Raw genomic sequence first — 57,671 nt, 5'->3', positions numbered from 1 at the left:
TCGTCGTAGAGGTGACCGTTAACAGCGTGAATATCCCAGTTGCCGGCGCAACCCTGGACGCCGGGGTTCTGCATCTGCATGGTGACGAAGCTGCAGCCCGCTTCAACCAGGCGGCGGGCCAGCAGGGCGCGCTGTCCCCATTTGTGACGTCCGTATTTTTCGCGGGTGGCGTCGCTCTCCTGCGACATGTCAAACGCGTTGCGGGCCTTGTCGCTGGTGAGCATGTTCAAGGCTTTGCTGTTGAACTTGTCGATCGAAGCGAGCGAACCGTTCTGATCGATGTCGCGGCGCATCTGGTCGAAGGAGGTCAGCAACGTCATGCGATCATCGAGACGCTCTTTGAGCTTATCGTCCATGGTGATGTTGGGGACCTGAAAGTTGTCCAGGTTCGGATCGGCGCCCACGACGAAGGGGAGGGCCGACTCACCCAGATAGGCGCTGCCGCCACCATAGACGCGGGGTTGATTCCCGATGTAGTTGGGCAGACCGTTATTCACGTGTTCGCGCATGCGGGAGACAATGGGGCCGATGGTTGGAAACTGCGAGATGGGGTCAAGGGGCCGCAGCGGATCGCGGCCGGAGAGGAACCGCCCTGCTCCGCCGGCGTGGTTGGCAAAACCGTGGGAGATCGATCGGATGACCGTAAAGCGATCCGCGACTTTCGCGTGCAGGGGAAGATGCTCGCAGATATCCATACCGGGCACATTGGTGTGAATCGGATTGAACTCCCCCCGGTATTCCACCGGGGCGTTGGGCTTGAGGTCATATGTTTCCATATGACTGGGTCCGCCCTGCAGCCAGATGAGAATCACAGAGGTATCGGGGGTCGACTTATGGGGTGCTGCACTGGCGGCGCGGAGGCGCAACAGGTCAGCCAGACTCAATCCGCCGAGTGTCAGGAATCCGGCCTGGAGAAAAGAACGTCGAGACTGGAGCGCCTGAAGCGGTGTCGCAGGACGATTCATTGTGATTACCTCGGCTGGCTGTGTTGGTGGGAAATTCAGGTGTCTGGCTCAAAGTCTCTGCTGCAGGGTCCCCATTCACGGTGGTCGGGCAGCAGCAGAGCATCACTTAAACACTTGCTTATATATCGTATCAAAAAGGATCCGAGGATCCAAACTTTTCCCAGCCGGAATGGGACTGATCTGCGATTTCGTCGTTCAATTGGACGTAAATCAATGAAATTTATTAACTTATAGCCATCCATATTTTGGAGACTCGTGAATTTCTCACTCAGGACAGCGTGGATACGGTCAGGAGTGACTTAACCTGAATAATCGAAACAGGTTTTGTAACCCGTTAGCAGAGGCTGATTAATGCGAATGTCTCTGGACGAAAATCGGATTCTGAGCAGGAAATGACTCGTTATTGTCCCCCGGAGTAGATAGAATTGAGAACGAAATCAGTCTTTGATTTTCCCAAACCGAACATCAGGCGTACGAGGTGCGTCTACAGGTTTGTCTGTTATGGTGACAGCAAACGCTGATCGAGCAGGTTCCCGCCTGAAACCGACGCGGGGATCTGAGATCAGTCAGATAGAATTTCAGAGTTTTAAAGATCATCGAAAAGAAGGGTGAAACAGTGGCCACTGCCAACGAAAAAGAGACGAAAACGACTACCATCAATGGCGCTGAGATTCTGGTTCAGGCATTGGTGCGGCAGGGCGTCAAGACGATCTTCGCCTACCCCGGCGGTTGCAGCATGCCTCTGCATCAGGCTTTGATGAAATACAAAGACGACATCCGCACCCTGCTGCCCCGCCACGAACAGGGTGGTGGTTTCGCAGCCCAGGGGATTGCCCGGACAACGGGTGATGTGGGCGTGTGTATGGCGACCAGTGGTCCCGGTGCAACCAACCTGGTAACGGCCCTGGCGGATGCCAAGCTGGACAGTATTCCGATGGTGGCGATTACCGGTCAGGTGCCGCAGGCTGTCATCGGTAGCGACGCGTTCCAGGAAACGCCGATGGTTGAAATTTCCCGCGCCATCACCAAACACACCTACATGGTTACCGACGTAAAAGACGTCGCCCGCATCGTGAAGGAAGCCTTCTTCATTGCGAACACCGGCCGTCCGGGTCCCGTGCTGATCGACTTCCCCAAAGACTGTCAGCTGGCCACACTCGATGCCGAGCCTGATTACGATCCCGAAACCTATCTGCCCGGTTATCGTCCCGAGTTGCGGAAAGCGGCTCCCGAACAGATCAAACAGATTCTGGCAGCGATCAAACGTTCCAAGAAACCCATTTTATACGTCGGTGGTGGTGCCATCATTTCCGACGCTTCCGAAGAACTCGTGAAGTTCGCCCGTAAGACAAACATTCCCGTAACCACGACCGTAATGGGACTGGGCGTATTTCCCGGTGACGATCCCCTGAGTCTGGACATGCTGGGGATGCACGGCACCGTGTATGCGAACTATGCCGTCAACGAAGCCGACCTGCTGCTGGCATTCGGCGTGCGGTTTGACGACCGCGTGACCGGTAAGCTCGAAGAGTTCGCCAAGCATGGTAAGATTGTGCACGTGGACATCGACCCGTCTGAGCTGCAGAAAAACAAGGAAGCTCACATTCCGATCAATGCGGATCTGAAACACGTTCTTGCCGCACTGAACGAAGCGATCACCGATGATGACCTGCCGCAGGTTGATAACTGGCTGGCCCAGGTCAAAGAATGGAAAGAAAAGTACCCGCTCAAGTATCCCGAGCTGGGCGATGTGATGTCGCAGCAATATGCGATTCACGAACTCTGGCAGCAGACCAAAGACAAAGATCCTTACATCACCGTAGGCGTTGGTCAGCACCAGATGTGGGCGGCTCAGTTTTACAAGTTCAACAAACCCCGCCACTGGCTCAGCAGTTCAGGACTGGGAACGATGGGCTTCGGTCTGCCCGCAGCGATGGGCGTTCAGGCTCAGTTCCCTGATTCGCTGGTGGTTGACATTGACGGCGACGGTTCGATGCTGATGAACGTCCAGGAAATGGCAACACTCCACACTGAAAACCTGCCGGTGAAAATCCTGCTGTTGAACAACCAGCACCTGGGTATGGTGGTGCAGTGGGAAGACCGCTTCATGGAAGGTCGTCGTGCTCATACTTACCTGGGCCCCGTGCACCATCCCGAATGGGAGGGCAAAGGTTCCGGTGATCATGGGGAAGTCACTTATCCTGACTTCGTCTCGATCGCGAGAGGATTCGGCCTGAAAGCGAAACAGGTTCGCTCTAAAGCCGAGTACCCGGCTGCCCTGGCGGAGATGCTGGCCTCAGACGAGCCTTACCTGCTGGACGTGATCTGTACTTACCAGGAACACGTGCTGCCGATGATTCCCAGCGGTGGAACCGTGAACGACATCATCACTGAGTAATCGACGGTCACCTGACCTGGCACAGGAAACGGATTGAAACAAACCCGGTATTGAACAGGAGTAACGTCAATGCTGATTGCTGCGCCACTGGGTCAGGACCCTGGTTATCTTGTGGGCTGGGGAACGCTGTCATTGATCAACGCCGGCCTCGCTCAGGGTAAAAACCGGAGCGGGCTGGTCTGGTTTCTGATCTCTCTATTACTGGGTCCGATCGCGACGTTCATTCTGGTCACTTTCTGCGAGAAGCTGCCCGGGCCTCAATAAAGTGTAAAAAAATTCCCCCTGTGGGGTGGAGAAAAAATCTGACGGGCCGATAAGATAAAGGACTCTGAGAGTCCATTCTGCTTCTTTACGAGGGAATCATGAGTCAGCAGAGACAAATCGGCGTGACCGTCTTACCGGAGTATCTGCAGTACGAGGGAGTCGAAAATGTGCTCGACAATCTCATGCAGCGGGCAGGGGTGACTGCCGTCTCCACCTCGCCTTACGTCATGCAACTGGCCGACGTACAGACCGGGGTCCGCGAGCCCCCTGCGGATGCGGGAGCCGGCCAGGTCCGCCTGCTGGACCGTCCCCTCTGGGAAGGGAAGCGGGAGCTGTGGGTGCGAACGTCCCCGAGCTTCGTCCCCGATGAAAGGCTCTATGCAGATTTGCGCTATCAGCCAGCGAGTGCCGATGAACTGACACATCGCGAAGGTCAGGTGGTAGCCCACTTCATTGAAGCGGCCCATGACCGCGGCCTGGAAGTCTATTTCCAGGTGCAGGCTGCGATCCCACCCGGGTATCGTGTGCAGTTTGGAGGCCCGGTCGAAGAAGATATTCCCCGCCTGCCCGATGGTTCGCTCCCGCGGAAACGCGTCGCGAATAACGGCAGCCTGGCCAGCCCGCACATCATCGAATACCAGCATGCGTTGATTCGCGATCTGTTACAGCATTACCCGGATATCGATGGCATTCGCTTCGACTGGCCCGAGTATCCGCCTTACTTCCTGGATTCGGCGTTCTTCGATTTCAGCGACCATGCACGACGGGCAGCCGACCGACTCGGCTACCACTTCGAACAGATGCGAGAAGACTCGCTGGCTTTGTATCAGAAGCTCAACGGTGGGCTGACGAACTTCGACCTGGATAACTGGCTCGCCGAAGAAAATCAGGCCGCGAACTTCACGGTCTGGCTCAACGATCATTTCCCCGGGGCGTCCGCGATGCTGCTGCTCAAGGCGCAGCTTTCCAAAGAACTGCTGGCCGGTTTCCGCCAGACAATGGACGACGCCGGGAAGCCGAACGTCGAACTCGCGCCCAGCGCGTTTCCGCCTCCCTGGTCGATTATTTCGGGGATGAACTATTCGCTGGCAGCGAAATACTGTAATTCGGTCAGCGTCAAACTGTATGGCATGCACTGGTCGATGATTCTCAGATCCTACGGTGACCAACTGCTGGCAGCGAACCCGGGGCTCTCGGAAACATTGCTGGTTCGCGCTTTGTTCAAATTCCTGGATATCACCGATGCCGATCCGCCGGAACGACTTTCTGAAGTCTATTACCCCGGCCCTGATGAACCGCATCTCTCTGGTCCGCTGGCTCAAGAGCGAAAAATCCTGGCAGCCCGTAAGCTGGCGAGACCGATGCCGATTTATGCGCTTGCTCACGGCTATGGTCCCACAGAAGATTTCCGCGAGCGGATGCAGACCGCAACTGATATCAGTCCGGATGGCGTCTGGGTCAATCGCTACTGTTACCTGAATGACGATAAGCTGGACATCATTGGACAGTGCGCCGTGGGTTGTAATACATAAAATTTGAGAGAAAAACTGATCGGTGACTCGATCGATATTTAATTCTTCGAGTCATTCAGTAGGATAGCAGTAACCCGCTCTTTCACCGGTTGAACATCCAGGAGGGAACTGCTCATGCTGCACGGCCAGAAAAATCCGCACGAAGACGATCGCGATTCAGTCATCACCCCCGCTTACGGCGGCCGCTACATTCGGGAGCCAGTCCCCAAATACCAGATGCCCCAGGATGGCCTGCCTCCCAAAGTCGCTTACAACCTGATTCGTGACGAGCTGATTCTGGACGGCAACTCGCGACTGAACCTGGCAACATTCGTTACGACCTGGATGGAAGACGAAGCCCGGCAGTTGATGTCTGAAACGTTCGACAAGAACATGATCGACAAGGACGAGTATCCGCAGACGGCGGAAATCGAACTCCGCTGTACCAACATGCTGGCCCAGTTATGGAATTCTCCTTCAGAGGAAAACTCGATCGGCTGCTCGACCATCGGTTCCAGTGAAGCAGCGATGCTGGGTGGCATGGCGCTGAAATGGAACTGGCGCAAGCGCCGCGAAGCCCAGGGCAAACCAGCAGATAAACCAAACATGGTCATGGGCATCAACGTGCAGGTCTGCTGGGAAAAATTCTGTCGTTACTGGGAAATCGAACCCCGTTTCGTTCCCATGGAAGGGGATCGTTACTGCCTGACCGCGGAAGAAGCCGTCAAGCTGGTCGACGAAAACACCATCGGCGTGGTGGTTATTATGGGCAGCACCTTTGACGGTCGGTATGAAAATGTCAAAGAGGTCAACGACGCACTCACGAAACTCAACGCGGAGACCGGCTGGGACGTGCCGATTCACGTCGATGCGGCTTCCGGCGGATTCGTCGCACCATTCCTGCAACCCGATCTGGAATGGGACTTCCGCCTGCCACTGGTAAAATCAATCAATACATCCGGGCACAAGTTCGGTCTGGTGTATCCAGGTGTCGGCTGGGTGTTGTGGCGCAGCCGGGAGGAACTGCCCGAGGAACTGATCTTTCACTGTAACTATCTGGGGGGAGACCTGCCCAACTTTGCGCTGAACTTTTCCCGTCCCGGCAACCAGGTGGTGGCGCAGTACTTCAACTTCCTGCGACTGGGACATGAAGGTTATCGCGAGATTCACCAGACGTCGCAGGATGTGGCGATGTACCTCTCAGCGGGTATCGAGAAGCTGGGGCCGTTCGATCTGATTTCCGACGGCAGCGACATTCCCGTGTTCGCCTTCACCACCAACGAAAAAGCGAACTTCAACGTGTTTGACATATCCGACAAAGTTCGCGAACGAGGCTGGCTGGTTCCCGCCTATACCTTCCCGAAGAATCGGGAAGATCTGGCGGTACTGCGGTGCGTCTGCAAGGAAGGCTTCACCCGCGACATGGCAGACATGCTGCTGGGTGATCTGCAGCATGCCATCGACTACTTTGCTCAGCGTCCGGATCATGAACCGCAAGCCGGTGGTTCCAGTTTCCATCACTGAGCCATCGCGAGTTGTAACTACTATTTCAGATCGAATGTAAATTCATTCGTACCAGCTTTGACGTCAGCCTTGAGAGGACTTTCCTGCAGAGTCCGATACTGTTTGGGAATGTTCGGATACTCTTTTTCAGGAATCGGGTTATCCGGAGTTCCTTCAGGAGGAGTCACGGCAACGGAATAATTTCCCAATATGACTTCCTGCAGTTCAACCTGCCCGGATTCATTCAAGGGCCCTACTGCGCCTTCTCCCTTGCCGGTCATCATCAGGCGTACATTTCCCTCTGTCACGGGGGAACCATTGTGGGTAATGGTAATTGTAACTTCGGCTTTCTTCTTACCTTCTTCCGCGCTGCCACATCCACTCAAAGTGGTTACGACAGTCAGCAGCACGGCAGCCAGGAACGCGTTCGGCATCTCAAATCGCTGTAACATAATTTCAATTGATCCTGTTAGAAAAATCAGTTTATCTCAGCATGAGGAAAGCCCCCGATCCGGGTGACCGGGGGCTTTCGTGGTGTATCACGGGTCTGTATTCATATCTTCCTGAAAGGTTGATTAGAATTCACCCAATACCTGCCCATCGTTCTTGGAACAGAGATTCGCCAGAGTTCCGAAGTCCATGTTATCTGATACGAAACGGACACTACCATCGACGAGCAGCACATGCGTCCCTCCAGTGTGATAAGAGCCGAGTACCGTATTTGCCCCATAGGTACGGTAGGCTTCATCACCGGCTCCCGAGTTCCAGAAACTGTTCACGGAATACATGACGGTGGTTGTTCCCGATCCCCAGTTTGAGCCACTGCCCAGGGTATTCATTTTGGCAGAGGTTCCCATACCACTCCAGCCACCATAGTAGTTAGAACGACTGTCCTGACCATTCACCTGACCTGACTGTTCGCCGACGACGACCGTGTTGGAGGTTCCATCTTTTATGTCACGCATTCGGAAACAATCATTGGGAGCCAGTACCCCATTATTGCAATAGGTACCATTTCCATAACCGGCGCCGGTCGCCGAGCAGACATTTGTACGTCCTGCCGGATCCGGTGTCGCACCGGCGATACCGACGTAGTCCATGGTCTGTCCCAGGTCGTAATTGTTCTTCACGTTCACACTGTCGTTAGCATTGTTTCCATGTGGACTGGACGGGCAGTTGTAAACGGGAACACGTAAGGTCTTCAGCACTGCGTTGGAACCAGCGCCGGAACCATAGCCGTACGATCCACCACTGTTCTGCGAAGCGAATCCACCGGCAGTGGTACTCACGTCAAAGTTCATCTGGTTGTAAGCCGGAGCCTGATCCAGATAGGGTAGAATCGGTGCACGCCAGTTCGGGCGATAGTAAGGGCTCTGCTCACCAATGGGGAAGCGCAGGAAGGCATCGTGATAGTTGTGCAACGCCAGACCGAGCTGCTTCAAGTTATTCTTACACGTACTGCGACGTGCTGCTTCACGTGCCTGCTGAACGGCGGGCAGGAGAAGCGCGATTAAGATAGCAATAATGGCAATCACGACCAATAACTCGATCAGTGTGAAACCACGTTTGCGTACATTGTGCCTGCAAAACATAAAAGTTTCCTTTAGAAATAAATGGAGATATAACAACAAAGACGTAGAGGACAGTTCTTTCTTTAAACATCAAATACAGATCAGGCAGGACTCATGGGCAGGATCACACGAGTTTCTCAACTCAATTGTGAGGTAGCTGTGGAAGGACATCAGCACTCAAACCTGTGTCAGTCGTTTTTAGACGATAGACGAAGCTCCTGAAACTAACAACAACATGCTGCAATGACAATTAAAACGATTGACATGTAAAGTAAGCGAATTCTATGCCAAACATCGCCTGGGACGACTTCCTGCTCGAAATTCGATGTCGAACTATGAGGTCAACCGGCTGACTGTGTCAAACACGCTTCGGATCACTCTTTTTTTTACAAGTCGAAATTGATTGAGAAATCACTCTTTAGATTTGATTTCCCCTCGCGGATCGCTCACTATGAATCTAACCCGCAGGAGACGGGAAGAGTGTCTCTTTTATTAATATTTTTTAAATATTCTGCTCATAAAATAGATCGTATCAATCACTCTTTGCGCAGTAAAACGGCACTCTGATACAAAATCGGCTTGAAACATCATTGAGAAAACCTGTCCCCTGCTATAGAAATATCAAGCATAATCCACACGACTGTCATAAAAGGGAACCACTATGCGCTACACTTCTCTGGTCATTTGTCTGTCTATGTGTTTGACCACGCCTCTTACAGTATCTACCGCCCAGGCAGATGTGGGGGTCTCCGCCTCTGCTCCTTCCGATGCAGAAATCCTGCTGGATGGCAGTCGCGAAATGCTGGACCAGAAATGGACCTACTGGAAAGGCCCCCGCTTCGGTTCCTCGCTCCCCATCAAATGGAAAGTCGTCGAAGACCCGATCGACAAGGGTACGGTAATCCAGTCAGATGATCCGGCTGCAGCCGGGGGAAAATTCGGCGCGGCGGACATTGTCACCAAACAGAAATACGGCGACTTCCGTCTGCATGTCGAATTTCTGGTGATGAAACCAGGCGGCAACAGCGGCGTCTATCTGCAGAATCGCTATGAAATCCAGATCCTGGACGGCGACAAAACCAAACATGGAATGGGAGCCGTCATCAACAAAACCGAGTCTCCCTATCACGCTTACAATGGTACCGGCAAATGGAACGCTTACGACGTCACCTTTCGAGCCGCTCGCTTCAAAGATGGCAAGCTGGTTGAGAAGCCGCTGGTCACGGTCTACTTCAACGGCAAGAAAGTACACGAGAATGTCACCATCGACAAAGTCTGGGGCGGTGCGAATTCCGGTCTGGACGGTGGCAATGACAACGGTTTCGGCATCACCGACCGACCGGGCGGAATCAAGCTGCAGTGCGAAGGACACGACGTTCGTTTCCGGAACGTCTGGATCAAGCCCCTGGACCTGAAAACCGCCGACACCAGCTTCCAAAAGTAACGCGACTACTTCTTAAATGGAATGTCATGCTGGTAGAGCAGCTTTCCTTTCTCGTCGTGAAACAGAAAGGAAAGTGTCGCCGGCTGCTCTTTGTCGGCGGGCGTGACCTTCACCTCCAGAAATCCGCCCGACCGCGGATCCTGATAGTAAGGCTGCTTGATTTCCCCCTTGGCATCGGTCGACTTTGGATCGCCGGGCTTGCGGCCCAGTCGTGAGTTCGCATCGACCAGAGCCCCCGAGGAAAACTCTTCGAAACCGCTGGGATCGACCGAATGATACTGCCAGTGTCGATCACCGCAGACGATGAAGAAATTCTGCTGATCCAGGCCATTCTCTTTGAGCCACTTGAAGAATTCATCCCGCTCATGACGAAAGCCGCCAATGTCACAATGATTGTCGGTTTTACGGAGGTCATCGGGACCGATCATCGGCGTGGGTGAAATCAGCAGTTTATAAGTCGCATCACTCTCTTTGAGCGTCTTCTGCAACCAGGCTCTCTGCTCCTTCCCCCAGATCGTTTTTTCCGGACCATCTTCCATCGCATTCGGACTGCGGTACATCCGGTTTTCCGGCAGCCAGATTTGCAGATCCTTGCTCACCCGATGCGTGCGATACGTCTTCGCATCCTTGTCTCCCATAGGAGCCACCGGCAGTTGTTCGAGCATCATGTCCCGCCCTTCCTGGGGAGTCGGGTGATGATCGCCGGTATTGTCACCATCGTCGATGCGGTAATCGTGGTCGTCAATTTCCCAGTACGTCGGCACCTCCGCGAACAGGTCACGATAGCGGGGCTGAATGAACTGCTCGTGCCACTTCTGTCGCATTTCAGGAATCGTTTTCGCACGGGGATTATCGGGAGTATCGTAGTAAACGTTATCCCCGGTGCCGACGAAGAACAGCGGTTTGAGCTTCAGAATTGTCTCCAGTGCCGGGTACCCGAGGTGTTTATCGGGACCGGAATACGGCTGCGGAAGATTGGTGTTGTTCTCGATCAGATGCTGTTTTTTATCGATCCGGTCATCGCCATGAAATTTCGCATAATTCATGCCGGTCACTACCACGAACTTTACCGGTTCTGCCAGGGTCGGGCCGGGCAGAGTTTCAAAGTGAGCCACCGGTCCAGCATGTAGATGCTCGGCAGTCTTGCCAATCTCTGTTTTACATTCGTATTTCGTTCCGGGAGCCAGTCCGGTAAAAGCAGCCCGGGCGATAAAATCATGATCGGCAACCGCTTCGATTGTCTGGGGATTGTCTTTGATTTCCGCTCCCCCTTTAGCAGCGACGGGGTTCAGGGTAAAGCGGACCACACCCGACGTCCCTTTCACATCCCTGTCAACGAGCTTGTCAGTCTCTGTCAGACGCACCTGCACCAGTGCGCTGTCTGGAGTGAGTTCTCCCACCATAACGCCCATCCCTGCCAGTGGTTCTCCCGTGTGTGCTTCGGCATCATGATCACCTGCCTGCTGTTCATCGGGAATCGGTGCCGCTTCCCCCTGCTCGACCACCGGCGCCGGTGTCGTGGGTTTGGATTGTTCACAACCGAAAACAAATAACAGACAGCACAGACAGTAGAATCTCATGTTGAGCACTCCCTTGAAGAACAGTTCTGGATGTGAGAGGAAAATATATTCTATTGCTTAATCGCGCCGGTCCCAACTCAAAACGGCACAGAATTACCTTATTCGGCATTCACCCGTTGTTTTTGGAAAAACAGTTCAGAATCAACTTGCCGTCCATGAGCGTCTTTCTGCAGAATAGAAGTCACAACCGATCAACTCCCATGAATCTTCTATATTGAGAAACACACTATGAAAACGCTCAAACTGCTTCCGCTCCTGCTGCTCTGCCTGATCACCTTCTCACAGTCGGCCCTCGCCGAACAGGATGCCAAAGAAGCCTGGCAGAAACTGGTCCGCTCTCCTCGCTTCAACAAGCGCCCCGCATTCCAGTACGTCAAAAACAATCCTCAACTGCCGAATGTCCTGCTCTATGGAGATTCCATTTCCATCGCTTATACCGATGCCACTCGCGAGGCCCTCAAAGGCAAAGCCAACGTCTACCGCCTGTACTGCAACGGCGGCGATTCCTCTTCGTTTATTCAGAAGATGAAAACGATGCACGCCACCATGCAAAAAGACGACCTCAACGATCCCTGGAAATTTGACTGGGACGTGATTCACTTCAACGTCGGGCTGCACGACCTGAAGTACATGAATGGCAAACAGCTGGATCGGGTGAACGGCACCCAGGCGATTTCCCCCGCTGACTACGAAAAGAATCTAAGGGCCATCATCGCTTACCTCAAACAACTGGCCCCCAAAGCCAAACTGATTTTCGCAACGACCACACCCGTGCCCGAAGGAGAGCCGGGGCGGATCGCTGGTGACGCAGCGAAGTACAACCAGATCGCATTGAAGGTCCTCAAGGACTATCCCGAAATTGCCGTCGATGACCTGTATGCTTTCACAAAGCCGCAGCATGCCCAGTGGTGGACCAAACCGGGCAACGTGCACTTCAATACCGCCGGTGCCACCGCACAGGGGAAAGAGGTGGCCCGGGTCATCGAACAGCAACTCAAACCGAAACAGGATTAAGCAATCCTGCCGGGCTCAAAGGGATCCAGGTGATCTATTGCTGATCCAGGATCTCTTTGATCTCCCCCATCATTTCCTTCGATCGTGTATTCACCGTGTGCATGGCCCGGTCCACCTTGGACTGGGACAGCGCCGGTTTGGCATCGATTTTCAACAGGGCCCGGGTAATCTGTGAAGCGGGTTCATTGTCGATATCGAACAGCCATTCCGACAGACCGATATCGCGGAACATCCAGCGTTTGAGACCGTGGCGGGCACTCGCCAGATGCATCACCGGCGTTCCCATCGACAGCGCGATAATGCAGGAATGCGGTTCCATGGAGACAACGGCGATCGCCTGGGCATATACAGAAGCGGCTTCATCCACGTTCCAGAACGGATCGCGGTTGACGACGTAAGGCTTCACATCTTCGGGAAGCTGATCCAGAATCATCTTCTGGGCATGGATGATTTCCTTATCCACTTCAGGCGCGAGCAGCACTTTTTTCTTCGTCGTGCGAACCCAGTCGGTGATGACTGCCCGCAGTTTTTTGGTCCAGAGCTCGTTCTGTGCGATGTCTTCCTTCGTCGGCTGGGTGGGGTTCATCACGGTCCCTTTTTTCGCTTTCAGCTTGGGGGTATTGCTGCGGAGCGTGACGGTGATAAATTCCTTGGGTTTTAAATCGTGGGCTTTGAGCCAGGCATTCGCTTTTTTGTCATCGCGAACATCGATACCAAAACAGCCATCCGGACCGAAGGAGAGGGAAGGTGAAGTCACGCCGATCTTCCGCAGGTAATAAAACGATTCCACGTCACGTGTGTAAATCGCAGCCGCCCGGGAGAGCAGTTCACTCATCTTCGCTTCATCTTCCGGTGCAAAACCATCGAATGACTGTCCATACAGGACCAGCGGTTTATTGGTCGCCGTGCAGGCTTCAATAATGTAAATCGGCGGTGGCCAGAACTGGTTGAAGTGCATCCCGGAGTTGTAAAGAAACAGGTCGCTCTCATCGAAGGCTTTCTGCATCTCAGGATTATTGGCTTTACCGCGTGCATTCATTTTCCCCTGCACGATATTCACCTTGGGAAACCGCTGTTTGAGCATCGCGGTGACTTCATCGGTGGTCCGATGCAACCAAAGATTGACTTTCACGTCAGGCAGATACTCTTCCAGGTACCGCAGAGTTCCCGGCGTATGCCCGATATCACCGATGTTGACTGTCTGCCAGCCGGATCGCATGAAAATGGTTTTCTGTTTTGAATCATCCTCACCAGCTTCCAGTGCGGAAAGGGAAAACAGAGGGAGTGTTGCCAGCAGGATCAGCAGGCTTCGACGAGAGATTAAATCAGTAAAAGTCACGGGTGAGTTTCCTCCGGGCGAGTCAGTACAAAGTCGTTTTCGAGGCTGTCAATCAGACGCAGGCCTTCATCTTAACTGCTGTATAGAGCAGATAAAATCGGCTCCCGTTTATTTAACTTTCTTTTTTTGGGGTTACGAACCTGTCTGGTCTGCAAAACATAAAAAATGACTGGTCCCGAGTCTGCTCATCTCGGCAGCAACTGGAATCCAGACAAATACTACTGAACTATTGATAACAAGTCTGCTTCGCGGTATGTTGAATTGATTCCAATCGAAGCGCACCCCAGATTGAAGCGGGAGAACTGAGTGTGTTTGAAATTGAACCATCCAGATTTCTGAAGCAAAGTGCCAGGCTGCTGTACTGGTGGCGGTTGAGCAGGATGATGGTCGCTGAAAAGCCTGACCCCCGCGTGTTCAAGACCGCAGAATCCTTTCTGGCGGATACTGCGAAAGAGGCCTACGAAAATCTGCTCAAGCAAGGCAAACCCGTCTGGGGGAGCCTGGTCCAGGCGAATTCCATGATCTTTGAATGGGGCCAGCATAACCTGCCTGCTTCCTATATCTACTCTCCGGAAGACTACTTTGGGGACAACCCGAACCACCTGCTGGAAATTTCCAACCGTATCTTCGAATTAAAGGGAACGCAGACGGGTGATGCAGCCCTGGATGCCCTGGCGAACCGGATTACCGACGAGCGGAAGGATAGTTTTTCCTATCCTGTTCCCTACCAGGTCACCGATGGCCATGAAGTTTACCTGACTTCGGTCATGCTCTTCCGCGAGTCTCTGCCAGAGGGACGTCTGACGTCACGTCTGCTGCCTCTACTGGTAGACCCGCCCAACAACGGCCTCGCGGTCCCCCTGCCACTCATGTTCTGGTCGAAGAAATTGATAGGGTATCTGGGACCTGGCATCCGGGGTCAGATCAAAGAGGAAATCTGGAAAACGATCTGGCAGACGGAGGTCAGCCCCCCTGAGTTTCAGCCTGCACTGGGAGGCGATCGAGAGATCCGTGATGATGAGATCGACTGGCTGATTGAAACACCACCTATCAAAATCTCCGCGACAGCGCACCACGTTCTCAGAGATCACCTGCTCAGCGCCGGCCATCTGGCCATTGGCGCCATTCTGGTCTTTAAAGAGGAAGACGAGATCGGACTGTCACTGATGAAGCGGGGCGACAATGAACCCTGTGCAAAGTTCATGCTCGAAGATGTGATGTACTGTTTCCCTTCCGGACAATTTAATGAGCGAGAAGGGGTAAAAATTGATTATCAAAACGGCCCCTTCCAACGGGGGATGATCTTCGAAGAGATCTTCGCGGAAGCCCCTACCTTTCATTGAAGCGTGAAAGTGCAACAACTGTTTCTTGAGAGAAGAATGCAACGCAAGCGGGACCGGAATCAGCCAATACCGTATTTTTTCAGCTTGCTGTAATACGTGCTGCGGGGCATCCCCAGCATACGGGCAGCCTGGGCTTTATTGCCATCGCATTCAGCCAGTGCCTGCTTGAGTTGTTCCGGCTCGGAAAGCTGACGATCCGTCTGATTCTCGGTGCCCGGAAAAGAGATGACCTCCACATCAGACAACGGGATCCGTCGCGATGGCTCGGTCCGGACCTGTTTGGTTTCGACAACCCGGACCGGCATCCGCCTGTTTCCACTGACGAAATCTGCGGGCAGATCTTTTAATGTGATGACTTCTTCTTCTGCCAGCACAACCGCGCGCTCAATCACGTTTTCCAACTGTCTGATATTACCTGGCCAGTCAGCGCGTTCCAGCGCTTCGATGGCATCGGGGTCGATATGCGAAATTCGTTTTCCCAGGCGATGTGCGGTTCGTTTCAGAAAGTAGAAAGCCAGTTCGAAAATATCATCCCGTCGCTCACGGAGTGGAGGCAGAGTAATACTGATCACATTCAGGCGATAATATAAATCCTCACGGAACAGCCCTTCAGCAATTCGCTGTTCGAGGTTCTGGTGCGTCGCAGTAATCAGCCGCACATCCACGTGCAGTGTTTCCGATCCCCCCACCCGTTCGAAGGCACGCTCCTGTAGAACCCGCAGCAGCTTGACCTGGGTATCGAGCGAAATATCTCCGATTTCATCAAGGAACAGAGTTCCCCCATTCGCCATTTCAAATCGACCGACGCGGTCTTCATGTGCCCCGGTAAATGCCCCTTTCACGTGGCCGAACAGTTCGCTTTCCAGCAGACTGGGAGACAACGCCGCACAGTTCACCCGCACCAGCGGCTTCTCGTGACGCGAACTGTTTTCGTGAACCGCTTGGGCCAGGAGTTCTTTCCCGGTTCCGCTCTCGCCGCGAATCAGAACCGTCGATTCCGAATTGGCGACCTTACGCACCGTCTCCATCACCTGTCGGATCGCCGGGCTGTTCCCCTTGATCAACCCCCGCTGCACAGCATGCGGTTCACTCCGCTCGGCAATTTCCTGCGAACTGGTCAACTCGGACTGCAACACAGAGACCAGCCGCCGTTGATCGTCGATCTTCTCCACCTTGATCCGCATCTCTTCATTGAGACGCCTGAGGTCCTGATGAATTTTGGTACTGTGCAGGGCGATGCTGGTGATCTGCCCCATGGCGTTCAGGAACGTCAGGTCTTCTGCAGAATAGGCACTGCCGGCAGTTCGCTGTCCCAAGGCCACGAAACCGGCAAACTCTCCATCCAACTCGAGATTGTAGATGAAGTCGAAGCCTAACAGCCGCAGCAGTTGCTGAGCGGGGGATGCCTCTTTCAATAAGCCTGTCGCCACCCGCTGGAAGGCAAGCTCTCCTTCAAGAACTTCCAGCAGTTCCGCATTACAGGGAACCGTCGATGGTGAATTTTCAATGTGAAATCCGGTCAACAGATCAAACTGCGTTCGCTCCGGATTCAAGAGGTAGATCGCTGCACTTTTAACCTGGAGCACTTCGCGGCAGGAGGTGAGCATGCGGTCGGCAATCGAACGCTGATCCCCCAGGCGACCAACGGCGCGATTCATGCGCTTCAGCGCTTTATCGAGCTGGTATTTCTGACGGAAGAAACGCCGGTCGATGAGCCGCTGCACACGGTCACGCGACCAGAGCAACAGTGAAATCGCAAACAGCATCACCAGAAAGACGGAGATCGCCTGATTGGTACTCGGCGTGCGATTCAGCTGCGTACCATAAAGCGACCCCAGTGAAATCACGGTCGCATACAGAATCGAGATGCCCGCACTGACGACGTAGAACAGCATCCCGCGGCTGATGATCTGATCGATCAGCATCAATCGGTAGCGAATGATGCCCACAACGAACGCTGCCATAAAAGAGACACTGGCCAGGAACATCGGAATCCCAGCGCCCCCGAGGGCGAACTGAGTCCGGTTAAATTCCGCCAGATACAGTGAGTACCCCACGGGAATAATCGAAATCAAACCTGCTAAGGCAATCCACTTCAGCTGATTCCGTTCATAAGGGTTCTGGCTTTTAAAGTAATTATTGAGCAGCGCACCCAGCGTCATCAGGTAATAGATACCAGCCACACTGATATAGCTGTAAACAGCCCAGCGCAGGACCGAAACCACCTGAAATACCAGGGGGGAATAATCCTGATTGGCCAGTTCCACGGAACCATCGCTGATGTGTGATGTCAGACGCAGATAAATCAGACAGGCCAGGATCAGGGTACAGGTCGCGACGGGCACGGAATAAATGGCACGCAGCAGACCAATGGGATATTGGGCCAACCAGGGAATGGATCTTGGATACGTAATAAAGAAGTGGAGCGTAATCGCAGGTACCAGAACGGCCGCCAGGACAAACGGAATATTCAGCGCCAGGGCACCGGCGATAATCCACCAGTTATAACCACCGATAAAGGCGACGAGGGTGATGATCCCCATCACAAAGAAGATTCGTGTAGTCCGGTCGAAGGGCCGCATCCAGTACGCAAAAGCCCCGATCGCCAGAATGATCAGCTCCAACGAAAACCAGAGCAATGAGATCGCGACATCACCCGAGGGAATCGCCTGAATCTGAACCCACGCCGACTTCAGTGTATAGGTCGGTGGACCATCGGCGTTATCAGTGCGGCTGTAAAACTCGACATTGATAAACCGGTTCCCCTCCATTTCCACCATGTAGGGCACATCATGTTCCGTGGGATCGGCCTGCGGACGAAGATGGCCGCCGGGGGGGAGCTTCATGTCGCGCAGCTTGCTGAGAACCTGAGAGAAATCGAGGAACGTCCGAATCGGATACTCGCCGATCTTCGTGAGAATGTCACCCGGTTTTGGAGGTGAAAAGGCCCCTTCCTTCTTGATGCTGGGAGTCGCCTTGATTTCGATCCCGTCAGGCCCCTCTTCTCCAGACTCAGACTGGACGCTATCCAGCATCGCCCGCAGACGCAGGTCTGGGCTGGTTGTAACGAAGCCTAATACGATCACACTATATACGACAGCTAGAATGCCGCCGGTGAAGAGAATCGCGCGTTCTTTGAATCCATGCTTTTTCATTTTGAGCGATTTCCAACAAGGGTGCGCCGGTCAGACATCAATGTCGATACATGTGTCGAACCAGTTTTTAGCGCCGAAATGTTCGGCGCTGAATGAAATCTGCTGACAACAATAGAGCATTTCGGCGCCGAAATTTCAAGTCTGGGTGTCGAAACTTGATAAAATAGAGATTTTACAATCCCTCATCTCACTCAAAACAGACAAAAATGAAGCGCCATCCAAAATTTCACTCCAGTTTTCGCACTTTCCTGACGGTATTTTCGACTTTCCCCGATTGCAACACACTTTTGGCATGTCATCTGCATTAGTAGATTATCAGAAAGTTGTTCGGCAACCGTGAAACGGAGTTTCTGGTTCTTTTGAACCCGGTTTTGCCTTCAGCTTTCTGAACCCAGCCTGGCCCTTAAGAAGGAATCTGGTCTGGACGGACATTATCCAGAAGGTCCCCCTGATTTGCGAGTTCTGACCCAGCAAGCTCATCAGTTTCTGTGAAGTGTATAATCTACGATATCCCGTCCACAATTCACCGCCTTCTTAAGGGCTTTCTTTATGCGCCGCGCATCACTTGCAACGGCGCTTCTTCTTCCGATCAGGCAAACTGCCCTAGATACACATTAGTATCGTATTCAAATCGCACCCTGCCCGCTGTCTGATGAGATTCGAAGATTACTTCCAGCTGACGCAGAATTTCGTCGTACCCGTCATCTCCCTGATTGGGACAGTAAGACGACGAGAGAACTCGCCCCGTCAACGCAGGCAGATCGAAGATCTGTTCATTCTGAAATGTAAATTTGCTGAATGAGTCAGGAGCAAAAAAGTGGGCGAAATCTTCATCCGTAATTCGGGTGTGATTCACATCCTCGTAATCGGTGGCATATTCGAGTAGCAAAGCTTCATATGCCCGCAGAAAGGGCGTTGTATCAGTTCTGCGTTCATTCCAGATCAGAGCTCCCCAGCCTCCCGGCTTCAGAATCCGCTGGAACTCCTGCCTGGCACGTGACTGGTTAAACCAGTGAAACGCCTGACCAGCGACGACAATATCAAACACTCCTGTCGGTAGACTGGTCTCTTCAGCCGTTCCGTTGATACTGTGAAAGTATTGATAAGCCCCAAGCAGTCGTTCCGCCGCCGACCGCATTTCGGTATTCGGCTCAACACCATAAACGGTATTATGGTGCTCCAGGAACAGTTGAGAGGAAATCCCGGTACCCGATCCGATGTCGGCAATCAGGGATTCGGAGGTAAGACCGCAGTGTGACTTCAAGTAGTCCAGAACCGCTTCGGGGTAACTCGGTCGGTATTTAACATAATTTTCAACGCGATCAGAGAAGCGACTGGTACTGTCTTTCATTATACAGGCTCCGGCACTCAGCAGTTTGTGTGTCGTACAGAGCTTCATTAATAGTCATGGAACTGACACTACTGATTATACCCGACCCCGCCCCTATCACAGACTGGCGGCTCTGACTTTTTTGATTTCCGGTGGCTCTTTATCAAATGCCCAGTACTGGTGCCCCTGAAATTCCCGGGAGACCAGCCATTTGCGCTGGGTTGCGGAACTGTTCTGCTTCAACACCGCAAACAGATCGCTCAAGACGGCCCGATTACTGCCATAATAGGAATGACTCATGAAACTGGTGTCGACCGCGGACACATCAATAGTTTCGACACCTTCCATAATTAAGGGCTCACGGGAGTCTCCTGCCCGGCGTTCCTGGTTGACTGCTTCGGAAGCCACCAGCGCCACATCCCCCGACCCGGAATAGAGGGTGACACGCCCAGACTGTTCAATAATCGCGGGTGCCAGCTTCCGGAATTCGCTTACACCCACATCAGGTGCTGCCAGCACCACATTCTGAAAGGGCTTTGTTTCCGCAAAATTATCAGGCAGGCGATTCATGGCCCGCATCACAACACGGTTCCCCATGCTGTGGACCACAATGTTGATTTTCGTGCCTTGTGGTACTGATTTCACCATTGTTTCCAGAAACTGTGCCATCGGATCCACACTGGCCTGGGCAACCTGACCATCGAGTAGATACTTCTCAACTCCTCCCTGCGAAGGCCAGCTGTAACAGACCACTGCTCCATTAAAGGGCAGTTCATTCGCAATTTGAGCCGCCCGCTGCACCGCGCTGGGGAAATTGACATTGAACCCATGTACGAACAGCAGCACATCTTTCTGAGGAGACTCAGCAATCAGTGTGTTCAACTCCTCAAAGAAGTTCACCTCGGGGACCGCGGAGAGACTGTTGATCTCAACCTGTCCATCCGGTGCCGGCGATCCCTGCCAGATGGTCTGGATCACTTTCGATTTCAGATCGCTGTGATTCTTACGTGAGATCTGCACCTCACTGGATCCATACTGCAGACTCCGGTCAAATTCATTGGCGTAGCCGATCTTTCCCTCTGGATTCCGTTCCTGGGACCGGTTCGTCGCATACAGAACTTTCCAGTTTGTATATTCATCGGTCTGCCGGGCTGCGACCGGATCTTTGAGCGACTCTGAATACGAGTCAACCAGCTGTTGCGAGAGCGCACCGGTCACTTTGCCTGTGTAAACCAGATCCATTTTGGATTTCATGGTCGCACAGGAGAGACAAAGACACGCGCACAGACAGAAACAGGCTCCGGAACGGAGTAGTGGGGTTTTCATTTCGGAGATCTCCGAAAGGGAAGGGAGGTTTGAGAGAGAGGCGGGGAGCTTAGCGAATTTCCTCAATCAGGTGAACCCCAAAACACCTGTCCACATAACTGCCCCCAATTCGGCTCAAATCTCCTTAACCTGGCAGTTCATCACCGGCCAGAGCAAGGGCGAAATTGATCGCATTAAACAGCGCATGCATGAACACATTGGCAATGTAACTTCGACGGTAGTAATAGAGCGTCCCCAAAAGAAACGCGAGCGGAAACAGAGGAATCGAGTCCGGAAACCCATGCATAAGGCTGAAAATCAGTGAGCTGACGATGATCGCCCGCAACGGACTCAGAAAGCCCTCCAGCCAGCTCTGTAACAGTACACGATAGAGGAGTTCTTCAAAAAGGGGGGCCACCACGATCGCCGACAGAAAAACCCAGCCAATCGTGACCACACCCGGAGCGGACCGCAATAACTGTAACAGTGGGTGTAGTGTTTCCTCCGAACGGAAAGGATGTGTGGCCACCAGCAGCAGAATCACGGGTACCAGGGCCAGCAGAAACCCGAGTGCACCGTCCCGCAGCTGCGTGGGGATCTGATCCAGCCGAAATCCGAGTTGCGTCAACGACTTCCAACTGACCATCGTCAGAATCAGCAGCAGGATCCCCGTCAGCGCAAGTAAAATCAAACAGGACTGGATGATCTGGTTCAGCTCCAGCGGCGCAGGCGGTGGTGGATTCAGCGATGCAACCACCTGATAGCAAATCCAGAGCAACGCCAGCAGAATCGGCGGCGACAACTCGGATATGGTCCGCTCGGGATTCAGCTCGAACACCGGCGTCAGACTTTGCGATCTGATAATGAGAAACCAATAACGGATGCTCACCAGGGTCAGCAGCAAGAGTAAAAATTGTAACACGATGGGAACCAACGGGGAGCTCCTGGTTCGCTGGAATTCAATGACATCAGGGGAGTTATGAGACCATCGTGGTGATCCCCGATCGGAATTACAAGTGGAATCACGATCGCTTTCATCGACTCTGTGGTACTTCGGCGTCCGGGGAGTTATGCTACGGAGACATCATCGACAATCAGTGCCCCTGCAACCGAAGGTAGCCAGCTAAATCCGTGAGTAACATTCTCGAAGAAATCATTCAACACAAACAGGGCGAAGTCAGTCAGGCTAAAGTTCGCGTGCCCGCTGCAGCGCTGGTCGATCAGTTATCAACGGCGCCTCCCATACGTGATTTTGTCGCATCTCTGCGAAACCATGGCCCTGTCGGAATGATCGCTGAGGTAAAAAAAGCCTCTCCCTCTGCCGGAATCATTCGGGATGATTTTCATCCGGTTGAAATCGCACAGACCTATGAACGGTTCGGAGCTGCCTGTCTGAGTGTCTTGACCGACGAGAACTATTTCCAGGGGCACCTCGATTACCTCAAGGCGGTTCGTGCTGCCATCGCGATTCCCGTCATGCGAAAAGAGTTCATCATCGATCGCTACCAGATCCTGGAAGCGCGCGTCGCGGGCGCGGATTGCGTCCTCTTGATCGCCGAGTGCCTGGATGATACGCAGCTGCAGGATCTGTATGGTTATGCTCTGGAACTGGGTATGCAGGCTCTGGTCGAAATCTATGAGCCCGACAACCTTGATCGGGTCCTGAAACTCAACCCGCCCATGTTGGGGATCAACAACCGCAACCTGAAAACATTCGTCACCAGCCTGGATCATTCCATTGAACTCAGCCCCCGTCTGCCGGAAGACTGCCTGCTGATCAGTGAGAGTGGCATTCGGAACCGCGACGACGTCCTGCGACTGCAGGAGGCCGGTGTGCGTGGTATTCTGGTAGGCGAAACACTCATGCGCTCGCCGGAAATTGGCGACAAAGTCTGCGAACTGCTGGGGCGCTCAGCTTCCTGACGCATCGAATTTTCAATCAACGTCAACCTGCTCACATAGCATAGAAGGATCAGCGATGTCAGATACCGAACAACAAGTGGAACACGTCATGGTCGTCCCCACACTCCTTTTCCACGAGGTCGGTCATTTTCAGGGATTCAACGATCAGGTCGAACCGTATATGAAAACCCTCTTCGACCCGAATTACATCAGCTTTCGTCCCCGCGACACGGTCGAGGAAGATCCCAGCTTCAAACAGCTGATTCCCTACTGCATTTTCCGGCACGAGGGGAAGATTTTCTACTATACCCGTGGCTCCAAAGGAGGCGAATCGCGTCTGCACAGCAAGCGTTCGATTGGCATCGGCGGCCATATTTCGCTGGAAGACGACGCCAAAGCCGGCTCCACCTACCGCGAGGGGATGCAGCGGGAACTGGACGAAGAGGTCTCCATGGATACCGCCTTCACGGAACGCTGTGTCGGACTGATTAATGACGACGAAACCGAGGTCGGAAAGGTCCACTTGGGAATAGTTCACATTTTTGACCTGGAGTTGCCCAAAGTTCTACCCCGTGAAGAGTCGATTATAGAGACAGGGTTTGACTCACCGAAAAAACTGTTACAAGAGTTAGATCAGTTCGAAACATGGTCACAGATCTGCCTAAAAGGCTTATTTGATCTAAACTAACTCAATTCGGCAGAATCTGCCGCTGAGAGCCATGCTTTCGACCCAGGGATGACGAATTCATCCCTGACTGTCTCAGGCAACGCCAGACAGTCGCCGGTCAGCCTGCAGATGGAACGCAGGTAGACAAGCGTAAACACAAGTGCAATGAAGTGACAAAGGAGTGTCTTCAAAATGAAAATCACGTTACGCGGATGGATCGTCGTGGGCTGTTTTCTGGCTGTATTATCGGCCATGGCCATTCTGGGAGTTGGTGCTCATGCGCAGCAACCTGCTGCCTCCAGTGCACCTGCTGAGAAAGCCAGCGGAGAAAAGCTCCCCGGACAGATCTCAGAAGATCAGCTGGGCAACCTGCTGAAAGCCATGGGTCTGCAAGTTACCAAAACCAAGAAACGCTACGACTTTCAGTTCAAAGCCAATCAGAACAAAGAAGAATGGGAACTCTCCATGTCTGCTGTTCTGAGCGAAAATGGCGAATGGGTCTGGGTCATGGCCTGGCTGGATCCGCTACCCCGCAGTGCTGCCGATGTTCCCCGGACAGCCATGCTGCGTCTGTTATCAGACAACGACCGCATGGGCAACGGCAAATTCTTCGCCTACATCTCCAGCAACCGTCGGTTTGTTCTGCAGCGGGTCATCCCCAACCAGCACATGACCACCAAGAAATTCCATGAAATTCTGAGCGACCTGGGCAGCAGCGTCGTGCAGTACTATCCTCACTGGTCCACTGATAACTGGAAACGTTCCAGCACGCCAGAACCACAGGGGACCGCACAGAAACCCGCCGCACAGCCTACTCAGTCGGCTTCAGGCGTTTCTAAATTCAACGCGACCCGTCAGAACTAATCATTCTGCATCAGCTGTCTTTCAGGTTGATCCAATTTTGAAGATCCGCAGCAATCCTTGTCACACTGTCCGTGACAAGGATTGTTTTTGTTCGAACCGATTTCCGATCGTGCACTGCGACACTGCTTGATCGGATTGAGTTTGACCTGTTAAACTTTCTCTGCAGTAATATTTTCTGATAGTGAAAGAACAGTCCATGCGCGTGATTCGCTTTGAGCAATTTGGAGAACCGGCTGACGTCCTCAAAGTCTGTGAGTCGGAAGAACCGGTTGCCGGAGCGGGAGAAGTGCTGGTTCGTATGCTGGCCAGTCCCATCAATCCTTCTGACCTGCTTAACGTCAGAGGTGGCTATTCCACGCGCCCTGCCCTGCCCGCTGTGCCGGGCTTTGAAGGAGTCGGCATCGTAGAGGCCAGCGGTGGAGGCTTACGGGGAAGAATCCTCAAAGGCAAGCGGGTCATTGTCCTGAATCGCCAGACAGGAAACTGGGCGGACAAAGTTGCCGTTTCCAGCCAGTTTGTGATTCCTGTCTCTGGGAAACTGACCATAGACCAGGCGGCAACTTTTTTTGTCAATCCGGCGACCGCCTATGTCCTGGTCAAACAGGTACTCAAGATTCCTGCAGGAGAGTGGCTGATCCAGACGGCAGCCGCATCCGCCGTCGGCAAAATGATCATTCGACTTGGTCAGCTCGAAGGATTCAAAACGCTCAACGTGGTTCGTCGTCAGGAACAGGCTGCGGAGTTAAAAGCACTGGGAGCACAGCATGTCGTTGTATTCAATGCGGCACACGATGATGAGCGGATTCTGATAGACCAGATCAGAAAACTGACCGGAAAACAGACGCTCCGTTTTGCCATTGATCCGGTGGGAGGCAAAACCGCTTCGGCCCTGGTCAAAGTTCTGGGTGAACGTTCCCGACTGATTGTCTTCGGCTCACTGGAGGATGCACCGTTGAACTTCTTCTCACGTGACCTGATTCGTACGGGCGCCAGTATCGAAGGATTCTGGCTCGCACGACACATGGAGCGTCTTTCACTCCCCGCCAAGATCAGGCTCGTCTCAAAATTGACCGGATTGATCCGACAGGGGGTCTTGTCCACTGAAATCAGTGCCCGCTATCCTCTGGATCAAATCGTAGATGCCGTCGGGGAAGCCGAGCGTCAGGGGATTTCTGGAAAAATTCTGCTCAAAATGCATGCAGCCGATGGGAGCACACCACATGATTGACCTCAGTTCCCATGCTCAATGATCTCCTTTTTTTAGCACTTGGGTTTGAGCTCATTCTGCTGTGCAACAGCGGTTTGACACTCGCGCAAATACCTCAGCTCAATCGCCCTCTGGTTGCCCGGTTGATACTGAAAACATCTTTGCCGTTGACGCTGATTCTGCTCTCGGGCACCCTTCTGCTGATCGCAGTGGTTGACTCCACGTCACTCACAGAAATCCACACCTACCTGAATAGAATCTCTCCCAGACCAGGCGCGTCAGGTAATCACTCACTGCCAACACTGGGAATCCTGTTGACGCTACTCGGCTGCGTCTTCCGCATGGGAGCCATTCCGATTCACTTTCGACAACAGGAACTCAGAGCCGAAATTCCCTGCTGGATTTCCACCACAACCTTACTGATCCCCCTCACCGCGGGCCTCAGCTTTCTGACCTTGATCGGTTCACAAATCGGCGTTGTAGAGTCTGCCTTGCTGGAACAGATTTTTTATTATTGCGCACTGATCACACTGACCGTCTCATCCGGGCTCCTGCTCGTCGAAAAACAATTGCGCGGTCTGTTCGACCTGCTTCTCATCCAGACCACAGGCATCTTCCTGGCCCTGCTGTCTGCTGCCTGCTGGAGGTGGAGACATGCCTCTGAGAATCCAGAGTCCGGTACAATTCTGCAGGCCATCCAGGAATATGCACCGGAACTCTTGTTCTCCTACCTCACTCTGGCAGGTCTGGCATTTCTGATTGATGCCCTGGCACAGCAGGGCACGAAAATTCGCACCCCAGAACAATTGAGGGGGCTGTTTGCCGATCAACGTCTGGCAGGCATCGCTGCGGTACTGCTGCTGTTAACCCTGGCCGGATTTCCTGCGCTGGCGGTGTTCCGACTGAAGTGGCAGACCTTGATCTTGCTGCTCGAAATCCATCAGCCCTCGATGACAGGCACGATGGCCACTCTGCATGCCGGCTACCTGGGACTGGCGGTCGTTGTTGCCATCTCTTCCGCGTTGACTGCTTTTGTCTGTATCAGGTTACTGATCCAGGTCTGTCTGGCGCAGCCGCTAACGAGACACAGACAGCGGTCACATCGTGGCATGCTCATCGCCTGCTATTGTTGTCTGATTGGGTCGTTGATCTTCAGCGTGATGGTGATGCTGAATATTCAGGGAGGATGACAGACGATTAAGATGTCTGTTTAATTGTCGTCAGAGTCAACTTTGTAGACAAAGACATGTCCACAGTGAGGACACTCGACAGAACAACCCAGACGCCGGGACTGAAATTCCATTGATGTCAGTCTTCCCGCTTCGTTCATTCCATATTTGAATTCAATTTTCTGGTCGCAGTCCGGGCAGACGACTTCCGTTTCCTTTGGCTCCATTTGCTCGCTTTCCAGGGTTCAACATCTGATTTAAAGGAGCAATCTATTTTTGCCCGGTGAGCATGTCAAAACGAACGATGCAGCTGAGATCAAATAATTGCCCAGATCAGGCGAAAGCCTCCTTATGAATCAGGAGTCGCGGATACAATGGGATTTTTGTCCAGATGTTTGACGCTTCAAAGAGGGGAAAACTTGCACAAAAACAGCGGGGCGGCAGTTCCATGCAGGCAACCCCGTCCATCTCCATCTCTGTCCCTGAACGGGCTAGACGAAACTGCCGCCACCTGTATTCTGTGTATTGATCAAGTTTGATTGATGAAATGATTCTAAAACAGGGGTGTGACAACTGTTTGGCACACCATGGCATATTTTCAAGAATAAATCAAGAATCATCTTTCGCCCACTGACGTCATTTCAGGGATTCGCCTCAGATGCTCCCGATAATCGATTTGCAGCAGACACACTTCGTTTCTTTTGCCAAGCTGGAATGATTTGATCAGGCAGGGTAAGCTGAACGACGTATATTTTCCCCCGTCAGAATTTTATAAATCAACTCAAAGGTGTGCCGTGCGAGTCGTTACTTTAGGTGAGGTCATGTTGAGGTTGGCGCCTCAAAATCATTTGCGGGTCAGGCAGTCCATCCCTGGCCTTTTAGAATCGACCTTTGGTGGCGGTGAACTGAATGTCGCCATCTCCGTCGCTTTCCAGGGAGGTACATCTGCTTTTGCCACCGCCTCCCCGGACAATCCAATTACGGATGCCCTCGTACAGGAGATGCAGAAACTGGGCGTCGATTCCAGCCTGATCCACCGGACGTCTCAAGGGCGGTTCGGGATCTACTTTGTGGAAACGGGAGCCAACCAGCGTGGAGGCACTGTCACCTATGATCGTGAATTCAGCTCCATTGCCCAGGCTACAGAAGAAACATTTGACTGGGACCGGGTCTTTGAAGGAGCAACCTGGTTTCATATCACTGGAATTACACCCGCCATCAGTGAATCAGCGGCCCGGCTCACCGAAAAGGCGTTACAGGAAGCCCGCAAACGAAACATTACCGTCTCCTGTGATCTGAACTTTCGCAAAAAGCTCTGGAACTGGAAACCAGGTACGGCCCCGGCTGAACTGGCCAAGACCACAATGCAGTCGCTGGCTCCCTTGATCGATGTGATCATCGCGAATGAAGAAGACGCGGATCTCTCACTGGGGATCAGGGCTCCCGAAACGGATGTGGAATCTGGGACACTCAACATCGAAGGCTATATCGCCGTCGCGAAAGAGATCACTACTCAATACCCCAATGTCAAACAGGTTGCGATTACTCTGCGGGAAAGCATTTCTGCCAGCCACAATAACTGGGGGGCCATGCTCTACGATCAAAGTCAACAACGGGCTGAGTTTGCTCCCTGTGACACAGAGGGAAATTATTCCAGCTATGAGATCCGAAATATTGTTGATCGCGTTGGAGCCGGCGACTCATTCGCGGGTGCTCTGATCTTTGCGTTGAACACACCGGAACTGTCTGCACCGGAAACCGCCATTCGCTACGCAGTCGCCGCGAGTTGCCTGAAACACAGCATTCAAGGTGATTTTAACTATTCGACACGATCAGAAATTGAAGCGTTAATGCGCGGCGGTGGATCGGGACGCGTACAGCGTTAAGGCCCCTGATTTATAAACTCGAAGGTTACAGAGGAGGCGGACAGCATGAACCGCAGTTCGGGACGCCGCACACGTCTGGAGACTCGCCTGAACGCGCTCCAGACTCCTCTGTTTCTAATCGACGCGGCTCGGGTTATCCTGTTCTTCAATCAGGGCTGTGAGCGCATTGTAGAGTGGCCCGCAGAAGAAATACTGGGACAGACCTGTGATTATGCAGTCGATACAGATTCAGAAGAGTGTGAGTCCGTCTGTAATCTGCTCTGCCCCCCTCCCGAAGTGTTTGAAGGGACGCGGAGTGAAGTTCCCCGCTACCTGCTGAGCCGCAGTGGTAAAACCATTCCCTGCGTGATTCGCTACACTCCGCTGCTGGATGATCAGAACCGAACCCGCCTGGTTCTGGGCACGATCGATCCCATCGATGAACCTCACAAACTTCGTTCGGCAACCGCTTCCCAACAGCTGCATGCTGAACTGGCCGCGCTGCGGCTGTCGCTCCGAAATCGATTTCGTTTTTCCACTGTCATAGCCAGAAATCCCGCCATGCAGCGCGTGCTGCGACAACTCGAACTCGCTTCTCATACCAGAGAGCCCGTTCATTTCCAGGGAGAAGTCGGAACCGGTAAAGAACATCTGGCCCGCGCCCTGCACTTTGAAAGTGAGCAACGTCGTAAAATCTTTGTTCCCTTAAACTGTAAAAAGCTGCCTCCCCGCGAACTGAAACAGACCGTTAAGAAAGTCTTCGAAAAGGATCTGGATGAATCCATGCCCCTCGAACCGGGGGTTCTCTTCCTGGATGAAGTCGATCAGCTGTCGCGCGATATCCAGGAAATCATCCTTGAGAACTTTCAGACGAAATCCCAGGCACACACAGTCCGCCTGATGACAGCCTGTTCCTCTCCCCTGAATGAACTTTTCGAACAGGAACAACTGCTTCCCGAGTTTTTCTTTCTGATCAGCACACTGCAGATTCAAGTACCAGCCCTCCGGGAGCGAAGAGCAGACCTGGATCTCTTGGCCCAGCATTTTCTGGAAAATGAAAATCGCTACCAGCAGAAACAGGTCAGTGGATTTGCACCGGGAGTACTTTCACTGTTCCACGACTACTTCTGGCCGGCCAACCTGGACGAGCTGGCACAGGTAATTCAGTCTGCCTTTCAATCGACGCCGGAAACCCTGATCACCCGGGACTCACTTCCCCTGCGCCTGTTGACGGGGATGGATGCCCGCTCGCTGGGACCGGCCCTGCCCCCTCTCATCAAACCGCTGGAACAGACTCTGCAGGAAGTGGAGAAAGATCAGATCCAGCAGGCACTCGAACAGACTAAACATAATCGGACTGAAGCAGCCCGCCTGCTCGGTTTGACCAGGGCAAAACTGTACAGACGCATCGAAGCACTGGGAATCCCCCTCGATCCTGACGCCTGAGCTCCTGTCCGACGCGAAATCGGCCTAAAAACAGGCAATCTGCGCAAAGTGGCTACCAACAATTCTGAAATCACGCCTCCTGCAGAAATTGGGATTTGCGCAGATGCGAACATCATTACAATTCGCTCAGACACTACCCGCCTGGTCAAGATCCTGCAGGAGAAATCAATTGAAAATCAAGAGTCCGGCTCTATTGAGTCTCGTTAATAATCTGGTCGTCCTTATGTTACGTCTGATTTTCAAAACGACGCGTTTGGATTTTGTTGACGACAGCCTGGAACGCTGTCCATTTGCTGATACGGGGTCGGTACGTTTCCTGTACAGCGTCTGGCACGATTCCGTCATTCCCCCTCTTTTTGGAGCCCGTGGTCATCAGTCGGTCGCCTTAATCAGCCACCATCGGGATGCAGATACAATCAAAGCCATGCTCAAAGCAGCAGGTATGGGCGTCATTCGAGGATCTACTTCAAGGGGCGGTGCCGCTGCAATCAAGAAGTTACTCATCGAGGCAGAAGGAAACCATATCGTCATCACCCCCGACGGCCCCCGAGGCCCGCATCATAAAATGAAAGCAGGGATTGTTTTCCTGGCATCCCATTCCGGACGACCTGTGGTCCCCACCGCATTCACAGCTTCCCGCTATTGGGAATTAAAGGGCAGCTGGACCAATATCTTGATCCCTAAACCATTCAGCACAGTCTACTACATGATCGGACACCCCATCCACATCCCGGAAAACCTGTCCCGAGAGGAACTGAAATACTATACTGAACTCGTGCAGGAAAAAATGGATGATATCGAGCGCAAGTCTAAGCTGGTGCAGACAGAAAAGGTCTCACTGGCAGACGAATCCACGTCCCTGAAAAAAGCCGCCTGAATCAGATATAATGAGAAGTTGGGCAAAGTATTTTACCCTTTTCTGCCGGTTTCAAAGTGACAAAATTGCATTCGCTCACCCCAGCGGTATAACATGTCGAATTGCTCCGGGCGATCTCAAGTCGGGCGATCTCAAGTCGCATAACGCGCCCATTCGATTTCGGTTATTGATCTATGTCACTCAAAGTTACCAACATTCGTCTCCCCGTCGAGATTCCCGAGGAAGAACTGGCTCACGAGTTGGCTCTGAAACTGGGAGTCGGCGATGATGATCTGCAGAGTTTTCGAATTCTGAGAAAGAGTCTGGATGCCCGCTCGCGCCATGACCTGTGCTTTGTGTATTCTGCTGAGGTCAATGTCACTGACGAAACAAGCCTGCTGAAACATCTCCGTGAAGACCTTTCCGTCCAGGCATTTACCGAAAGTGCCTTTTTCGACCCGGAGAACGGATCGACTCCTCTGGAAGAGCGTCCTGTCGTCGTCGGCTCTGGCCCCGCAGGACTCCTGGCAGGTTACTATCTGGCGTGTAAGGGATATCGACCACTGATCATTGAACGTGGGTTTCCCGTAAAAGAGCGTGTCCCCGAAATCAGGCAATTCGATAAGGGAGCTGACTTCCATAGCGAGAACAACTACCTCTTTGGTGAAGGAGGCGCGGGCTGTTTCAGTGATGGCAAACTGACCTGCCGTTTGACTGGACCGGACGTGCAATGGGTTCTGGAGCGGTTTGTTGAGTGTGGTGCGCGGCCCTCGATTGTCTACGAACATCGCCCCCACCTGGGCAGTAACAAGCTCCCCATGATCTGTCGAAACTTCCGCCGCAAGATCGACGCCCTGGGAGGCGAGTTCCGTTTTGAATGTCGGCTGGAAGACATAGACGTCAAGGATGGTCAGGTGCAGGGCATCATGACCTCTTCCGGATACATCAAAACCGGACAGGTCATTCTCGGCATCGGTCACAGTGCCCGCGACACATACCAGATGCTCTATGACCTGGGCGTTCCCCTGTTCCGTAAAGCGTTTCAACTGGGCCTGCGCATCGAACAGCCTCAGGAACAGGTCAATGAGCACAAGTACGGTCGAGACGAATATCTGTCGCTGCTGGGAGCGGCCGACTATACCATGATCACGAAAGGCAAACGTGATCTGTATACCTTCTGCATGTGCGCCGGGGGAATTGTGATGCCCAGTGTTTCGGAACCAGGTATGTTCTGCACCAACGGCATGAGCAATTCACGGCATGACACCGGGTTTGCCAACAGTGGGATCATGACCACGATTTATCCGGAGGAATTCGGTAGCGAACATCCCCTGGCTGGCGTTGAACTGCAACGAAAGTATGAAGCGGCCGCTTATCAGATTGGACAGCAAAATTACTACTGTCCAATTCAGCGTGCCGATGATTTTTTAAATCACAAACAGACTGATGCCAGCCTTCAATACGAGGGTACCTACCGTCGCGGCGTTGTCCCCACTGACCTGCATCAGGTGCTACCTCCTTTAGTGCTTAACCAGATTGAGAATGGACTGCCTGTGATGGATAAAAAATGGCGCGGTCTGTTTCTGAAAAATGCGGTGCTGGTTGGCCCCGAGATGCGCGGCAGTTCGCCCGTTCGCATTGACCGCGATCGCGACACCTGTCAGGCACCAGGATATAAAGGACTCTATCCCGTAGGAGAAGGGGCCGGCTATGCAGGGGGCATCGTCTCAGCTGCCGTCGATGGATTATTGAGTGCCCGCAAACTGGTTGAGGAATTCTCGCCTCTCACCGCACCCGTCAACTGAAGTGTTTCAGTTCCCGTCGATGATCCCTTCAATCGAATTTTCGATGGCTTCCAGGTATTCATCCAGTTTTGTGAACAGCTCCTGGGTAAACTGGTCGCTCTTCAGCAAATCAGCAGCCTGGTTACGCACACTGATATCTTCTACCCGACGTTTTTCCACGCCTTCCGGTAGCACACGAACCATACGGATTAATTGCTGATTTTTCGGGAGGAACCCCAGCTCCAGATGGTCTGCGAGTTCTGCTGTCAGACGTTCCGTATTGGAAAACATCTCCCGCAAGGTGAGTTGGCTCAGGTCGCGCTTCACAATTCCCTTCTCCCTTCCAAAGATCAAAGAATACTGATATTAGACAGGCTGAGTCAGGAAAGGGTCAAGAGTATTTTAAGTTCAGCTTTGATTAAGATTGAATCAATCAACGCTGCTGTTCATGCAGGCGCTGAACAAACCGCTGAAGCAGGTATTACCGCGCCAGCAGACGTGTCAGATGCGACCAGATTTCAGTGCCAATGTCGTCAATAGAACGCTGCTGGCCTTCCTGCAAACACTCGATTTTGTCCCATTGTTCGTTCGCTTCTGCGAGTTGAAGATAAACATCTCGGACCTGGGCCAGATAGGATTGATCCGACTCATGCAGATCAGTGACCTGATCGGTATAGGATCGCGCCTGCTTTTCTGCCACCATTTTCTGTGCATAATCGGCAGGCAGATCCAGCAGGATTGCCTGATCCAGACGAGGCATCTGGTAGATCACGTATTCAATCTGCTCAATCCAGTAAATAAATTCGATGCGCTCATCCCCGGAGAGCTTGGCCCCCTGGTGGGCAATATTGGATGGAATGTAGCGATCAAAGATGACTACCTCGCTGTCCTCTATCGTCTTCTGGATAAATCCGCGTGATTCAAAGCGGTCACCAGCATATAGCAATGATGCGAGGAAAGGATGGACTGCATCTAATGCTCCGAAGCGGCCGTTCAGAAAATCGCCAATCGATTTCCCGAACAGGGTCTCAGAGTATCGTGGAAAACCAATCAGACTCGAGTTGATGCCCTCTGCCTGACACTTTTCATGCAGACGTGCAGCCTGAGTCCCTTTTCCCGAACCATCGATGCCTTCAATCGCAATTAATACGGCCACTCAACTTCTTTCTTTTCAATCGGATCGGACAGGGATATTACCAGCCAATATGACTGCAGCAACAAAGCTCTGTCTGTCACAATGAATCAGATGCGCTCGGCTTCGAGGTACTCACGGTGATCCTGAGTACCACGGGCGATCACAAACTTACCAAGATCCGCACTGGAGCCCGGGCAAACCACAGGGGCATACCAGCGATCGGTACCTCGCACCCAGCCGGGACGCTCTTCGCATTCACGTTCTACCAGAACTTCCAGTTCCTGATCAATGAGCGTGCGATAAAATTTTTGTGCTAAATCCCGTTCCAGTTCCGCGAGTTGCTGGCAACGTTCCTGCCGCACTTCGGCAGGGACCTGATCCTCATAAGTGGCCGCAGGTGTTCCCTTGCGGGCACTGAAAGGGAAGACGTGAATCTTCATGAACTCAGCCTCTTCACAGGCACGCAGTGTTTCTGCAAATTCTTCATCGGTTTCACCGGGAAAGCCGACAATCACATCAGTCGTAAAGGAAGGATGATTCAGTCGTTCCCGCATCATCTGCAGTTTTTCCAAAAACCGACTCACGTAGTAGCGGCGTTTCATCCGTCTCAGAACAGTATCGGAACCACTCTGCAGTGAAGGATGAAACTGGGGACAGAGGTGTTCACAGTCAGCGGCTGCAGAAATAAAATCATCGTGGATTTCAGCAGCCTCAACACTCGAGAGCCGCATCCGCCAGTCGCCGGGAATCTGGTCCAGCTTGCGAAATAAATGCCAGAGTCGGAAGGGGGCCTTGCCAGATTTGCCTCGCGTGGTATCTACACCAAAGTGACCGACGTGAATTCCTGTCAGCACGATTTCCTTGAAACCGTTTCCGACCAGCCGCCGGACTTCCTCTTCGATATCCTCCGGGGAACGACTCTGCAGTCCCGGACGTACCTGGGGAATGATGCAATACGTACACCGCAGGATACAACCATCCTGCACCTTCACATAAGCCCGTTTGCGACCTTCGAACTCAGAGATGCCGGTGGGCATGTCAACAATCCCGTGCCGCTCAAGGATATCGGGAAGCTCGCGCTTGTCGGTAATGACCTCAAAGACCCCCGGCAATTCGGAGACCGTCTTAGGATCTCGGGTGGCGTAACAGCCCATCACGAGAATCTTGGTGCCGGGATTATTTTTTGAAAGCTGACGAATCAGCTTGCGCCCCTTCGAGTCGCCCGTCGCAGTGACGGTGCAGGTATTCACAACACACAGGTCGGCCGTTTCATTTTCACCTGCTTCGCGATAACCGTTCTTCTCCAGCGCCTCTTTTACGAGTTGGGTCTCATACTGATTTACTTTACAACCCAGCGTAACGAGCTGGCATGTCTTCTCTGCTGGAGGCGTTTCGAGTCTGGTGAGTGTCATGGCATTGCGACTGTATAAGTTAACGGTTTGTTGCGGATGTCGATGCGGCGTCAGACAGCCGGGAACAGAATCATCTGAGGAAGCGGAAAACTGGTTTCAACAGGAAAACAGGGTAGCTGCACATCTGGAAAGATTTTCCGGCTTTCACTCTGGAAATCATTCAACACTGGTCGCATAGTATAATCAGAGTTCTGACAGACTTCGAGCGGCAATAGAAGTTTGTCTCTGCTGAATAACACATTTTTGCATCCCAGATTAGACCACAAGGGCAGAACATGCTGTTGAAACTTCTTAAGTGTAAACCACTATTAAATAACGTGTTGTGCATCTTAATCTCCAGTTTAATCCTCTTCAGGCCTCAAGCGGGTCGCGCAGCGGATCCTGCTGCCCCAACCGATGAAAAATTATATGAACAGGCAGTAGTCGCCGCCGATCATCCCCTGGCGAGTGCTGCCGGGCTCGCCATTCTCAAAACGGGTGGTAATGTCGTCGACGCCGCTGTGGCCACATCCTTTGCTCTGACTGTTCTCCGACCAGCCAGCTGTGGTCTGGGCGGCGGCGGTTTTATGGTGATCTGGAATGCCAAAGATCATAAGGCAACCGTGATCGACTACAGAGAACGGGCCCCCGCAGCTGCTACTCCCGATATGTACGCCAAGCTGCCGGGAACTGACAAGCAGCGTCAGCTGGCCAGCCGCCAGGGACCACTGGCAGTGGCAGTCCCCTGCACTGTCGCCGGATTGAGCTATGCTGTCAAAGAATACGGGACTCTGGATCTGAAAACAGTAATGCTCCCCGCGATTCAACTGGCCCGACGCGGGGTTCCAATCAACGAACACATGCGTTCTGTCCAGAAAGGGATGCTGGCCCGCATCAAAAATGGAACCCTCAATCCGGATGAGTTCAAGACGCTGGTCGATGAATACCTGAATCACGGAAAGCCCTGGAAAGAAGATGCCCGTTTTTACAGTCCCCAGTTGAAGACTCTGGAGCTTATCGCCGAATACGGGCGTGACGGCTTTTATCAAGGCGCTGTTGCTGAGGCGATAGTTAATGCCTGCGGGAAATCGGCCGGCGGGATTTTGACCCTGGAAGACCTGAAAGCAACCCAGCCCATCATTCGCAAACCACTGTCGACCAACTTTGATGGCTATCAGATTCTGACAATGCCCCCTCCATCGAGTGGAGGGATCGCCATCATCGAATCCTTCAACATGATAAAAGCACTCGAACAACAGACACTAAAACATCCCTTCGGGAAACTGAAGTATCACTCCCCAGAGGAAATTCACCTGCTGACGGAAGTCATGAAACATGCTTTTGCTGATCGAGCAGAGTACCTGGGTGATGCCGACTTTGTCCCCGTCCCCATCGATCGGCTGACCAGTGGCACTTATGCCAGCGAACTGGCTCGTCGTATTGATCCGCAGCAGACAAAATCCATGAAGGATTACGGCCGCTACGTTCCTCCCCAAGATGGAGGAACCAGCCATTTCTCAGTGATGGATGCCCAGGGAAATGCAGTCGCCTGCACGGAAACGATCAACCTGACTTTCGGCAGTTATGTCGTCATTCCCAAATACGGAATCGTCATGAACAATGAGATGGACGACTTCGCTGCCATCTCCGGAAAACCGAATGCCTTTGGTTTGATTCAGGGAAAAGCCAACGAAATCGAACCCGGCAAGAAACCGCTTTCCAGCATGTCCCCCACGATCGCAGTCAAAGATGGAAAAGCGGTCTTTTCCGCTGGTGCCTCCGGAGGCCCGCGCATCATCTCCAGCACACTGCAAGTGCTGTTGAACATGATCGTGTTCGGCATGACGCCGACTCAAGCCGTTGATGCGCCACGCATCCACCATCAATGGGTTCCCGAAGATCTCCTTCTGGAACCTGAGCTGTTTGATCAGGCGGGTGAAAAGCTTAAACGGTTTGGACACTCTACGAAACAGAGCTCCGGCCTGGCCGCCTCCCAGGCCGTTTCCCGTCAACCTGATGGCCTGCGCGGACACAGTGACCCACGAAAACACGGCGCTGCTGCCGGGTATTAAAGACCTCTAGAAAAGGCGGATTACTTACCGGCTAATTTCTTTTCGATCTTAGCCTGGGTACGGAGCAGCTGCTCTTTCACCACTTCATTCTCTTCGGTTTCTGCACGCTCCTGTAAAGCAGCAATTGCTTCTGCAGTTCCGATCGACTGCAGGATATTACAGGCCTCGATGCGCAGTGAAGAATCGGTGTCATTCAACAGTTGAAGTACCGGTTTTTCGGCGATTTCCCCCATGATCTGCAGGGCTCTCCGAGCATCTTTCCGGTCTTCGCGGTCGGACAGTCGGCCCACAAGGACTTCAGCCATGGTCTGCGAATGAATGTTCGGCAACAGTCTGATAATTTTCTCACGGACCAGAAAATCTTTTTCTTGTTCCAGTAACTCAGAGAATTCGCGAGTGGCGCCATCCGTGTACCAGACAGCCATCGCATTCACATGCTCGGGCATCCGGAAACCTTCCTTGGCCAGAGGCAACGTGGCGGCGAGAATTGACGACACCCGCTGCAGGTCCTGGGGATCAGGATCCATTTTAGCCAGTTTCTTACAGGCGGTGTCATGGGCAAACGAACTGGTCCCCGCAATCACACGCAGCGCCCAGTCGATCGTCTCTTCACCCGGCCTGGGTTTTAAATCGCGATCCGTACCTATATCACTTTTGGAAATAACAGTTTTCTCAGGCACGTTACCGATGGCCGGTACATTCCCCTTGGCTTGCATGTTTTTCAGCGACTCAGAATTCGCAGAAACTTTGAAGTCTGAATTCATTCCAGTCTTTCCAGCCTGGACATTCTGAGCGAGTGCCTTCAGTTGAGTTAATTCTGTGTCGACAGTGATGATTCGTTTTTGAATGTCAATTTCTTTGATCGCACCACATTTCAACTTCTGAGCAAACCCGAACAGATCTGCAGGTGCTGGCCGCATAATCAACACCAGTTGATTATCAATCAGGTGTTGTTCCAGCTGAATTGGTTTCGCACTGCCAGGCTGCTGATTTCCCACAACCGGAGCAAGCGTTTGTATAATCAAGGGCATCGCTTCGGGCATGTTATCACTAATGCCGCGTACGATCACAGCGACTCCAGGATTCTGGGGATCGAGTGTGTACTTACTGATCTCTGCGATGAGATCTACCTGGGAAGAGTCCGTTCCAGAAGCGACTGACTCTGCTCCCGGTTGCATTGTTTTTGTTTCTGACTTTGAGCTCGTTGCCTGCACCACGTTTCTCTCATCGCCTGACGACACGCTACTCGAATTTGAACGCTGAGGCGACTGTTGTACGGAACGGGTGCGAGACGAGGAAGTACTCTTACTCTTATTGTTAGAAGGCGCGAACGGATTGGAACTCACGCGCCGCTGTTCAGGCGAGTTGGAACTTCCACATCCACTGAAGCACAGTGTCCCTGTGAGAAGTAATACCAGTAAAGTTGTTTTTTGAGTTGTAACCAGCATGGCGTATCGGTTCTGTTGATTAGGAAGGTGCCTGCTAAGTACGTGTGACAATTACTGAATGATCAATTGTACTTCACGCACAGGAGGGAGTGACACAAAAATGTGTAATAAATATAGACGTATTAACACAGCGCATGACGCATCTCGTGTCAGATGTATACACCATACCCCAAGTTGGACGTATGTGCAACAGCCGATTACCTCTCTATCCCCCCAAATCTTCGCCAATTATTAATAAACTGGGTATTATCCCCAATATTGAGCCATTTTGGCCCGCAGAAATGCCACGCTTTCCTGGAGTTCTTCCATCCCATTAACGCCATCTTCGATGCTGATCCAACTGTCGAATCCAACTTCTTTTAACTGTGAGAAGATCTCGTCGTAATCGTTCAACCCCTTGCCGATCACCCCATGGCTGAGACGACTGGCATAGCCCAGGCTGTTTTCTTCTTTGCGCAGGTCCTCAATAGTTCCTTCAATCAGATAACGATCGCTGGCATGCATCGTGACAACCCGCTCCTTGATCCGTGCCAGGAGTTCCAGTGGATCCTCTCCTGCCAGAATCGTATTGCTCGGATCATAGTTGACCCCGAAGTGGGGAGAATCAATCCGGGACACCAGATCGCAGAAAACATCCGCCATCTGAGCAAATTCCGGGTAGTCCCAGTAATTGTCTTTGTAGTGATTCTCAATGATCAGGGTGAGCCCGAGCTTCTCCGCCAGCGGCAGGCAGGCCTCGATGGAAGAGACCGTATACTGGATGCCCTCTTCCCGCGAGACTTCGGGGCGTCTCTGTCCGGACAGGACTCGACAATATTTTCCTCCCAAAGCAGCCGTCATTTCCATCCAGAATTTTTCATGCTCGATCTGTTCTTGACGAAATGCTTCATCAGGATGGGTGAAGTCCGGCGAGCAGCACATCATGGGAATTTCCAGTCCCTGATCCGTTGCCATCTTTTTGGCTTCCGGCCAGAAACTCTGATCCTTCATCTCCAGGAAGCCGGCATAGAATTCAAGTCCATCAATATCGAGTGTCGCTGCCAGTTCAATCCACTGCTGGAGTGTCATTTCTCCGGATAGACACAGTTCATCCATAAAGGCTTTAGGAAACGCGGCTAGTTTGGGCATCGAGGGTTCCAGTTTTTTATATTCAACGTTGCAGGAAATGTTTTACATAAGCAGGGCGATCAGCATCAGGGCGTGAGAACCGCTTTCACGATCTCGCCAGAGTGCATTGTCTCGAAAGCAGTATGCCAGTCACTCAGAGACCAGGTACCACCGATAATCGGATCGATATTCAATTGCCCGGTCGTCAACAACCGAATCACCCGCTCCCAGATCGGCCAGTTATGGCTGAAGCTGCCTTGCAGGCGAATATTCTTCTGTACGAGTGGATCCAGCGAGAAGCCCAGAGGTTGAGGCCCCCAGCCCACTTTGCTGATCCAGCCCCCAGGACGAACGATCTCCAGCGACTTCTTCAATGTCACTGACACGCCGGCAGCATCAACCACGCCATTCACGCCAAGACCATCTACCGCCAGGCTCCACTCATCCAGACCGGCAATGATCGGCTCACAACCATACTCGCGAGCAGCAATTTCCAGACGGCCCTGATCCCGTTCCAGACCAACGACCGCAACTTCCGCTCCCTGCAACCGGGCCATCGCAGCACACAGCAAACCTATGGGCCCAGGCCCAAATACAACAACCCGATCCCCCGGTTGAATATCTCCATTCATGACGACTGCATTAAAGGCCACGCAGCAAGGTTCCGTGAGAGCCGCTTTTTCCAGAGGCAGACTGTCAGGCACATGATGCAGACAACGCGCCGGCACCCGGACGAAGCTGGTCATGGCCCCATTCACACCATAGCCGAAGCCTTTTCGAGTCGGGTCCAGATTGTAGCGTCCCTCGCGGGAGAGTGGGTTGTCGGGATCGATGATGGCAGCCGTTTCGCTGACGACGCGATCTCCGATCGACCAGTTGCGAACCAGTTCACCCGTCCTGGAAATGGTACCGGCAAATTCATGCCCCAGCACGACGGGATAGTTGACCGGCCAACTGTGGTCTGCCGTCCATTGATGCAGGTCACTGCCACAGACCCCCACGGCAGCCACTTCTAAAAGCACCTCATCCGGTCCAATCTCGGGAACCGGAATCTCCTGTAATTCGACCGAGTCTGCCTCAGGAGCATAATTCACGACTGCCGTCTGCATTGATTCCACCTGACTCATTTCTGACCTCCAATCACTACATCACCGTAAGCGTGTACTTTTTCACAAATCAGCCGCAGTGAATCTTCCAGATCTCCTCTGGCGGTCTTAAAGGAATCGGCATCAATGGTCAGCGGTGCTCCCAGTACGACCAGCGGCGCCCCATATTCGGGAGTGCGAATGGCCTGTTCGAGCGAAAGCCCACCCACAGCCTGCACAGGAATGCTGACAGCTTCGACGACTTCTTTTAATTGATCCAGGGGACTGGGCATCCGCTCGCCGCGGGCAGCGATACCCCGGCGCTCATCATAGCCGACATGGTGAATCACGTAGTCACATCCGAGGTCTTCCAGTTTTTTCGCGGCAGAGACCATGTCATCCGCGAGGTTATCCCCCATGACTTCGACGCCATGATCTTTCCCCGCTTTAACCACACAGTGAATCGTCTCTTCGTGTGCCCGCGACATCACAACCACGTGGGTTGCCCCTGCCTTGGCCATCATTTCCGCTTCCAGGTAACCACCGTCCATGGTCTTGAGATCCGCCACGATTGGCGTTTCCGGGAACGCTTTACGCAACTCCCTGACACAGTTCAAACCCTCCGCCAGAATCAGAGGGGTGCCGGCTTCCAGCCAGTCCACTCCAGCCCGCATCGCCATTGCTGCCGTTTCGAGCGCCTCTTCAATATTGGTCAGATCCAGTGAAATCTGTACGATCGGCTTCATAAATTCATTTCACTTTCTATGTCTGTAGCGGTAAGCGTCTTTAAAAAAGATGATCTGTCCATCTCTGTAAATCACTTCGAAGTAGACTCGATTTCATCCTAACCAAAGGATTTCAGAAAAGCGACTGCTGAGACTCCGGTCCAGAATAGAGCCTCTTATTCGAGGTGGCCTGCGCTCCAGAACGATCCCCCCAATCCCGGCCCCCCCCCCCCCCCCCAAGAAGAACATGGCCTAATGTATACTCTCACTTGAGATAACCTGAGCACATCCCGCAAGAAGTCTTCGTAAACGTTAAAGTTTAACACCCAACCACTGAGCAGTGTGGAATTTGACGGTTTTGAGGTAAATTCTGATCTTCCGGATTCCGATTCGATTAATGGCGTGCTCTGTACGCAAAGGAAAACTGTTTGACTCTGGATGATTGACAGGACAGCCAGAAATGCCTGCTGAAACTATCGATGACTATCAGGTGCAACACCATCTGAACGAACATCACTCCTCGCTCGGTTTCCGGGCGCTGGTCATATTAATGATTGCACTGGTCGGGGGCGTCAGTTGCGCTCAATGGGTCAGAGGACTTCGCGTTGACAGTTACGTCGGCTCGCTTCAGGCCCCGAAAACGATCGTCACTGCGCGAACCGATGCGGTGATCCAGAAAATGTATGTCACAGAAGGACAGACGGTAGACAGTGAAGATATTGTCGTAACCCTCTTTGATCGCTCACTCGAAAAAACCTGGCAAGTCAAACAACAACAGTTAGCGGCGCTGGAAGCACAGTTGGAACAATCCAAGGCGAAAACAGAGGTCGAACTGGCGTTACGCAACAAAGAAATCGAGTCCGAAGTCTTCCAGGCCAAACTCAAATCATCCCAGTACCTGAAAGAGCAGTACATTCATCAGATTACTAATCTAGCCTGGCAGGACTTCCTGCAGGATTACGATTCGATCTCCAGCAATGGCTCAAACGAAGAAGTATTTCGCTCACTGGTTTATGAAAGCCGACTTCCTGATGAGAATCGGATCACCGCCATGCTGCGGCAGGAATCCGCTCGTAACTCGGCCGAAGTGTTTGCAGCACGCGTCAAACTCTGTGAAGAACAGATGGCCGAATTGAAAGCACTGCAAAGAAAACTTCCTCAGCAGATTCGCCTGGCGATGGGAGTCGAAGTGATCAAGAATCGACTCGAACAGGTGAAAAACGAGTTGAAACAACTCGAAACCCAACGCGAAGACCTGCAGCTCAGAGCTGGTCGCTACGGCACCGTCGGCATGCTTGAAAAAGAAGTCGGCGATACCATCCAGAAGGGGGCTCCTATCGTAGAACTGTTCGATAAAGACCATCCCTATCTGCTGGTTGAGGTTCCCTCTCGCAAGATCAGCCTGTTCGAAGAAGGGACTCAGGTCAAAATTCTCTTCTCGGGAAATCTTAAGGGGAAGGGCGTCGTCCGGAAAATCTCAGAGCAGGCCATCCGCAAGCCGGGATCCAGCGAAAGTCTGATTCTGGTACATGTCGAGCCGGCAGGTCCACTCTGGCCTGAACTGCCTATGGGAACAACCGTCGACATCTCTCTGGAGAAATAATCGACCCAGGCCGCAGAATCGGAATTTCATTCCAGATGCAGTGAAATCCTAACCTCAGATAAAGCCATGCCTTGCGTCAGATGCGCTGCAGTTGAGTGAATTTCGGCTTGCATTCCAGACAAAAAGACTACAATATTTGTCCATTCCAGTGATTCTTGTCAGGAGTAACTTTTCACTGGAGCCTGATCTTTTCTCTCTCACATGCTTGGGGAACCCACCACAGGCGCCCCCTTTTCGGTGAGAGATTTTCAGGTACGTTCTTTAACAAATCGGGTCGTGCGGCTGCAGGAAGCTGGTTCGCCGAGTTTCATTCTCAAACCATTTGTAGTGAGGAGAAGACCGTTGGGTAATTCAGCTACCATTCCTTTTTCAGCACATCAGACAGATCAGTTATCAGTCGATGCGATTGAGGAGATTAAGCTGCGCACCTGGGCACGAAAGAACTACACCGAAGTATCGCAGCGCGACGATCTCTGGCACCCTGTCATCCTGGACGAAATGCTTCGCATTGACCAGGAGTAACTCTGAATCTTCCGGAGCGTCTGACTCAGTATTCCTTCAGTATCGGAAGAATCTCTGTCTGGCGCTCCCCGGCTGTAACATGAACTTTGCAGGCTTCATCTACAAAGACATTGATCTCACTGCGTACCCCGAACTCGGGTAGATAGATTCCCGGCTCGATCGAAAAGCAGGTCTGAGGCAGGATGAGCCGTTCCTCATGGGTTTCCAGGTTATCCATGTTAGCACCATTCCCGTGGGTCTCCTGTCCAATGCTGTGACCAGTGCGGTGCACGAAGTACTCGCCATACCCTGCTGCTTCAATGACATCGCGACAGGCCTGATCCACTTCCCAACCTTGAATTGGCTTACCGGAAGCAAAAGCTTCTTCCACGACAGTAATGCCGGCATCACGTGCTTCCGCCACGATCTGAAAGATCTTCGAGTACGCTTCCGGAACTACGGTTCCTGCAAAGCCAACACGGGTCATGTCACTGTAAACCCCGCGGGGGATATCACACTTGGCCCACAGGTCAACCAGTATAAAATCCCCTTCGCGGATCGCCGTATCTGTGCCGGTCCCCGTTTCATAATGTGGATTTCCACTGTGTGCTTCACGCGCCACAATGGGAGGGTGATAAGTTGTCAGGCCTGACTCTTCAAAATGCGCCATGATCACATCACAGACGGCCTGCTCTTCGACACTCCCCTGCTCGCGAATCTGACGGGCGATGAATGACCAGGCGACCTCAAACGCCTGGTCGGTACTGACACCCGCACGCTGATGCAGTTCCCATTGCTCCTGATCCCAGACCGCTTCAAACAGTTGCACCAGATCTCCAGAAGGCACAATGGAGTCGACCGATTCGCGCACCAGTTCCACCGTTCCAGCATCCACGCGGGAAATGTAAGGATTAGCATTGCGCGGTGAATACTCCATCGCAACCTGACTGGTTCCTTTCAGAATCGACGCAAGCCCCGCTTCCAGTTCCTGCCACTTGAGATAAACAACCTTCTCTCCCGGCAGATGATCGAGTGCTCCCGATTCAATCCGGTGGACCAGTTTCAGTGGTGTCCCCACTCGGGGAACAAAGTAAAAAAAGCGACGAGAGCCGATGGCTGCTTCAGGAATATCCAGGATCCGCAGGGCAAGTACGTTACTGCCACGAAAATCGTAAAATAGCCAGCCGTCCAGCTGAAACTTGTCTAACGCAGCCTGTACCCGGGAAAGATCGAACATCGTCTCATTGCCTGCTGATTCAGAGTAAGCGAGTGGTAGATACGGAACATAATTGCCGTTACCCAAATCAATGTAAGACCTTAGAAATATTATTTCAAGAAGAGATCTGCAGCAGCATCCCTCAGACTGAACGAACTTCCGGGAAAAACCCTCTGTTTGCCGGTGCTTTCTGTTGCGTATCGTCGTAGTGGTCTGGACAATAAACGCCGGTTTTGAGATTCCCCGATCTAAGTTGCAACAAATCAGGCATTTCTTATTTTTAATCTGAAACTGAGGAGAAATTACGATTTCCACTGTATCGACTGAACTTGCATTCCAGAAGTGTATTTCACCTGATTGTGAGGCCACCTATTCTCTGGATGAAGTATTAACCGGTTGCCCCAAATGTGGCGAACTGCTTGATGTCACTTATCAGTGGGACCAGGTACCGCTGCCTCAGTCATTACGTGATTTCGAAAAACGCTGGAGTCATCGTAATCGACCACTCGATTTCAGTGGTGTCTGGCGATTCCGCGAACTGCTCCCCTTTGCCAGCGACGAACAGATCGTCACGATCGGCGAAGGCCAGACGATGCTCAAAACCTCTCAGCCTGTCGCTCGCTATGTTGGTGTCAACGATGATGGCCTGTTCCTGCAATACGAAGGACTGAATCCTTCCGGCAGTTTTAAAGATAACGGGATGACAGCCGCGTCTACCCATGCGACCATGGTTGGCGCAAAAGTCGCCGCCTGTGCTTCTACCGGAAACACCAGCGCCTCACTAGCCGTCTATGCCAGTGTCGCACAGAAGTTCAAAGTCGTCGTTTTCGTTGGCAGTGGAAAAATCGCCTTTGGCAAACTGTCACAGGCACTGGATTATGGTGCGAAGACCATTCAGATCCAGGGAGACTTCGACGACGCCCTCGCACGCGTGCGTGAAGTCTGTCAGACCGAAGGCATCTACCTCTGCAACAGCGTCAATCCCTTCCGTCTTGAAGGTCAGAAATCGATCATGTATCGCGTCCTGGAAGGACTCGACTGGCAGGTGCCGGACTGGATCGTTGTTCCCGGCGGAAACCTGGGGAACTCCAGCGCATTCGGCAAAGCTTTCATGGAACTCAAGGCACTCGGCCTGATCGATCGGATTCCGCGTCTGGCGATCATCAACGCCCAGGGCGCCAACACTCTGTATCAGCTCTATGAAAAAGAGGGGCTCCGCTGGAACGGGGGCCGCTACGACCGCGATCGCTCTACCGATTTCTTTACGAAGATGGATCAGGAAGATCGTCGGGCTTCCACTCTGGCCAGTGCGATCGAGATCAATCGTCCCGTCAATTTCTCTAAATCACTCCGTGCCCTCGATGTCTGTGACGGCATCGTGCGTGAAGTCAGTGATCAGGAGATACTGGATGCCAAAGCACAGGTCGGCGCTGGTGGTCTCGGCTGCGAACCTGCCAGTGCAGCAAGCGTCGCTGGAGCCCGACTCCTTAAAGAAGAAGGCGTCATTGCCGCCGGCGATCGCGTCGTCTGCATTCTGACCGGGCATCAGCTGAAAGATCCCAACGCGACCGTAGCATACCATTCTGCGACTGATGAACATCTGGATGAAAAACTGATGAATCATGGCGTAAACAAAACGCCTTTTTCGAACGGACCTATTGTCGTCGAGAATGAATTAGATAAAATAATAAATGTGATTCGATCTTTCTAATCATACCAACGCGCTGGAAGTTTCCTGTAATTGAAACGAAATCTTAATGCACATCAGTGTGTTTCAGCTTCATAAACAAAGCGATACTTTAACCGGTGAGAATTAAGATAAGGGAAAAGGAATGAGCACACCCTTTGAGGAATTGGAATACTTGGCTGACTTTCTACCCGAGGAAGGAGAGTCAGTAATTGTTTCACGGAATCATGGTGAACTGGTCTGTGAAAATTTCCAGAAAGAGCGTCCACTGGATGAGATGGCCAGTCCCGAATTTTACGGGCACTTGGTACATGCTAACGAACGGCTCAATGCCCTCGTCGCCCGTCCGGTCTGGATCGCGCTATTGACCTGGTTCTGGGCCTGCGTTCTCATCCATCGCCAAATGGAACTGAGCTGGGATGGCTGGTATCTGGATCTGGGACTGGGCCTGGTGGCCATGGCGGCCTGCTATGCCGCGATCCGCTTCCGCCAGGATCGCTACTTCAAAGACGAAGTACGCCCTACCTTGAACCGCCAGATGTATGGCAGCAACCTCAGCAAATATGCTCTCGTCGGTGTGATCAGACAGCGTCCGGAACTGCGTACCCTGCTGGATACGCTCTCACGTTCGCTAAACTGATTTTGGTTCCACAGAACCTTCACGCTCTGAAGCCTGATACACCAACCGTCCGTGCAAGTAAAGATCGGACTCCAACTGCTGCACTTCCAGTTCGGTGACGTTTTCAAAAGAGGGGATCTGGTCAAGGCCGATTCCCGCCATAGGTGTGATCGCCGCTTCTCCACCAACAAGCTTCGGAGCGAGGAACACGTGCACCTCGTCAATCAGCCCCGCATCGAAACCAGAGCCGAGTAACCCTCCGCCCCCCTCGATCAGTACGTTGGTCATCTCTCTACGCCCCAACTCCTTCATAAATAATGTGAGGTCAGGGCGGGTTGATTCAGCGTCAGCTGTTATCAGACACACTTCGACACCGGCCTGTTCCAGCCGTTGTATATTTTCCGCCGGCGCAGATGGATGAGCCACCACCAGCACGGGAGCCTCAGAAATGGTACGAACCAGCCTGGACTCACAGGAGAGCGTCGCCTGAGAATCAATGACAATTCGCGTGAGTGTTCTCTTTCCTGCAGGTCGCGCAGTCAGCAGGGGATCGTCGGATAGTGCAGTTTGATGACCGACCATAATTGCATCCATACGCCCCCGCAGCTCATGCACGATTACACGTGACCTGCTGTTGGAGATCCACTGTGAATGCCCTGTGCGGCTGGCAATCTTTCCGTCGAGCGTCATGGCCCATTTGGCATGTACCCAGGGCAACCCCTGTGTTACTCGCTTCACAAAAGGCCTCACCAGTCGCTGTGCTTCTTCTTCTAAAAGTCCGACTTCGACTTCAATCCCGGCTGCTTTGAGATCAGCGATTCCACCACCGTCCACATGCGGGGCAGGATCGCGCATCGCAATCACAACTTTTTTCACACCTGCCTGTATCAATGCCTGAGAACAGGGGCCGGTCTTTCCCTGATGGCAACAGGGTTCCAGGGTCACATAAACAGTCGCCCCCCTGGCCTTGTCCTCTGCCATTCGAAGCGCGTGGATTTCGGCATGGGGACCACCACACTTTTGATGATAGCCTTCCCCCAGCAGCTGTAGCCGATCATCTACGATCACCGAGCCCACAGCGGGGTTGGGTTCTACAAAACCTTGCCCCAGGTGGGCCAGTTCCAGGGCACGCTGCATGACTGCTTCAGGACTGGAAAACTGACTGATCGGATCCACGGCCTAAATCGCTTTACTTCAGGTAACAGCATTGAGTTGATCCTGCCCCGCAGAATCAGCTCCTGTTGATTATGATTGGCCCGGTAGCCAGAGCTTCGATCCCGAACCAGAATCTGCCTCGGGAGTCGCTTCACCGGGCGACCAGATCCCCTCGCTGGAAACATTGCCTGTCAGATCTCCGGTATCCAACAGTGACGATTCTTTCATCCAGGGAAGATCCAGATCAAAGGCCTGCGCGAATGCCTTCAGGTACTCTCTGATCTGAGGCATCTTTTTCCCATATTTGTCCCAGATCTCTTTCATGAAATCAGAGAGCCCTGGATCAGATGTATCTTCCAACCGGAAAGACAACTCACGCATCTTCCACTGGAGTTCATTCTCAAACGCCTGACTCGCCTGCGCGTTTTCCTGACCTTTGTGAATCCAGGACAACATCTCTTCTCGCTGATTCTTCTTATGACAAATCTCTGTCAGCGTAGTGTAAACGCGATCCAGGTCGACTTCTTTTTTGCATTCATCCCGGCTGAGGACTTCGATCAACACATCATACAGAAAACGGGGATGCCGAATTAATAAAGCCCGATTGAAGATATACATCAATTGCCGATCACTCAATTCCTTAACCGGAATTCGGTTCTGGGTCATTGAGGAACAGGTATTGAACTGGGACGACTCGTCAATCTCCAGCGCAGGCAGCTCGGAAACTTCCAGCGCGGGAGACAGCTCTGCAAAGTCCAGGAAATGTCCTAGCGAAAGTGTCTGTGCATCCAGAACATACACGGCCGCGGTCAGTGAAACTTTGAGACTCTCATCCTTCTCCGCTTCAACAGGCGTTTTCCCATCCAGTCCCGCCAGGGGAGTTCCCGGCCACGTCTTGGAAAGCAGTATTTTCCACTGCTCCGCTTCCAGTTCCCGTCGTTTGAGAATGGGCATTTTCTGAGGGAAGCTCCAGCGGAAAAAGAGAGGCCACTGCTCAGTAGGCACAGGTGACAGCGGAGTCCCCGCATCTTCACTTTCCGGTTCCAGCTCCTGCAGGCCACACTCAGTTTTCCCGTCTTTCCCGAGAGCGTCTGCGAAAATCTCTTCCGCTTGCGTCAGTTGGTCACCCTCGTAGGCATACAGTCGGATGCTCGCATGATGCCCCAGCTGGCGATCTGCATCAAAGACATCAATATCACCAATTACCGTGGGGACATTTTCGAGAGCGATCGCTTCGCCGCGGGATTCGGCATCAAGTTCGGTGTTGAGGATTTGATAATACGCAACAGGAGTCGTCTCCTCCTGATCCTGTGGTGGTGGAACATTGCCTCTTAAAACCTGCGGGTGCTGATCCAGCAGGCCCAGGAATTTCGCAAGCGATTCGACTTCGTAAATCTTTTCGATGGAATTAACAACTTCAGCCGTGTTATTCAGATCCAGCAGCTGCGCCAGTGTTTCCAGCTCGACGGCATCTGCAAATTCCGATTCCAGTTTCGCAGCCTGATGAAACAGCTCCGCGGCTTTTACTTCATCGGTTGCCCAGGCATAACAGAAGGCTGCGTTTTTCCAGAGGATGACCAGCCCGGTCGCTTCTGCCAGCTGTTTAAACAACCCTGCAGCGGAGCGATAACATCCGAGATTTGCCAGACGCTGTGCCTTCTCAAAAGTAGTCTGCTGTTCGCTGTCTTCGAGAGGGCAGCGTTCCAGGACATGCACTCCCCGGAACTGATACGGGATTTGATCATCCCCGTCAAACTCCAGCAGGTTCATAAACAGGTTCTGCTGATACTCCTGTGAGGCCACACGCATTGCCAGGGCAAAATGCTCCCGGGCTGCCAGGTAATAGCCACGCATCTGCAGGGCAATCGCGATACTGATCGCCAGGGGAGTCGCCAGACTGACATCAACGGCGGCGCACTTCTGAAACGCCGTGTAAATGGTTTTCTGAGACTGCTTGTATCCATGCGCCAGAAAGGAAGAGGTCGCCAGCAGAGAATGGGCGGCGGGATGATCCGGTTCTCGCTCCAGGCATTCGTTTAATGGAACCAGCGCGTCTTCAAAGCGTCGTTCAGCCATCAGGATCTGAGCTTCAGTAATGTAGCTCAAAGGTTGTTCGGGATATTTCTTCTTCAGGCGATCCAGAAGTTGCAATGCTGTCGCCGTCTGATGAGTCTCATGCAGATGCGATATTTTGCTGACCTCGTCTCCAATCGAGTGGCAGCAAAACTTATATTTTTTCCCGCTGTTGCAGGGACAGGGATCATAGGGATCAATACTCATAACCTCGGCCTTCTTGGTTTCCAGGATGGGTATTTGGCGGACGGGCAGCTCTCTCGGAAAACAGCGTACTGATACAGGTTCGAAGTAGAGTGTCTGCTGAATGACCATCAGAATTCAGCAGGTCATCATATCATATCAGAAACGCGCATGACACGCGCTGTCGATACACTTCTCTAAGAAAATGCAGACTCTCACAGGAGCGCAGAGAAGTCTGCCGCCTGATTCCAGTTCGAGCAGGAATGAGTGATTATCAGCTGTCCAAAGCCTGCTTCAAATCTGCCACCAGATCATCCGGGTTTTCAATCCCTACCGATACTCGAACGGTCTTTTCAGTGATACCCGCCTCACGGCGTGCCGCTTCAGTCATGGAAGCATGGCTCATGCTCTCCGGGTATTCAATGAGAGACTCGACGCCACCCAGTGATTCGGCCAGCAGAAACAGCTTGGAGTTCAGCATCACTTTTTCGGCAACCGGACGCCCGTCTTTAACATCGAAACTCAGCATCCCGCCAAAGCCGCTCTGCTGACGTTTCGCCAGCTCATGATGGGGGTGCGATTCCAGTCCCGGATAATAGACGCGTTCCACTTTGGGATGTGCTTCCAGCATCTGTGCCAGAGCTATCGCTCCCCGCTGATGAGCCTCCATACGTGCTCCCAGGGTCTTGACCCCGCGCAACACCAGCCAGGCATCGAAGGGAGAACATCCCAGTCCCAGTGCATTGGAAATATATGCGACCCGCTCAGCCAGCTCATCTGTCCGCGAAATCACACAGCCTCCCACCACATCGGAATGGCCGTTCAAATACTTCGTCGTCGAGTGCAGAACAATGTCGACTCCATATTCAATGGGCCGCTGCAGATAAGGAGAGCAGAAAGTATTATCTGCGATCGTAATGATTCCCGAGCCTGTCTCGGCTGCTACTTTCGTCACAGCCTGGATGTCGACCAGATTCAACAGCGGATTGCTGGGTGTCTCAATCCAGATCGCCTTGGTTTCCGGAGTAATGGCCGCACGAACGTTTTCAATGTCACCCATCTTGACGAAGGAGAATTTAATCCCCCATTTGGTGAAGACATCTGCAAACAGTCGGTAGGTTCCACCGTAAATGTCATCGCCGGCAATGATATGATCGCCGGGTTTAAACAGATGCAGGACCAGCGTGATGGCAGCCATACCAGTGGCAGTAGCACGACAGCTGACGCCTCCCTCCAAAGCTGCGATGTTCTCTTCCATCGCACTTCGCGTCGGGTTTCCGCTACGTGTGTAATCGAATCCTTTGTGACTCTCCAGGCTGTCCCAGTAGAAAGTCGAGGAAGTATAGATCGGAGTTGTACAGCTGTTAAAAGTACTGTCCTTGTCGACTCCGGTATGAACACACTTTGTTTCAAAACGCATAGCTAACCATCCAATATCATGATTTGTCGATGTAAAAGGTCCCGCACGATGACCCGAAACTGCAGGTTCTGTCCGCTAGACACCAGATACTGACCCAGGTTCTGGCTGCTGCAGGATTAGTGAAGAATACAGACCTGAACCGCTGGCTGCCACTCAACAGGCACTCCAACTGCGCACGAATTGATCTGTACAGGGTTCACGTAACCTGAGCGATCCGCGAACCCATGGTCTGACAACCACTTGCCACCTGGTCCGTAGATTAACGCGCCTCATCAAATAAGGGCGTCGACAGGTAACGCTCACCCGAATCGGGCAGAATTACAACAATGGTTTTGCCTTCTGCTTCGGGGCGTTTGGCAATCTCCAGGGCAGCATGCATCGCTGCACCACAACTAATGCCGCAGGTGATCCCTTCTTTTTTGGCGATCAGACCAGCCATTTCGAAGGCTTCATCGTCGGTAACCTGGATCACTTCATCGATCAATGAGGTATCGCAGTTGCCGGGAATAAACCCGGCTCCGATCCCCTGTATCTTATGTTTTCCGGGCTCACCACCAGACAGAACCGGACTGCTCGTCGGCTCGACTGCCACCGATTTCACATCGAGCCCCTGGTCCGTCTTCAGATACCGCGAAATACCTGTGATTGTTCCACCGGTCCCCACCCCAGCGACAATATAATCGACTTGGCCCTCGGTATCCTTGAGAATTTCAGGACCTGTGGTTTTGAAGTGAATTTCCGGATTCGCCGGGTTTTCAAACTGTTGTGGCATGAAGAATTCCGGGCTGGCGGCCAGTTCTTCTGCTTTCTGAATCGCGCCTTTCATCCCGTCAGCCCCAGGTGTCAGTACCAGATTGGCACCGAATCCTTTCAGCATCAATCGCCGTTCTACGGACATGGAATCAGGCATGGTCAGGGTTAACTTGTAACCGCGGGCCGCACAGACGAAGGAAAGTGCGATGCCGGTGTTACCACTGGTCGGCTCCACCACCTGCATTCCAGGCTTCAGTTTTCCGCTCTTTTCCGCATCCCAGATCATGTTCGCACCAATGCGACACTTAACACTGTACGCCGGATTTCGACCTTCAACTTTGGCCAGGATTGTCGCCTTCAACCCTTCCGTCAAATGGTTGATCTTAACCAGAGGGGTCCGACCGATTGTTTCAGAGTTATCTTGATAAATGGGCATATTAACGCTCTTTCAATGAGTGGAACTTCCAGATGTATATTCAAATACGGACCTGTGACTGAAAGATTGCCAGTCTTGGCGTAAACAGTTAAGGGACTGGAATTTGACAATCCTCGTCAGCTCGCCTGTATTATGTAAGATCGCTGAAAATGAGGCAATCCCTATCTCACCCCCTTCCAAATAGCGAATTTGGGACAAATACAGGCAAGTACGCCTGCAGATCAGGCGTCAGCGGATCGCCGTACATCTGGAATGTTGCTAATCCTGTGAAAATGAAAGCGTGAACGGTGCCGTTGGTCCGACGGTCTGCTTCCGCTCTGAATAAAGCAATACTTCTCCAGGGGTGCTGACCAGCCCGTCTGCTGAGACTGATATTTGCTCGATTCGAGAGTGCTGATCCTGTTGCGAAGCGGCCTGATACGCCGCCCACTGATCGGCACTGTAATCAGTTTCCATCCAGCGGAACCGACCGACGCCATACAGATTATAATCCAGGAAACAGTCTTTAGTCCGCAGGTCCAGAATCGTGTCACATTTGCTGACCGCCGTCAGAGTCAGATGACCATGGCTTTGCGCATCTATGGATACGCCAGTTCTGGTACCTGTGATCACGGTATGCTCAACAATCGCATGAGCACCATTACGGACACTGAGCCCCACCGCGCTTCCCTCTCCAAACACGGACACATTCTGAGCAAATAGAATCGTCCGGGCCAGAAGATTCTGTTCACCACCAATCAGGTGGCGTGGCACCGCGCCGGCAATATCAATTTCTTTTTGTGTATTTTTGCGGACCTGACAGTCCACCAGTGAATGGTACCCCCCCACCAGACTGACGCCCACCTGATTCTTTTCTGCCAGCACTCCGTTATAAACAGAACGGGACGCGTTGACATCCTGAATACCATAGAAGTTGTCATGGACATAAGCGTTCTGAACAATGAGTCCACCCGCTTCATGAATGGAAATACCATCATCGCCGTTGTGGCGCGCAACTACATTCTCCAGGCGAATGCCGCGACAGTCTCCATGAATATTGAACCCATCATTCGTAAAATGTTCCGCGATCAGGTTCTGGCAGGAAATGTAGCTGGCACTGGTCAGAGTCAATCCGCTGACCTGCAACGTCGCCTCCAGCTTGTAGTCGACAGGTCGCTTTCCTGCTGTGCAATGCAAATAGACCCTGTGAGACTCTCGATCCCAGTAATGCTCCCCCTCTTTCAGAGCTTCTCGATTTCTGGCAGCAGGCAGACGTTTCCCTGCTGATACCAGAAACGGATTTCCGTACGGAGTCTGATCCAGTTGTAAGACGTAGACTCCCTCTCCCGTCGATTTCCATTGTTCCGGTGGGAGCGACCTGAGGCCTGAAATAACCGCACCATTTCCCTCGACCACAAATGGTCGATTCGGAGCTCCCCCCAGCCTGCGAAACAGCATCGATTCCCGGTAGACAATGCCTGTATTCGCCAGTTCGATTCGGTCGCTGGTTTTGGAAAGTGCGATCGCCCGGGCAATCGTTGCCACAGCGGTTTTCGCTGAAAGTCCATCAAACTCATCGCTACCCGTCTGGTTATTGACATAGTGAGTGGCAGCCTGAATATCGGAACCGCTCACCACTCCGGCGATGATCGAAGTGCAGAGCAAAACGAAACAGGAAAATCTCATCAACAGAAATGGGGCACAAGATTTAACATAATCTGACATGAACAGGAATCCGAAATCAATGGTAGGTGTTACGTGAGGAAATCAGGGGTCAACTGTGTGGGAAGAAGTAAGGAATGATCTGCATCTGAAATGCCTGTAGACTGAAATAACCAAAAAAGGCAGCAGCCCAGACCATTGCGACAAATCTTAGCGGGCTGGTGCTGATACTGCGACTCAGAATTTTCGAATTCATATACAACAGGATCATCGAATACAGGAACATCACGCCGCCATTCATGGCAGCGGAAGTTTTAATCAAAAACAAAGGCTGACTGAAATGCGGATTAATCGATCCGTAGAGCAGAATCACGGAACCTAACAGAATCTCTCCCCACAGGAAGAAATAGTAGAGTTTGCTCAGAGACCAATGTTCGTTATCCCGCAAATAATTGACTTTGAGAATATCCGCAGAGATGCGGGCCGTCGCATCCAGTACCCCCAACTCCGTAGTCAGCAGAATCGCCACCCCCATCAACAGAAACAGCAGCTTGAACGTGTTCCCCAATTTTGCTTCCAGAAGCATCGCCTGGCCCCAGATAAAATTCAGTCCTTCACCAAACTTATCCATGCCCTCCCGAAGTTGGCCATTGGCCTCATAAAACAGGGAATACGATATCAGAGAGAGTAACACGAGGCAGGCCAGACACGTCAAAAAGAAACTGAAAAAGTGTTCGATATTGGCTGCTCGCCACCACTGTTTCCAGCGTTCCTGATTTTCCGGCGTATGCTTGAAATGATAGCCGACTTCACTGACCGCCTCTTCCTGTCCGGTAATCGGACTTGTAATGCGGCCAATGTACTTCCCCATTCCATAGCCTTTGTCTTTGATGAAGTTGCTCTGCCCCAGGTTCATCGTTCCCCCGGCACCCGCGAAAGCCAACGCCCCCAGCAATGCCATCGTTCCCAGACCGCTGGAGGGGTCAGGCATTTTGCCGATACTGACGGCCCCTTCCAGCATGGCGGTCACTGCATAAGGCTGGATGAGATAGATCCCCAGAATGACAGCGATCACGAAAATCATACCCACCAGAAAGATCTGAATCTTCTCTACCGTATTGTACACCACAGGTCCGGTGGTCAGGACAACCCCCACCAGCAACAGCCCCGCAATCCCCAAAAATGCGCTATACTTCGCCTCGTACTTGAGATCCGTTCCCTGCTGAATGTTTTGAAAGATCAGCGCCGACTGATCCGGAATCTCATTCTGCTGAAAGGCCAGACTTAATTCATCACGCTCCGGCTCACTCATGGTTCCGCGCCACTGTAGTGAGCCTGAATCCGAAGAATAACTCGCCTTCTCAGAGACCTTCGACAGATCGAATTGCGCTGGCGCAGGATCCAGTTGCGCTGCAGCGATTGTCTCCGGGCCCAGAAACGTCCAGCTCAGCATGGTTCCCGCTCCCGTGGCCCAACCGGGCCAGGCCCACGGGACAATATTCAACAGCAGCATGATCCAGGCCCAGTTTTTGTTCAATCGACAAAACCCGGTAATCGCGCTTTCGCCGGTCACCAGCGTCCAGCGTTCGATTTCCATATTCATAAAAAACTGAGTCATCACTCCCAGCAGACAGGCCCAGAAAAATATGAAGCCGGTTTTGTAAGTGATATAAGGCCAGAGTACAAACTCACCGGACCCCAATGACAAGCCAGCCAGCATGATGCTGGGACCAATCATCTTTTTCCAGGAAATCGCGGCAGGCAGATCGCGATACTTCAACGGAGGCAGGGACTGGTGTGGGATGACATCATCGGGAACCAGTTCTTCATCAACAACGGCACTATCGTCTGACATGTAGAGCGTCTTTCTTGAATGGCGAGCGAAATTCAGAAGCAGATCATTCTAAAATGAACCCGATCAGACCGCCACTCTCGCTGAGAACTTCGATCAGATTCAGAGATTCCAGAAAACAGATCTCGCATTCTCTCAATCAGAGTTGATCGGTTTGATCCAGGAGACCTGCGTTATCAGATGATTCAGAGAGGCAAATGAAATGTGGGCATTAGTTGCATAGCGAGGTGAAGAATTCGCCGGGAAGGTCGCCAGCGTCGCATCACCTACCAGAAAGACATTGAAGTCTTGAGATAAATTTTCGTAGCCGGCAGTCGTTTTACAGAAACACATGTCTGTCGCATAACCGGTTAACAGCACATGGCGAATCCCCTGCTTCTTTAAAAATTCTTTCAGAGGTGCATAGCCTTCCCGGTCGAAGATCAGGACATCTTCATCGTGGACCGTAATGTCGGCAGTCACAGGCACCGGTACTTCCCAGAACCCCTTCCCATTAAAGTGGTCGCCTGCGCTCAATCCAGAAAACTGCTTGAAGTAATCAATCACAGGCTGTTCCTGCGAGAGTGTTATTTTAGCAGGCAACGGTTTTCCCCGATAAGGCAGACTTTTCAGTTGTTGAGCCAGATCCTTGCGTGCCTGTGCGCGTTCCTCTGCTGTTGGATTGTAATCGAAAGTGCGATACAACTTTTTTCGGATCGGATCCACTTTTCCAATCAGGCTGTACATGATCAGCGCATTCTGCTTTCGCATTCGCTTCAGAAAGGGATCTATCACTTCCCGCGTGTGCCGACCTGCTAAATGATTCTTTTCGGGAGTACAGAAATCCGCAGCGCCCGCTGGTTCTGGTGTCTGCCACCCCTGACCGTCATCAATCCCCCAGGGATGAACCATGATCACTGCGGTCTTCTGAATCGAAATCCGATTCGGCATTTCGATAATTCCCCGGGCATTATAAGAAAATCGCCATGCGCGGACCGAAAGATCTGCATCGGCATCATCGACCAGCAGTGGAGATTCGAAACGGCGTAACTCTTCAATAGGTTGCACGAATTCGGGATGATCCGCGAGCAAGGGCTTTGCATTTTTA

General features: G+C 52.5%; 46 protein-coding genes (2 of these 46 running past the window's edge). 21 read left to right on the top strand and 25 right to left on the bottom strand.

The genetic code is table 11. From position 1 onward, the window contains the following. Window positions 1-965 carry the 5' portion of a DUF1501 domain-containing protein gene (locus tag RID21_RS10395; RefSeq protein WP_350188645.1) on the bottom strand. 412 nt of this gene lie to the left of the window's left edge, so 965 of the gene's 1,377 nt are visible here — the first part of the coding sequence; the start codon lies at window positions 963-965; its stop codon lies off the left edge, out of view. Window positions 966-1,581: 616 nt separating this feature from the next. Here RID21_RS10395 and ilvB point away from each other — a divergent pair. The 4 genes from ilvB (at window position 1,582) to gad (ending at window position 6,662) form a co-directional block, all read left to right on the top strand. Next, on the top strand, window positions 1,582-3,363 hold the full coding sequence (gene ilvB / locus RID21_RS10390; RefSeq protein WP_350188643.1) for a biosynthetic-type acetolactate synthase large subunit: 1,782 nt from the start codon (window positions 1,582-1,584) through the stop codon (window positions 3,361-3,363). A 69-nt stretch (window positions 3,364-3,432) separates the two neighbouring features. Next, complete coding sequence (locus tag RID21_RS10385) at window positions 3,433-3,627, top strand: hypothetical protein (protein WP_350188641.1); 195 nt, start codon at window positions 3,433-3,435, stop codon at window positions 3,625-3,627. A gap of 98 nt (window positions 3,628-3,725) precedes the next feature. Next, window positions 3,726-5,159, top strand: coding sequence for a hypothetical protein (locus tag RID21_RS10380; protein ID WP_350188639.1), 1,434 nt, complete (start codon window positions 3,726-3,728; stop codon window positions 5,157-5,159). A 114-nt stretch (window positions 5,160-5,273) separates the two neighbouring features. Next, the gene (gad, locus tag RID21_RS10375; protein WP_350188637.1) at window positions 5,274-6,662 is read left to right on the top strand and encodes a glutamate decarboxylase; all 1,389 of its coding nucleotides are present in this window, start codon (window positions 5,274-5,276) and stop codon (window positions 6,660-6,662) included. Window positions 6,663-6,682: 20 nt separating this feature from the next. Here gad and RID21_RS10370 read toward each other — a convergent pair whose 3' ends face one another. Further along, a complete protein-coding gene (locus RID21_RS10370) occupies window positions 6,683-7,093 on the bottom strand; it encodes a hypothetical protein (RefSeq protein WP_350188635.1) in 411 nt (136 codons plus the stop codon). A gap of 123 nt (window positions 7,094-7,216) precedes the next feature. Then, complete coding sequence (locus RID21_RS10365; RefSeq protein WP_350188633.1) at window positions 7,217-8,233, bottom strand: DUF1559 domain-containing protein; 1,017 nt, start codon at window positions 8,231-8,233, stop codon at window positions 7,217-7,219. Window positions 8,234-8,873: 640 nt separating this feature from the next. Between RID21_RS10365 and RID21_RS10360 the strand changes: the two genes are divergently transcribed. After that, window positions 8,874-9,656, top strand: coding sequence for a 3-keto-disaccharide hydrolase (locus tag RID21_RS10360; RefSeq protein WP_502892608.1), 783 nt, complete (start codon window positions 8,874-8,876; stop codon window positions 9,654-9,656). A gap of 5 nt (window positions 9,657-9,661) precedes the next feature. On the opposite strand, the gene RID21_RS10355 is transcribed toward RID21_RS10360, so the two are convergent. Continuing rightward, window positions 9,662-11,236 carry an alkaline phosphatase D family protein gene (locus tag RID21_RS10355; protein ID WP_350188631.1) on the bottom strand — a complete coding sequence of 525 codons (1,575 nt, stop codon included), beginning with the start codon at window positions 11,234-11,236 and terminating at the stop codon, window positions 9,662-9,664. A 228-nt stretch (window positions 11,237-11,464) separates the two neighbouring features. Here RID21_RS10355 and RID21_RS10350 point away from each other — a divergent pair, with 228 nt between their 5' ends. Beyond that, on the top strand, window positions 11,465-12,250 hold the full coding sequence (locus RID21_RS10350) for an SGNH/GDSL hydrolase family protein (RefSeq protein WP_350188629.1): 786 nt from the start codon (window positions 11,465-11,467) through the stop codon (window positions 12,248-12,250). A 34-nt stretch (window positions 12,251-12,284) separates the two neighbouring features. Here RID21_RS10350 and RID21_RS10345 read toward each other — a convergent pair whose 3' ends face one another. Then, window positions 12,285-13,589, bottom strand: a complete 1,305-nt coding sequence (locus tag RID21_RS10345) for a polysaccharide pyruvyl transferase family protein (protein WP_350188627.1) — start codon at window positions 13,587-13,589, stop codon at window positions 12,285-12,287. Between the two features lie 308 nt (window positions 13,590-13,897). Here RID21_RS10345 and RID21_RS10340 point away from each other — a divergent pair, with 308 nt between their 5' ends. Further along, window positions 13,898-14,932, top strand: a complete 1,035-nt coding sequence (locus tag RID21_RS10340; RefSeq protein WP_350188625.1) for a hypothetical protein — start codon at window positions 13,898-13,900, stop codon at window positions 14,930-14,932. A 59-nt stretch (window positions 14,933-14,991) separates the two neighbouring features. On the opposite strand, the gene RID21_RS10335 is transcribed toward RID21_RS10340, so the two are convergent. The 4 genes from RID21_RS10335 to RID21_RS10320 form a co-directional block, all read right to left on the bottom strand. Beyond that, window positions 14,992-18,087 (bottom strand): sigma 54-interacting transcriptional regulator, encoded by a 3,096-nt coding sequence (locus RID21_RS10335; RefSeq protein ID WP_350188623.1) that lies wholly within the window; start codon window positions 18,085-18,087, stop codon window positions 14,992-14,994. Window positions 18,088-18,676: 589 nt separating this feature from the next. Next, window positions 18,677-19,438, bottom strand: a complete 762-nt coding sequence (locus RID21_RS10330; RefSeq protein ID WP_350188621.1) for a class I SAM-dependent methyltransferase — start codon at window positions 19,436-19,438, stop codon at window positions 18,677-18,679. Window positions 19,439-19,534: 96 nt separating this feature from the next. After that, window positions 19,535-20,743, bottom strand: coding sequence for an alpha/beta hydrolase (locus RID21_RS10325; protein ID WP_350188619.1), 1,209 nt, complete (start codon window positions 20,741-20,743; stop codon window positions 19,535-19,537). Window positions 20,744-20,867: 124 nt separating this feature from the next. Beyond that, window positions 20,868-21,644, bottom strand: a complete 777-nt coding sequence (locus RID21_RS10320) for a CPBP family intramembrane glutamic endopeptidase (RefSeq protein WP_350188617.1) — start codon at window positions 21,642-21,644, stop codon at window positions 20,868-20,870. 209 nt (window positions 21,645-21,853) lie between these two features. Between RID21_RS10320 and trpC the strand changes: the two genes are divergently transcribed. The 5 genes from trpC (at window position 21,854) to RID21_RS10295 (ending at window position 26,552) form a co-directional block, all read left to right on the top strand. Then, on the top strand, window positions 21,854-22,645 hold the full coding sequence (gene trpC / locus RID21_RS10315) for an indole-3-glycerol phosphate synthase TrpC (protein WP_350188615.1): 792 nt from the start codon (window positions 21,854-21,856) through the stop codon (window positions 22,643-22,645). A gap of 55 nt (window positions 22,646-22,700) precedes the next feature. Further along, entirely contained in the window at window positions 22,701-23,312 is a 612-nt protein-coding gene (locus RID21_RS10310; protein WP_350188613.1) for a phosphoesterase, read from the top strand. A gap of 171 nt (window positions 23,313-23,483) precedes the next feature. Continuing rightward, the gene (locus tag RID21_RS10305) at window positions 23,484-24,155 is read left to right on the top strand and encodes a type III secretion system chaperone (protein ID WP_149338588.1); all 672 of its coding nucleotides are present in this window, start codon (window positions 23,484-23,486) and stop codon (window positions 24,153-24,155) included. A 196-nt stretch (window positions 24,156-24,351) separates the two neighbouring features. Further along, window positions 24,352-25,383: a zinc-dependent alcohol dehydrogenase family protein gene (locus RID21_RS10300; RefSeq protein WP_350188611.1), complete on the top strand. Its 1,032-nt coding sequence runs from the start codon at window positions 24,352-24,354 to the stop codon at window positions 25,381-25,383. Window positions 25,384-25,523: 140 nt separating this feature from the next. Beyond that, complete coding sequence (locus RID21_RS10295) at window positions 25,524-26,552, top strand: hypothetical protein (RefSeq protein WP_350188609.1); 1,029 nt, start codon at window positions 25,524-25,526, stop codon at window positions 26,550-26,552. A 20-nt stretch (window positions 26,553-26,572) separates the two neighbouring features. Here the strand turns inward: RID21_RS10295 and RID21_RS10290 are convergent, their stop codons facing one another. Then, a complete protein-coding gene (locus tag RID21_RS10290) occupies window positions 26,573-26,758 on the bottom strand; it encodes a hypothetical protein (protein WP_350188607.1) in 186 nt (61 codons plus the stop codon). A 567-nt stretch (window positions 26,759-27,325) separates the two neighbouring features. Here RID21_RS10290 and RID21_RS10285 point away from each other — a divergent pair. The 4 genes from RID21_RS10285 (at window position 27,326) to RID21_RS10270 (ending at window position 32,503) form a co-directional block, all read left to right on the top strand. After that, window positions 27,326-28,417: a PfkB family carbohydrate kinase gene (locus RID21_RS10285; protein ID WP_350188605.1), complete on the top strand. Its 1,092-nt coding sequence runs from the start codon at window positions 27,326-27,328 to the stop codon at window positions 28,415-28,417. Between the two features lie 45 nt (window positions 28,418-28,462). After that, a complete protein-coding gene (locus RID21_RS10280; RefSeq protein WP_350188603.1) occupies window positions 28,463-29,842 on the top strand; it encodes a sigma 54-interacting transcriptional regulator in 1,380 nt (459 codons plus the stop codon). 223 nt (window positions 29,843-30,065) lie between these two features. Beyond that, window positions 30,066-30,719, top strand: a complete 654-nt coding sequence (locus RID21_RS10275) for a lysophospholipid acyltransferase family protein (RefSeq protein WP_350188601.1) — start codon at window positions 30,066-30,068, stop codon at window positions 30,717-30,719. Window positions 30,720-30,892: 173 nt separating this feature from the next. Next, on the top strand, window positions 30,893-32,503 hold the full coding sequence (locus tag RID21_RS10270) for an NAD(P)/FAD-dependent oxidoreductase (RefSeq protein WP_350188599.1): 1,611 nt from the start codon (window positions 30,893-30,895) through the stop codon (window positions 32,501-32,503). Window positions 32,504-32,509: 6 nt separating this feature from the next. On the opposite strand, the gene RID21_RS10265 is transcribed toward RID21_RS10270, so the two are convergent. The 3 genes from RID21_RS10265 to mtaB all read right to left on the bottom strand — a co-directional run bounded on the left by RID21_RS10265 (window position 32,510) and on the right by mtaB (window position 35,029). After that, on the bottom strand, window positions 32,510-32,809 hold the full coding sequence (locus RID21_RS10265; RefSeq protein WP_350188597.1) for a hypothetical protein: 300 nt from the start codon (window positions 32,807-32,809) through the stop codon (window positions 32,510-32,512). Between the two features lie 154 nt (window positions 32,810-32,963). Continuing rightward, window positions 32,964-33,638 carry a nucleoside/nucleotide kinase family protein gene (locus RID21_RS10260; RefSeq protein ID WP_350188595.1) on the bottom strand — a complete coding sequence of 225 codons (675 nt, stop codon included), beginning with the start codon at window positions 33,636-33,638 and terminating at the stop codon, window positions 32,964-32,966. Between the two features lie 86 nt (window positions 33,639-33,724). After that, window positions 33,725-35,029, bottom strand: a complete 1,305-nt coding sequence (mtaB, locus tag RID21_RS10255; RefSeq protein WP_350188593.1) for a tRNA (N(6)-L-threonylcarbamoyladenosine(37)-C(2))-methylthiotransferase MtaB — start codon at window positions 35,027-35,029, stop codon at window positions 33,725-33,727. Between the two features lie 275 nt (window positions 35,030-35,304). Between mtaB and ggt the strand changes: the two genes are divergently transcribed. After that, window positions 35,305-37,080 (top strand): gamma-glutamyltransferase, encoded by a 1,776-nt coding sequence (gene ggt, locus RID21_RS10250; RefSeq protein WP_350188591.1) that lies wholly within the window; start codon window positions 35,305-35,307, stop codon window positions 37,078-37,080. Between the two features lie 20 nt (window positions 37,081-37,100). Here ggt and RID21_RS10245 read toward each other — a convergent pair whose 3' ends face one another. The 4 genes from RID21_RS10245 to RID21_RS10230 all read right to left on the bottom strand — a co-directional run bounded on the left by RID21_RS10245 (window position 37,101) and on the right by RID21_RS10230 (window position 41,466). Beyond that, on the bottom strand, window positions 37,101-38,258 hold the full coding sequence (locus RID21_RS10245; RefSeq protein ID WP_350188589.1) for a HEAT repeat domain-containing protein: 1,158 nt from the start codon (window positions 38,256-38,258) through the stop codon (window positions 37,101-37,103). 516 nt (window positions 38,259-38,774) lie between these two features. Then, entirely contained in the window at window positions 38,775-39,656 is an 882-nt protein-coding gene (locus RID21_RS10240) for a sugar phosphate isomerase/epimerase family protein (RefSeq protein ID WP_350188587.1), read from the bottom strand. A gap of 65 nt (window positions 39,657-39,721) precedes the next feature. Then, window positions 39,722-40,762 carry a zinc-binding dehydrogenase gene (locus RID21_RS10235; RefSeq protein ID WP_197999578.1) on the bottom strand — a complete coding sequence of 347 codons (1,041 nt, stop codon included), beginning with the start codon at window positions 40,760-40,762 and terminating at the stop codon, window positions 39,722-39,724. Next, window positions 40,759-41,466: an orotidine 5'-phosphate decarboxylase / HUMPS family protein gene (locus RID21_RS10230; RefSeq protein WP_350188585.1), complete on the bottom strand. Its 708-nt coding sequence runs from the start codon at window positions 41,464-41,466 to the stop codon at window positions 40,759-40,761. Before RID21_RS10230 ends, RID21_RS10235 begins: the two co-directional genes overlap by 4 nt. A 439-nt stretch (window positions 41,467-41,905) precedes the next feature. On the opposite strand from RID21_RS10230, the gene RID21_RS10225 reads away from it, so the two are divergent. Continuing rightward, a complete protein-coding gene (locus RID21_RS10225; RefSeq protein WP_350188583.1) occupies window positions 41,906-43,048 on the top strand; it encodes an HlyD family secretion protein in 1,143 nt (380 codons plus the stop codon). A 342-nt stretch (window positions 43,049-43,390) separates the two neighbouring features. After that, window positions 43,391-43,570 carry a hypothetical protein gene (locus RID21_RS10220; RefSeq protein ID WP_145192766.1) on the top strand — a complete coding sequence of 60 codons (180 nt, stop codon included), beginning with the start codon at window positions 43,391-43,393 and terminating at the stop codon, window positions 43,568-43,570. Between the two features lie 25 nt (window positions 43,571-43,595). Here the strand turns inward: RID21_RS10220 and RID21_RS10215 are convergent, their stop codons facing one another. Beyond that, window positions 43,596-44,786 carry a M24 family metallopeptidase gene (locus tag RID21_RS10215; RefSeq protein ID WP_350188581.1) on the bottom strand — a complete coding sequence of 397 codons (1,191 nt, stop codon included), beginning with the start codon at window positions 44,784-44,786 and terminating at the stop codon, window positions 43,596-43,598. Window positions 44,787-45,066: 280 nt separating this feature from the next. On the opposite strand from RID21_RS10215, the gene thrC reads away from it, so the two are divergent. Both thrC and RID21_RS10205 read left to right on the top strand, forming a co-directional pair. Next, complete coding sequence (thrC, locus tag RID21_RS10210) at window positions 45,067-46,476, top strand: threonine synthase (RefSeq protein WP_502892609.1); 1,410 nt, start codon at window positions 45,067-45,069, stop codon at window positions 46,474-46,476. A gap of 121 nt (window positions 46,477-46,597) precedes the next feature. After that, the gene (locus tag RID21_RS10205) at window positions 46,598-47,092 is read left to right on the top strand and encodes a hypothetical protein (RefSeq protein ID WP_350188579.1); all 495 of its coding nucleotides are present in this window, start codon (window positions 46,598-46,600) and stop codon (window positions 47,090-47,092) included. Here the strand turns inward: RID21_RS10205 and ribD are convergent. From ribD to RID21_RS10170, 7 genes are all read right to left on the bottom strand, one after another. After that, window positions 47,084-48,247: a bifunctional diaminohydroxyphosphoribosylaminopyrimidine deaminase/5-amino-6-(5-phosphoribosylamino)uracil reductase RibD gene (gene ribD / locus RID21_RS10200; protein ID WP_350188577.1), complete on the bottom strand. Its 1,164-nt coding sequence runs from the start codon at window positions 48,245-48,247 to the stop codon at window positions 47,084-47,086. The two genes, RID21_RS10205 and ribD, sit on opposite strands and share 9 nt — an antisense overlap. Before the next feature lie 69 nt (window positions 48,248-48,316). Then, entirely contained in the window at window positions 48,317-50,506 is a 2,190-nt protein-coding gene (locus RID21_RS10195) for a tetratricopeptide repeat protein (RefSeq protein ID WP_350188575.1), read from the bottom strand. 250 nt (window positions 50,507-50,756) lie between these two features. Further along, window positions 50,757-51,902: a trans-sulfuration enzyme family protein gene (locus RID21_RS10190; RefSeq protein WP_350188573.1), complete on the bottom strand. Its 1,146-nt coding sequence runs from the start codon at window positions 51,900-51,902 to the stop codon at window positions 50,757-50,759. A 259-nt stretch (window positions 51,903-52,161) separates the two neighbouring features. After that, the gene (cysK, locus tag RID21_RS10185) at window positions 52,162-53,091 is read right to left on the bottom strand and encodes a cysteine synthase A (protein WP_350188571.1); all 930 of its coding nucleotides are present in this window, start codon (window positions 53,089-53,091) and stop codon (window positions 52,162-52,164) included. A 258-nt stretch (window positions 53,092-53,349) separates the two neighbouring features. Continuing rightward, complete coding sequence (locus tag RID21_RS10180) at window positions 53,350-54,756, bottom strand: right-handed parallel beta-helix repeat-containing protein (protein WP_350188569.1); 1,407 nt, start codon at window positions 54,754-54,756, stop codon at window positions 53,350-53,352. Between the two features lie 88 nt (window positions 54,757-54,844). Beyond that, window positions 54,845-56,587 (bottom strand): Nramp family divalent metal transporter, encoded by a 1,743-nt coding sequence (locus RID21_RS10175; RefSeq protein ID WP_350188567.1) that lies wholly within the window; start codon window positions 56,585-56,587, stop codon window positions 54,845-54,847. A 132-nt stretch (window positions 56,588-56,719) separates the two neighbouring features. Continuing rightward, window positions 56,720-57,671: the 3' portion of an isochorismatase family protein gene (locus RID21_RS10170; protein WP_350188565.1), read on the bottom strand. It continues 110 nt past the right edge of the window; 952 of the gene's 1,062 nt are visible here — the last part of the coding sequence; the start codon falls outside the window, past its right edge — the gene reads right to left on this strand; it ends in the stop codon at window positions 56,720-56,722.

It is taken from the genome of Gimesia sp. (assembly GCF_040219335.1).
Taxonomy (GTDB): Bacteria; Planctomycetota; Planctomycetia; order Planctomycetales; family Planctomycetaceae; genus Gimesia.
This window is presented reverse-complemented; position numbering and strand designations above follow the sequence as displayed.

Excerpts from the sequence above, each read along its gene's own strand:
- RID21_RS10385 (WP_350188641.1), top strand. The coding sequence starts at position 3,433 with ATGCTGATTGCTGCGCCACTGGGTCAGGACCCTGGTTATCTTGTGGGC.
- RID21_RS10380 (WP_350188639.1), top strand. The coding sequence starts at position 3,726 with ATGAGTCAGCAGAGACAAATCGGCGTGACCGTCTTACCGGAGTATCTG.
- gad (WP_350188637.1), top strand. The coding sequence starts at position 5,274 with ATGCTGCACGGCCAGAAAAATCCGCACGAAGACGATCGCGATTCAGTC.
- RID21_RS10370 (WP_350188635.1), bottom strand. The coding sequence starts at position 7,093 with ATGTTACAGCGATTTGAGATGCCGAACGCGTTCCTGGCTGCCGTGCTG.
- RID21_RS10365 (WP_350188633.1), bottom strand. The coding sequence starts at position 8,233 with ATGTTTTGCAGGCACAATGTACGCAAACGTGGTTTCACACTGATCGAG.
- RID21_RS10360 (WP_502892608.1), top strand. The coding sequence starts at position 8,874 with ATGCGCTACACTTCTCTGGTCATTTGTCTGTCTATGTGTTTGACCACG.
- RID21_RS10355 (WP_350188631.1), bottom strand. The coding sequence starts at position 11,236 with ATGAGATTCTACTGTCTGTGCTGTCTGTTATTTGTTTTCGGTTGTGAA.
- RID21_RS10350 (WP_350188629.1), top strand. The coding sequence starts at position 11,465 with ATGAAAACGCTCAAACTGCTTCCGCTCCTGCTGCTCTGCCTGATCACC.
- RID21_RS10335 (WP_350188623.1), bottom strand. The coding sequence starts at position 18,087 with ATGAAAAAGCATGGATTCAAAGAACGCGCGATTCTCTTCACCGGCGGC.
- RID21_RS10330 (WP_350188621.1), bottom strand. The coding sequence starts at position 19,438 with ATGAAAGACAGTACCAGTCGCTTCTCTGATCGCGTTGAAAATTATGTT.
- RID21_RS10325 (WP_350188619.1), bottom strand. The coding sequence starts at position 20,743 with ATGAAAACCCCACTACTCCGTTCCGGAGCCTGTTTCTGTCTGTGCGCG.
- RID21_RS10310 (WP_350188613.1), top strand. The coding sequence starts at position 22,701 with ATGTCAGATACCGAACAACAAGTGGAACACGTCATGGTCGTCCCCACA.
- RID21_RS10305 (WP_149338588.1), top strand. The coding sequence starts at position 23,484 with ATGAAAATCACGTTACGCGGATGGATCGTCGTGGGCTGTTTTCTGGCT.
- RID21_RS10300 (WP_350188611.1), top strand. The coding sequence starts at position 24,352 with ATGCGCGTGATTCGCTTTGAGCAATTTGGAGAACCGGCTGACGTCCTC.
- RID21_RS10290 (WP_350188607.1), bottom strand. The coding sequence starts at position 26,758 with ATGGAGCCAAAGGAAACGGAAGTCGTCTGCCCGGACTGCGACCAGAAA.
- RID21_RS10280 (WP_350188603.1), top strand. The coding sequence starts at position 28,463 with ATGAACCGCAGTTCGGGACGCCGCACACGTCTGGAGACTCGCCTGAAC.
- RID21_RS10275 (WP_350188601.1), top strand. The coding sequence starts at position 30,066 with ATGTTACGTCTGATTTTCAAAACGACGCGTTTGGATTTTGTTGACGAC.
- RID21_RS10270 (WP_350188599.1), top strand. The coding sequence starts at position 30,893 with ATGTCACTCAAAGTTACCAACATTCGTCTCCCCGTCGAGATTCCCGAG.
- mtaB (WP_350188593.1), bottom strand. The coding sequence starts at position 35,029 with ATGACACTCACCAGACTCGAAACGCCTCCAGCAGAGAAGACATGCCAG.
- ggt (WP_350188591.1), top strand. The coding sequence starts at position 35,305 with ATGCTGTTGAAACTTCTTAAGTGTAAACCACTATTAAATAACGTGTTG.
- RID21_RS10245 (WP_350188589.1), bottom strand. The coding sequence starts at position 38,258 with ATGCAACCGGGAGCAGAGTCAGTCGCTTCTGGAACGGACTCTTCCCAG.
- RID21_RS10240 (WP_350188587.1), bottom strand. The coding sequence starts at position 39,656 with ATGCCCAAACTAGCCGCGTTTCCTAAAGCCTTTATGGATGAACTGTGT.
- RID21_RS10235 (WP_197999578.1), bottom strand. The coding sequence starts at position 40,762 with ATGAGTCAGGTGGAATCAATGCAGACGGCAGTCGTGAATTATGCTCCT.
- RID21_RS10230 (WP_350188585.1), bottom strand. The coding sequence starts at position 41,466 with ATGAAGCCGATCGTACAGATTTCACTGGATCTGACCAATATTGAAGAG.
- RID21_RS10225 (WP_350188583.1), top strand. The coding sequence starts at position 41,906 with ATGCCTGCTGAAACTATCGATGACTATCAGGTGCAACACCATCTGAAC.
- RID21_RS10215 (WP_350188581.1), bottom strand. The coding sequence starts at position 44,786 with ATGTTCGATCTTTCCCGGGTACAGGCTGCGTTAGACAAGTTTCAGCTG.
- RID21_RS10205 (WP_350188579.1), top strand. The coding sequence starts at position 46,598 with ATGAGCACACCCTTTGAGGAATTGGAATACTTGGCTGACTTTCTACCC.
- RID21_RS10195 (WP_350188575.1), bottom strand. The coding sequence starts at position 50,506 with ATGAGTATTGATCCCTATGATCCCTGTCCCTGCAACAGCGGGAAAAAA.
- RID21_RS10190 (WP_350188573.1), bottom strand. The coding sequence starts at position 51,902 with ATGCGTTTTGAAACAAAGTGTGTTCATACCGGAGTCGACAAGGACAGT.
- cysK (WP_350188571.1), bottom strand. The coding sequence starts at position 53,091 with ATGCCCATTTATCAAGATAACTCTGAAACAATCGGTCGGACCCCTCTG.
- RID21_RS10180 (WP_350188569.1), bottom strand. The coding sequence starts at position 54,756 with ATGAGATTTTCCTGTTTCGTTTTGCTCTGCACTTCGATCATCGCCGGA.
- RID21_RS10175 (WP_350188567.1), bottom strand. The coding sequence starts at position 56,587 with ATGTCAGACGATAGTGCCGTTGTTGATGAAGAACTGGTTCCCGATGAT.